Raw genomic sequence first — 57671 nt, forward strand, 5'->3', positions numbered from 1 at the left:
CACCCGGCTCACGGCGCTGTTCCGCGCCCCGCAGCAGGTCCCGGAGCTGCTGCTCGCCGCCTCCGACGGGCCCGCCGCCCTCGCGTCGTACCACCCGGTGGACCAGGTGCCCGACGACATCCGCGAGGCGATGGCCGAGGGCCACACCGCCGAGAACGACAACTGGGCGGTGCTGCGCGAGCATCACCCGGATGTCGAGCGGGTGCTGCTGCGGCTGCCCGAGGGCGACGGCGGCGGCGACGTCGAGGTGTTCACGGCCGGCGCCGGCCCGGCTCTGCTCATGATGCTTCCCTTCAACATCGGCGCCGGGCTGTTCGGCCCCCAGTTCGCGGCGCTCAGCGAGCGCTACCGGGTGATCGTGGTGCACCACCCGGGGGTGGGTGACACCACCGCGTGCGAGGAGCTCGGTTACGAGGGCATCGCGGACTTGTGCCTGCGGGCGCTGCGCAGGCTCGGTGTCCAGGGTCCCGTGCACGTGGCGGGCGCCTCCTTCGGCGGGATCACCGCCCAGACGTTCGCCCTGCGCCACCCGGAGTCCACCGCGTCACTGACCCTGATCGGCAGCTCGTACAAGCTCGGCAACCGGGCCGGCGAGGTCAACCGGCTCGCCCTGGTGGCCAAGGAGGACTTCGACCAGGTCCAGTCACTGAGCGGTTCGTCGCGGCTGGACCGCGAACGCGCCCACTACGAGCGGCTCCTGCTGCGCTGCGAAAGCATGGACCCGCAGACCGGCCTGCGCTACCTCGACGTGTTCGCCGCCGCGCCCGACCTGCTCGGCCGGCTCGGCGACATCGCCGTGCCCACGCTGATCGTGCAGGGCCGGCACGACACGGTCATTCCGCAGAAGACGGCGCACCTGCTGCACGGTGCCATCCCCGACGCCCGCTACCACGAGGTGCCCGACGCCGGGCACTTCCCGAGCCTGTCGAGCTCCGAGGAGTTCAACGCCGTCCTGTCCGCCTTCCTCGAGGAGCACCCCGCATGACCATCACCTCGTCGCTCGACGTCAGGCCCGAGATCCAACAGGCCGTCACGGTGCGGCCCGGCATGTGCGGTCCCGGCTCGCTGTTCGTCGGCCAGCTCGGCGACTGGACCTGGGAGACCGTCAGCGCACAGTGCGACACCGATGTGTTCGCGGCCCGTGACGCGACGGGCAACCCCACCTATCTGGCGTTCTACTACTTCCGGGTGCGCGGCGGACGGGAGCTGCACCCCGGCTCCCTCACCTTCGGCGACCGCCTCACCGTGACCTCGGGCTGCTACGACCAGGGCACCGAGTCGGTGCTCACCTTGCACCGCATCGACCGGGCGGGCAGTCAGGACGACCGACGCCCCCTGGATCTCCATGAGTTCTACGAGCGGCCGCGGGACGGCTCCCTGTATGTGGAGAACTTCAACCGCTGGGTGACCCGCTCCGCGCCGGGCAGCAACCAGGACCTGGTGAAGTCCTCGCCGCCCGGCTTCCGCAACGACCGGCTGCCGCAGCTGCCGGCCGCGTACTCGCCGCGTGCCGTGTACCGCGAGGCACGCACCGCGCACACCTTCCGCGCCCTGGACGAGCCCGGTTTCCGGCTGCTGCCCGAGACCGTCGAGGTCGAGCACCCGGTGGACATCGTCCGTGACGTCAACGGCGTCGGACTCCTCTACTTCGCCTCGTACTTCTCCATGGTCGACAAGGCCGCGCTCGCCCTGTGGCGCCGGCTCGGCCGCTCCGACCGGGCGTTCCTGCGCCGGGTCGTGGTCGACCAGCAGATGTGCTACCTCGGCAACGCCGACCTGGACTCGGTCCTGACGCTGGGCGCCCGCGTCCGGGTGAGCACCGAGACGCCCGGCGAGGAACTCGTCGACGTCGTCATCAGCGACCGCGACAGCGGCCGCGTCATCGCCGTCAGCACGCTGCACACCCAGCACTCCCAGCACTCCCAGCACTCCCAGCACGACGCTCACGACCCGAAGGGGGAAGCATGACCCAGGCACCACCGGATGTGCGGGCACACACGGCCCGGCTCGTCGTCGAGGTCGTCACCGAGATCCTGCCCGGTGTCGACCCTCGGCTCATCGGCGGCAAGCGGCACTTGAAGGACCTGGGGGCCGACTCCGTGGACCGGGTCGAGATCATCGCGGCGCTCCTCGACCGCACCCGGGTGGACGCCCCGATGTCCGACTTCAGCGACCTGCCCGACATCGACAGCCTCATCGACTTTCTGAGCGGAGCCCGGCGATGACCACGACCGGTGCCGAACAGGCCTACGGCATCGAGGCCTTGAACGTGTGGTGCGGTCTGGCCCGCCTCACCGCCGCGGACCTCTTCGCGGGCCGCGGCCTCGACCCCGAGCGCCTCGACAACCTCATGATGTCCGAGCGCTCCATCGGCCTGCCCATCGAGGACCCCGTCACCAACGCCGTCAACGCGGCCCGCCCCCTCGTCGAGGCCCTGTCGCCCGAGGAGCGCGCCCGGATCGAGCTGGTGGTGACGTCCACCGAGTCGGGGGTCGACTACAGCAAGTCCCTCACGTCGTACGTCCACAAGTACCTGGGCCTGAACCGGCACTGCCGCCTCATCGAGGTCAAGCAGGCCTGTTTCGGCGCGACCGCGGCCGTGCAGACCGCGGTCGGCTATCTGGCCTCCGGGATCTCGCCCGGGGCGAAGGCCCTGGTCATCGCCACGGATGTGGCGGTGGTGGACGAGAAGGCCGAGTACTCCGAGCCCGCGGCGGGGCACGGCGCCGCGGCCATGCTCCTGAGCGACCGGCCCCGCGTCCTCGCCATGGACCTCGGCGCGTTCGGCAACTACAGCTACGAGACCCTCGACTCGGCCCGGCCGTCGCCGCGCTTCGACATCGCCGATGTCGACCGCTCGCTGTTCGCGTATCTCGACTGCCTGAAGAACGCGTACGCGGACTACGCCACCCGCGTGACCGACGTGGACTTCACCCGCGACTTCGACCATCTCGTCATGCACACCCCGTTCGCGGGCCTGGTCAAGGCCGGGCACCGCAAGATGATGCGCGAGCAGGGCGTCACGGGGCCGCGTATCGACGAGGACTTCGCCCGCCGCGTCGCCCCGTCCCTGGTCTACCCGGGCGCGGTCGGCAACCTGTGCTCCGGGTCGGTGTACCTGGCCCTGGCCAGCCTGCTCGACTCCGGTGTGGTGACCGCGCCGAGCCGGGTGGGCCTGTTCTCGTACGGTTCCGGCTGCTCGTCGGAGTTCTTCAGCGGAATCGTCGACGAGCGGTCCGCCGCGGCCGTCGCCGAACAGGGCATCGGCAAGCGTCTCGAAGCCCGGGCCCGGATCACCTTCGACGAGTACCTGGCGGTGCTCGAGCACAATCTCGAGTGCCTGGTGCCGGTCGAGAACCGCACCGTGGACCCGGCCGCATGGGAGCCGCTGCTCGACCGGGTCGGCGACCGCCCGGAGATCCTCACCTTCACCGGCGTCAAGGACTACCACCGCCAGTACGCGTGGCGCTGACCCCGGCGGCGGCCGTATCCGGCCGCCGCCCGCGACCACCGCAGCGAAAAGGAGACGATGTGTACGGCTCTGCGACGGCCACCCGGCCCGCCGGCGAGGACGAGGCGGCGGCCGGCCTGCGCCTGTTCTGCTTCGCCCACGCGGGCGGCGGAAGTTCCTTCTTCCATCCGTGGCGGCGGGCCCTGGGGCCCGGCGTCGACGTGCGCCCCGTCGTCCTGCCCGGCCGTGAGCGCCGGGCGCGGGAGACCTCGCACACCCGGATGGGCCCCCTGGTCGACGGCCTGGTCGCCGAACTGGCCCCTCAACTCGACCTGCCGTACGTCCTGTTCGGGCACAGCCTCGGCTCGATCGTCGCCTACGAGAGTGCTCGGGCCCTGATCGAGCGGGGCTTGCGCCCGCCTCTGGCCCTGCTCGTGTCCGGGCGGCGCGGGCCCTTCGTGCCGGACCACAGGCGCCCGGTGCACACCCTGCCGGAGGACGAGTTCCTCGCCGAGGTGTCCCGGCTCGGCGGCACCCCGTCCGAGGTGCTGCGTCAGCGGGACCTGCTGCGGCACTTCCTGCCGCCGCTGCGCGCCGACCACGAGGTCAACGAGACCTACCGGCCGGTGCCGCCGCCGGGACCGGCCCTGACCTGCCCGGTGTTCGCGTTCACCGGTGACGCCGACCCTCTCGCCGACCCCCACGCGGTGGCCCGGTGGCGCGAGGTGACCAGCGGCGACTTCCGGCTGCGGGTCTTTCCCGGCGACCACTTCTACCTGAAGGGGGCGCCGGACGACCTGATGTCCGCGCTCCGGGCGGCCATGGACTCCGTGCATCAGGGCTCAAGTGTTCTTCGAAGGCGGGTTCATAACGTTGCCATGTGATTGTCACGTGGCGACCGATTGACCGGGAGGCCAGATGAACCTGCTGGATGTCACCGAACCCACCGGATTCGACGCCCGGCTTCGTGACTTCCTGCGCGACCAGTCGCCGCACACCACGACGGCGATGGTCAGACGGAACCAGAGTGCCTACAGCTGCGGCGGTCAGGACCGCAACGTGTACTTCCTGGAGAGCGGCCGGCTCAAGACGGTGATGTTCTCCCGCTCGGGCAAGGAGTGCCTCCTGCGCATCCACACGCCCGGGAGCATCTTCGGTGAGCTGTGCTCGCTCGGCGGGATCCGCGAGGAGTCGGCCATCGCGATGCGCGACAGCGTCGTCCACCGCATGTCGTACGAGCACTTCCTGTCCTCGATCACCGCGGCCGGGATCGTCGACGAGTTCATCAACCACCTCACCCGGCGCCTCGCCGAACAGCAGCAGTCCATCACGCATCTGGTGACCGTCGACAGCGAGCAGCGGCTCGGCGAGATCCTCCTCGACCTCGCCCGCAAGCTCGGACGGGGCGACGGGCGCCGGCCGCACATCGCGGAGCGGATCACCCACGAGGAGCTGGCCGGCATGGTCGGCACCACCCGCTCGCGCGTGGGGCACTTCCTCAAGGGCTTCCGTGACCGGGGTCTGGTCGAGGTCACCCGCGAGTCCCACCTGATCATCGACCAGAGCCGGCTCGCCGCCTATCTGGAAAGCCGCTGCGCCTGATCCCGCCGCAGCGCCCCGACGACCCTCACGAGGTGACACCCCCATGTGGGACCACAAGTTCGAGACTCTGCTCAGGGACCGGCTGCCCGGTCTCGACGCCGACGCCCCGCTCACGGAGGATCTGCCGCTCGCGGCCTTCGGGCTCGACTCGATGGCGACGGTCGGCCTGATCGTGGCCATCGAGGAGGGCTACGGCATGCCCCTGCCCGACGACGCCGTGGCGCCCGCCAACTTCATCACGCCCGCCACGGTCTGGGAGCTGGTCAGCTCCCTCGACGGAGCCGGCCGATGAGCGGCGCCAAGCTGCTGCACCACTGGTTCCTCGACGGTCTGGCCCGCAATCCGCGGGGTACCGCGCTGCGCATCAACCACCGCAGCTGGACCTATGCCGAGGCGGACCGCACCGCGCGCTCCTGGGCCGCGGCCCTGCACAGCGGGGGGCGCGCGCCGCGCCGGGTCGGGGTCCTCGCGGCGAAGAGCGAGGAGAGCCTGCTCGGCTTTCTGGCCGCGCTGTACGCGGGCTGCACGGCCGTCCCGCTCAACCCGGAGTACCCCGTCGGCCGCAACCGCGACATCGCCGCTGCCGCCGGGCTCGACGCGCTGATCGTCGACCCCTCGGGCGCCGCCCAGCTCGACGAGGTGGCCGCGGCCGCGCCGCCGCTGGTCACGCTGGCACCGCGGCTCGGCGAGTGGAGCGGACCGCGGCGGGGCACCCCCGTCCTGGTGCCCGACCCGGCAGGGGACCGGCCCCCCGCTCAGGGCGCCGACTCACTGGCGTACATCCTGTTCACCTCGGGCTCCACCGGCCGCCCCAAGGGCGTGCCGATCCGGCACGGCAATGTGTCCGCCTTCCTGGCCGCCTCCCTGCCGCGCTACGACTTCGGACCCGACGACGTCTTCGGGCAGGTCTACGAGCTCACCTTCGACCTGTCCATGTTCGAGGTGTGGTGCGCCTGGTCGAGCGGAGCGTGTCTGACCGTCCTCAACCGGCTTCAGGCCCTCGATCCGGGCCGCTACATCCGTGCTCACGGCATCACCGTGTGGACCTCGACGCCCAGCCTGGTCGCCGCGCTGCGCACCCGCGGCCTGCTCGGCGAAAACAGCCTGCCCTCGGTGCGCCACACCGTCTTCTGCGGCGAGCCGCTGCCCGAGGAGAGCGCCGCGTACTGGAGCGCGGCGGCACCCGGCACGTCCATCGACAACCTCTACGGTCCCACCGAGCTGACCATCGCCTGCACCGCGCATCACTGGGTCCCCTCCCCCGGTTCGGGCACCGTGCCCATCGGGGAGCCGAACACCGGACTTCGGTACGTCCTTCTCGACGACGGTCGGGTCGGCGGCGACACCGGCGAACTGTGCGTCACCGGGCCGCAGATGTTCGACGGCTATCTCGACCCCGCGAACGACACGGACCGCTTCCTGACCCACGACGGTCGGCGCTGGTACCGGACCGGGGACCGGGTGCGCCGCACGCCCGACGGCACTTTGGTGCACCTCGGCCGCGACGACGGACAGGTCAAGATCCACGGCTATCGGGTGGAGCTGTCCGAGGTGGAGGAGGCCGTGCGGGCCTGCGCGCCGGGCACCGAGGCGGTGGTCCTCGCGGTCCCCGGAGCGGCCGGACCCGTTCTTGCCGCCTTCGTCATCGGCGACGACGCGGCCGGCCGGCTGACCGGGACGGCCCAGGACCTGGCCCACCGGCTGCCTCCGTACATGCTGCCCGCCCATCTGTGGGCGCTGCCGGACCCGCCGCTGAACCCCAACGGCAAGACGGACCGCCTGCGGCTGCGGGAAGAGGCGGAACGCCGCCTGGGCGGAAACCTCGCCCCGGCGTCCTGAACTGACGGACGACGCACGGCAGTTGACGGTGGAGACAGGCCCGGGCCGGACCCGGGTCAGACCCCGTCGACTGCCGTTTCGCGTGGCCGGGACTCGCCCGCCGCCGGGGTGCGCTCTGCCCGGCCGGCCAGTTCTCCTCGTACGGAGGGGACCGCGTCCAGCACGGCCCGGGTCCACGGGTGCCGCGGGGCGGCGAACACCTCGGCGACGGGGCCCTGTTCGCGTACGGTGCCCCCGTCGAGGACGAGGACGCGGTCGGCCATCCGCGCGATCACGCCCAGGTCGTGGCTGATCAGCAGCAGCCCGAGGCTCAGGCGGGAGCGGAGCCCGTCGAGCAGGGCGAGGATCTCGGCCTGGATGCGGACGTCGAGACTCGAGGTGACCTCGTCGCACAGCAGCAGCCGCGGCTGAGCGGCGAGCGCCCGCGCGATGGCCACCCGCTGGCGCTGGCCGCCCGACAGGGTGCGCGGCAGCCGGCCGGCCCACTGCGGGTCGAGCCCCACCAGGCACAGCAGCCGCTCCGTCTCCGCGGCAGCGGCCTGTCCGCCGAGCCCACGCAGCACGCGCAGCGGCCTGGCAATGGCCGCGCCCACCGTGCGCCGCGGGTTGAGCGATCCGTTCGCGTCCTGCGCGACGAGCTGTACGAGGCGGCGCTGGTCGAGGGTGCGGCCGCGCAGCGGCCCGGGGACAGCGGAACCGGCCAGTTCGATCAGGCCGCCGTCGGGGCCGTGGTGCCCCGTGACGCAGCGCGCCAGGGTCGTCTTGCCGGTGCCGGACCCGCCGAGCAGCGCCACGCACTCGCCCGGCTCGATGTGGAAGGACACGTCCTGGGCGGTCGTCACCCGTGCTCTGCCGCGCCCGTGTCCGGCGCGCAACCCGCTGACCCGCAGCACGGGCGCGGTGGCCGCGGCGCTGCCGGGCCGGGCGGCCGGGCGGGCCGCCGCCTCGCCGATGTCCGGTACCGCGCGTACCAGTTCGCGGGTGTACGCCGCACGGGGCCGCCCGAGCACGGCGTCCACCGGGCCCTCCTCCACGACCCTGCCCGCCTTCAGCACCGCGAGCCGGTCGGTCAGGCGGGCGGCCGCGGGCAGGTCGTGCGTGATGAACAGCAGGGTGAGGTTCCGCTCGGCGGCCAGGCGGGCCACCTCGTCGAGGACCAGGCGCTGGGTGAGCACGTCGAGCCCCGTCGTCGGCTCGTCCAGGACGAGGGCGGCGGGCCCGGCCGCGAGCACCCGGCCGAGGGCGAGGCGCTGTTGCTGTCCGCCGGACAGTTCGTGCGGGAAACGGCGCAGGAAGTCCCGGCCGTCGGGCAGGCCCACGCTGCGCAGGGTGCGGGCCGCCTCCTCGGGGGTGCGGCGCACGGCGAGTTCCGAGACCAGTGCGCCGACCCGCATCGTGGGGGTCAGCGCGGCGGCCGGGTCCTGCGGCAGATACGCCACGGTGTGCCGCCGCAGCCGGCGCAGGGCGCGGCCGCGCAGGGCGAGCGGGTCCGCTCCGGCCACGCGCACCCCGCCGCCCGCGGTGCGCAGTCCGGGCCGCAGGGCGCCGAGCAGGGCGAGCGCGAGGGTGGTCTTGCCCGAGCCCGACTCGCCCACGACGCCGACGCGTTCGCCCGCGCGCACGGTCAGGGTCAGGCGGTCGAGCACGGGCCGTCCGTTCGGGTCGGCCACGGTCAGGTCGGTGACGGAGATGACCTCCGGCGCGGCGTCGGCCCGGCCCTGACCGTGCGGGCGGTCGGGGACCGGGACGGCCAGGTCGCTGTGGGCGTCGAAGACTGCGCTCACGGCACGAACCTCGCGATCGCCCGGTCCAGGGCGAGGTTGACGGAGACGGTGAGCACGGCGAGCCCCAGTGCGGGCGCCGCCACGCCCCAGGGCGCCAGCGTCACGCCCTCCATGTTCTCGCTGATCATGGCGCCCCAGTTGGGGCTGTCGGGTCCGAAGCCGAGGAAGCCGGCGGACGCGGTGAGGGTGATGGCGATGGCGAGGCGGGTGCCGGCGTCCGCGAGGACGGGCCGCACGATGTTGGGCACGATCTCCCGGGCCATCACCGCCACCGGACCGTCCCCGAGTGCGACGGCCTGGTCGACGTATCCGGCGTGCACGACCTGTGCCGTCGCGGCCCGGGCGACCCTGGAGACGAAGGGCACGCCGGTGACGGCGACCGCCGTGACGAGGGTGAGCGTGCGATAGCCCCAGCCGTGCATCAGGACCAGGAGGACCAGGACCGGCGGCAGGGCGAGCAGCAGGGTGTCGAGCCGGGAGACCACCGCGTCGACGCGGCCGCCCGCATAGCCGGCGAGTACTCCGGTCGCGGTGCCCAGGAGGGTGGTGACGGCGGTGGCGAGCAGCGGGATCAGGACCAGCGGGCGGCCTCCGGCCAGGAACCGGGACCACACGTCGCGGCCGTCGCCGTCCGAGCCGAGCAGCAGGTGGCCGGTGTCGTAGGGCGCGGCGGTGATGCGGGCCGGGTCGTGCGGGGCGAGCCAGGGTCCGATCAGGGCGAACAGGACGACGGCCGCCACGGGCAGCACCAACAGCAGCGCGGCCCGTCGGCCCGGTCGGGTTCTGGCAGGGCTGGTGTCGGGGGCCCTGGTGCCGGCCGGCGCCGCAGTCGCAGTCGCAGTCGCAGTCGGTGTCGCAGTCGGTGTCGGTGTCGGCGTCTGGGCCGTCATGTCGCCGTCCTCATGCGCGGGTCCACCGCCATGGCCAGGAGGTCGGCCAGGAGGAGGCCGCCGACGACCGCCGCGGCCATGAGGAGCCCGATGCCTTCCAGGACGGCCGCGTCGTGATGCTGCACGGCAGCGACCAGCTCTCTTGACAGACCTGGGTAGTTGAAGACCTTTTCCACCACGGCCGTGCCGCCGACGAGGGTCCCGGCGAGCCAGCCGAAGACCTGGGCGCACGGCCCGGCCGCGGTCGGCAGCAGGTGCCGCAGCACCACGCGGGCCGGGGAGAGCCCGGCGAGACGGGCCGCCTCCACGTGCGGGGCCGCCGCCGCGTCGACGACGGCCGCCCGGACCATGCGGCTGGCCCAGGAAGCGGAGAACAGCGTCAGCGCCGCCACCGGGAGCACCAGCGCCTCGGGGTGTGCGAGCAGCGGATCGCCGAACGGGACCAGGGACACGGCCGGCAACACTCCGAGCCAGGAGGAGAAGACCAGGGTCAGGATGCCCGCCGTGACGAACTGCGGCACCGAGACCAGGGTGACGGCGCCGCCGGAGAGCAGCCGGTCGAGCAGGCCGCCCGGGCGCAGCCCGGCGGCGATTCCGATGGCGAGCGCGAGGACGACCGTGAGCAGGGCGCACACACCGGCGAGGAGCAGGGTGTCGGCCAGCGGCCCCGAGATGATCTCGGCGACAGGGCGGCGGTCCACGAGGCTCTGCCCGAGGTCGCCGGAGAACGCCGCGCCGATCCAGTCGCCGTAGCGCACCAGCACGGGCCGGTCGAGGCCGAGTTCGGCGTGCATCCTGGCGACGTCCGCGGGGGTCGCGGAGCCGCCGAGCGCGGCGGCGGCCGCGTCGCCCGGCAGCACCTCGGCGGCGGCGAACAGCACGAACGAGCCGACCAGCAGGGTGGCCAGGGCGCCGCCGAGCCGGCGTACGGCCAGGGCCGCGAGCCGGACGGCGGACGTCACGCGGACCTGGCCCGGGTGAACACCGGGATGGACTGGCTCGACCACACCCCCGAGAGCCCGGGCGCCGAGGCGTCCAACTGCTCCTGGAAGCCCCACAGAAGGTCGCCGCCGGAGGAGTACAGGCCTCGCTGGACGGCGGCGAAGGCGGCTTCGCGCTTGCTGTCGTCGACCGTGGCCTGGGCGCTCGCCAGACGCTTGAAGTGCGGCTCGCCGAGCCCGGTCACGTTGAAGAACGCGCCCTTGGTGGTGGTGGCGGACAGGTGCACGGCGGCGGGCCGGTTGGCGTAGTAGAAGGTCTGGAACGGGATGCGGGCGAGACCCTTCAGGTCGGCGTAGTAGGTGTCGGCGGGCACCTTCTGCACTTCGAGGTCCACGCCGGCCTCCTTCAGCTGCTGACCGAGCAGGCGGGCCGCGGCCACGAAACCGGGCACGGTGTCCGCCGCGTGCAGCGTCAGAGAGTCGACCTTGGCACGGGCGAACAGCCGCCTGGCCTCGGCCAGGTCGCGCTTGCGATTCCCGCCCGCGTAGCCGGGCAGGCCCTTGCCGACCACGTCGTCGCCCTTGGTGCCGAGGCCGAGGAGCACCTGCCGCACGAGTGCCTCGCGGTCCGCGGCGAGGCGCACCGCGCGCCGCACATCGGGGTTGTCGAACGGGGCGAGCCGCTCGTTCATGGCGAAGGACAGCGCGTTGGAGTTGGCGGTGCCGCCCCGGCGGACCCGGATCGCGCTGCTGCCGCGCTCGGCCCTGGCACCCGTGGCGGTGATGCCGAAGGCGTAGTCGATCTGGCCGCTCTTGAGGGCGGCGAGGCGGGCGGCGGGGTCGGCGATGAGGTCGAGTTCGATCCGCCGGAAGTACGAGGTGCCGCCCCAGTACTTGTCGTTGACGGCGAGGCGGAGGTTCTTGCCGTCGTGCTCCTCGAGGCGGTACGGGCCGGAGCCGATGCCCTTGTCGAAGTCCTTGCCGCGGGTGCCTTCGGGGAACACCGGTGAGAAGACCGCAAGGACGGCCTCCCTGAAGTCGCCGCGGGGCCGCTTGAGCCCCACCTTCAGGGTGTGGGCGTCGACCGCCTTGAGCCGGTCCAGGTCCAGGTCGACGAAGTTGTTGGCGCGGGTGGACGGCGGCGTGGCGAGGGTGCGCAGCGAGTAGGCGACGTCCGCGGCCCGCACCGGTGAGCCGTCGTGGAACACCGCGTGCTTGTGCAGGCGGATGGTCCACTCACCGGCGTCCTTGTCGGGCTCCACGGACTCGGCGAGCCCCAGCTCGTAGCGGCTGCCCTTCAGGTACATCAGCTGGTCGTACAGGTGGTACAGGGCGATGTAGCTGGCACCGAACCCGGCGTGCCGCGGGTCGAGGCTGGTGGTGCCGGTGGCGTCCGACGCCCCGACCCGAAGCAGCTTGCCCGCGGAGCCGACCGACCGGGTGTCGCCGCTCTTGGAGGTGGCGCAGCCGGACAGGGCCGTGGCGCCCGCGGTGGCCGTCGCCGCGGCCGCGCCCCACTGCAGGAAGCGGCGCCGGCCGACGCCGTTGACCCGTGACATGGCAGAAAGCTCCTCAGGCTCAAAAAGGTGTGCGGGAGACGTACATGGGTTCAGGGCCTGCCGGTCAGGCCCACCAGTCGCGCGTGCCGCCCTCGTCGGCGCCGCACTGGCGCCAGATCTTGCCGTCGCGCAGGACGTAGACGCCGAAGGTGACGACCGTCTCGCCGCGGACGATCATGGTGCCGCGCATCATGACGGTGTCGTCGGTCTGGATGAACTCGTTCATGTCCACGTGCTGGAGGTCGAGCTCCCAGTACCGCTTCAGCAGCTCGCGTATCTCGTCGCGCCCGCGCACGGGGCCGGTGAACCGGATCCACTCGGCCTCGGGGTGGTACAGGTCGACGAGCCCGTCGAGGTCGCGCTCGGCCGTGCAGCGGATCATCTCGGCGAACAGCGGGTGGATGGGGATCTCGGTCTCGGTGCTCATGACGGGGCTCCTGTCGCGTCGAGCTCTGCGGATGCGGTGGGTGCGGGTGTCACGCCTGCGGCGGGCGCCGTCAGCCGGTCCCGGATGAGACGTTTGACGACCTTGCCGAGGTCGTTGCGGGGCAACTCGTCGACCACCAGGACCCTTTCGGGGATCTCGTGGGGGCCGAGGCTGTCCTTCGCGTGGGCGGCGAGGGCGGCCGCCAGCAGCTCCGGGTCATGGGTGGCGCCGGCCGCGGGCACGATCGCGGCGGCCACGCCGGCCGGCCCGGCGGCGACCACGGCCGCGTCGGCGACCGCCTCGTGCTCGAGCAGGACCGACTCGACCCGCAGGGACGACACGAGTCCGGCCGGTGTGGGCACGGCGTCGGTCTCGCGGTCGAAGAGATACAGCTCGCCCTCGTCGTCGACGTGGCCGAGGTCGCCGGTGTCGCACCATCCGCCGTCCGGGACACCGGTGGCCTCCGGGCCCGCGTCGAGGCGGTTGCGGGGAGGCGCGCCGTCGGCACGCAGCCAGATCCGGCCCACCCGCTGGGCGGGCAGCTCCACGCCGTGCTCGTCGGTGATCAGTACATGGGTGCCGGGGGCGGGCCGGCCGGCCGACATCGGACGCGCCGGGTCGAAGGTGCCTATGGTCACGGCGGGCTTGGCCTGGCTGGCCGAGTAGGCGCCGATCACGCGGGCCCGCGGCATCGCGGCCAGCAGGGCGCGGGCGAGCGGGGGATGGAGGAACGCCGAGGCGGTGGCCACGGTGGTCACGGACGTCAGGTCGTAGCGGCCGAGCGCGCCGTCGCGGGTCATCTGCACGGCGAGGTTCGGGGTCATCATGACGGTGCTCGCCGCGTGGTGCTCGATGAGCGCGCACAGCCGGTCGGCGTCTCCCGGCGGGGCGAGGACGAGCGTGGTCGGGGTGGCGTTGAGCACCATGGAGACGGTGGTGGCGCTCGCGGTGATGCCCAGGTTCACGGACGCCACCATGGGGGTGGGCTCGTCGTGCGCCATCACGGAGGGCGGTCCGCCCGCCGTCGCGAGGTTCTGGTGCGAGACGACGACGCCGCGGGCCATTCCGGTCGTGCCGGAGGAGTACACGATCTCGGCGTCGTCCGCGGGGTCGTGGGCGAGGTCCACCGGTGCCTCGCCCGGGGCGGACAGCTCGTCGAGCGTCCCGGTCCAGGCGACGGCCGGGGTCTTGGGCGGGGCGGTCCGCCCGTGGACGATGCCGGCCAGCCCGCACTGCAGGGCGCGCCGTTCGAGCTCGTCGGCCGGGAGGGCGAGCGGCAGGTGAAGGACGGTGGCGCCCGCCTTGAGCGCGCCGAGGTAGGCGACCGCGTAGTCGGCCCAGTCCATGCCGCCGAAAAAGATGCCGATACGGGTGCCCCGGCTTGTGCCGGCCGCGAGCAGCCCGCGGGCCAGTGCCTCCGAGCGCCGGTCCCACTCGCCGTACAGCAGGTCGGGACGGCCGTCGATGACGAGTGCGGTGCGGCCCGGATGGAGCGTTGCGTGGGAGCGGAGCTGGTCGGTGAGGTAGGAGAACGTCCGTTCCGTCATCGCGTGCTCAACCCACTATCTGGAACGCGACACCGTCGCGGCCGCCGAACCGCGGCGCGGTGGCGGCGAGCAAGTGGCCGAGGATGAACCGGGCGCGCTCCTGCGGCGGGTCGTCGCTCAGGGACCCGAGATAGCGGTCGTGGGCCGCGAGGGAGCGTACGGCCCGGTCGCGGGAGTCGTCGTCGACGGCCACGGCGTGCGTGGCGTGCGGGGAGCCGGCGATCGCCACCTTGCCCGCCCGCCACGGCTCGAGTCCCTCGTCGAGCAGTTCGGGGAAGATCCAGCGGTTGGCGGCGTCGGCGACGGCGTCCAGGGCGGCGAGACCCACGGCACGGTGGTCGGGGGTGTTCCACGCGCCGGACGCCCAGGTGTCGTGGTGGTTGAAGGTGACGATGAGTTCGGGGCGGTGCCGCCGGACGGCGCGCGCCAGGTCGCGGCGCAGGCCGGGCCCGTACTCGATCGTCCCGTCGGTGTAGTGGTCGAGGAAGTCGACCTCGTGCACGCCGAGTTCCGCGGCGGCCTTGCGCTGTTCGGCCTCGCGCACGGGACCGCACTGCGCCGGCGCAAGACCGGAGATGCCCGCCTCGCCCCGGGTGACGAGGAGGTACGCCACCTCGCGCCCCTGGGCGGTCCACTGGGCCACGGCGGGCCCGGCACCGAACTCGATGTCGTCGGGGTGGGCGACGATCGCGAGCACGCGGCTGAAGTCGTCGGGCAGTTCGAGGAGTGTGTCGGCCGTGTCGGCCATGAGGGGTCCTTCCCGGTGGACGAAGGAGATGAGGTCAGGCCGCGGCGTCGGCCTGCTGGGGAACCCGGATGACCAGGGCGGCGATGAGGATCGCGGCCGCGGCCAGGCCCGCGCTGCACAGGAACGCGACGGTGTAGCCGTGCGTGTCGCCGAGGCCGCCGACGGCCTGCGTGACCGTGGTCAGGACCGCGAGGCCCAGGGAACCGCCGACCAGGATCGCGGTGTTGAAGAGTCCCGACACGGCTCCGGCGTCCGCGGGATCGACGCCCGTGGTGGCCAGCGTGCCCGCCGGCATCATGGTCAGGCCGAGTCCGATCCCGGAGATGATCGTCGGGCCGAGGACGGTGCCGAGGAAGCTGCCCGACGACGCGGCGAGGCCGAGCCACCCCATGCCGAGCCCGAGACAGAGCAGGCCGGTCATCAGCATCCGGGTCAGCCCCACGCGGGCGACCGTCTTCATGCAGACCTGGGCGAACACGAGCAGGGTGGCGATCAGGGGCAGGTACGCGAGGCCGGTCTGCAGCGCGGAGAACCCGAGGATCTCCTGCAGGTACAGGGTGACGAAGAAGAAGTAACTCATCTGCGTGGCGCCGAAGATCGCCATGATGGCGAGCGCACCGCTGGTGTTGCGCAGCCGGAAGACCTGCAGCGGGACGAACGGGTGGCCCTGGCGGCGTTCGACGGCGAGGAACACGGCGAACAGCACGGCCGCGACCACCAGGAGGCCGCCGCGCAGCGGGGAGGTCCACGAGCGCTGCGTGTCGAGGAACGCGAAGACGGTCATCAGCAGCGCGGCGGTGAACGTCACCGCGCCCGCCACGTCGATCGAGGGCCGCTCATCGGCACGGCTCTCCTTGATCGTGGCGGCGGCGAGCCCCACGACGAGCGCCCCGATCGGGACGGCGACGAAGAAGCTGAACTCCCAGCCGGGGCCCGACGTGAGCAGTCCGCCGACGATCAGACCGAACAGCGCGCCGGCCGCCTGAGCGCTCCCCCACAGGGCGAACGCCCGCTGCCGCGAAGGCCCTTCCTCGAACGAGGTGATGATCAGCGAGAGGACGACGGGGGCGGTCAGCGCGCCGCCCATGCCCTGCACCGCTCGCGCGATGACCATGACCGTCGGGTCGGTGCTGAATCCGCAGACGACGGACGCCAGCGTGAACACGGTGACGCCGATGATCAGTACCCGGCGCCTGCCGAACAGGTCACCGATGCGGCCGCCGAGCGGCAGCAGTCCTCCGTACAGGAGGCCGTAGGCGTTGACGACCCAGGGCAGGCCCGACTCGGTGAAGTCGAGATCGCGCTGGATGAAGGGCAGGGCCACGTTGACGATGGTCTGGTCGACCTGGATGAGCAGCTCGGCCATCAGCAGCGTGACGAGGATCAGCCGGGCGACGAGTGCGCCCGTGGCGGGGCTTTGCCCGGCGGCCTGCCGGCCGTCGTCGGTCCTGACGGTCATGGCTCTCCTGATCTTCGTGCCACACCCGCCACGTGGGCAGGCTCGGTCGAGGCCACGTTAGGGACGGGGAGCCCGGGCCGGATGCTCAATACAGCGCATCGCCGGTGGGGGATCGAAAGAGATCGAAAGCCCTGCCGCACCGGCGCGCGGCGCCTGCGACACGGCGCGGGGGCCGGGGCGTTGGCCCCGGCCCCCGCGGTGTCCGACCCGCGGTCACCACTCGACGTGCATCACGCGCGGAGCACGAATGATCATGTCCGCCTTCCATTCGACGTCGCCGCTGAGCCGCAGGCCCGGCATGCCCTCGACGAGGGCCTTGAGCGCCTCCTGCAGTTCCACCCGGGCGAGGTGCGCGCCCAGGCAGTGATGGGCGCCGTGGCCGAAGACCATGTGCCGGTTGTCGGCACGGTCGATGACGACCTCGTCGGCGTGGTCGAAGACGAGGCCGTCGCGGTTCACCGCGCTCGTGTCCACGATGACCGGCTCGCCCTCGCGCACGAGGACACCGCCCACCGTCATGTCCTCGAGCGCGTACCTCGGAGAGATGCCGTTCGCGGCGAACGGGACGAAGCGCAGCAGCTCCTCGACGGCCGCGGGAATCGCCTCGGGGTCCGCGCACAGCCGCGTCCACAGCTCGCGGCGCTGCTGGAGCACGTGGACGAAGCTCGAGATCTCACTCGCCGTCGTCTCGAATCCGCCGATGAGGATCGAGATGCACAGGCCGATGAGCTCCGGCTCGGCGAGCCGGTCGTGGGCGTCGCGCGCCTCGATGAGGGCGCTCGTCAGGTCGTCCCGCGGCTCCGCGCGGCGCTCCTTCACCAGGTCCTCGAAGTACTTCTGCAGATCCATGAAGCTCTGCACACACTCTTCGTCGGTCAGTTCGCCCGTGGACAGCGCCGCGTCGCACCATCCCCGCAGCCGGGTCCTGTCGTCCTCCGGTACGCCGAGGAGCTCGCAGATCACGGTGACGGGGATGGCCAGCGCGTACGAGCCGACCAGCTCGGCGGGCGCGCCGCCGGCCTTCATGTCGGCGACGAGCCCGGCGGCGAGCTCGCCGATCCAGGCCCGCTTGGACTCGATGCGCCGGGGGGTGAAGGCCTTGGAGACGAGCGTGCGCAGGCGCGTGTGGTCCGGGGGGTCCATCGTCAGGATGCTCTCGGGCACGGCCCGCGGCGTCATGCGCGGCTCGTCGCGCTGGGTGGCCATGTGCCGGGAGAACCGCCGGTCGGTCAGGACGAAACGCGCGTCGTCGTACCGCGTGACGAGCCACGCGGGCTCGCCGAACGGCAGCTGCACGCGGATCGGGTCGCCGTCCTCGAAGAGCTTGGCGTACGACTGCGAGAGTTCGAGTCCCTCGCTTCCGGTGAAGGGGTACGCGACCGGTGCCGGCTTCTCGGTTTCCACTTCGGTACTCAACTTCGACTGCCTCCTCGGAAATGCCCGCCGTGACGCGGCGTCACGCTAACGGCCCGGGCCGCGGCGGCCTGCTCAATCCGGAGCATCGGGCGCAAGTACCGGGCGGGATACTCCGCACATGACTCAGATGCGGATTCAGGCCACCTTCGTCGTCGACGTCTGGGACGGCACCGACGACGATCAGGTCGACGGCGGCCCGGTCACCGGTCGCGTCGAACTGACCAAGACCTACACGGAAGGCGATGTGAAGGGCTCGGCCACCGGTCACATGGTGACCACCCAAGGTCCGGGCGGCGCGGCCTATGTGGCGCAGGAGCGGGTCACCGGAATCATGGGCGGCCGCACGGGGACGTTCGTCCTGGAGCACCGGGCGACGCAGGTCCCGGGCACCGACCCGGTGACGTGGGCGGGCATCGTGCCGGGATCCGGCACCGGCGAACTGGCCGGCGTCAGCGGCGAGGGCTCACTCGGCCACGGCACGCTCGACCTCCAGGTCGAGTTCGCCGCCGACGGGGCCGCGTAGTCCTCGGCACCAGGGGCCTGACACCCACCGAGGACCGTTCAGCCCTTCCCGGCGGCCGCCAGGATCTTCTCGGAGGTGTGGAAGAACCGCCCCGTGGCCTGGACCCCGAAGCTCTTCTCGATGGCGGGGACCGGGTTGACGGGGCGGCCGTTGACCAGCCGCCACCGCACGTAGGCCGTCGCCCCGCAGGCGCCGAGGACTTCCCAGTCGCCTTTGGCGGAGCGCAGCGGGAACTCGCCGTCCGTCAGCGGGCCCGAGCCGTAGACCATGGAGAACCGCTCGTCCGGGGCCGGCTGCCGGCCCACGAACGGGGAAGCTGCCAGCTCCGCGCGCAGTTCGTCACGCGTGCGCAGGATCGTGGGGACCTCGAACCCGAAGGTCTCGGCGAGGCCGGCCTCCACGCGCTCGACGATGCGGGCGCGATCGTTTCCCGCGCCGGTGAAGAAGGCGTTCCCGCTGGCGATATAGGTGCGCGCGCCCCTGAATCCCAGCTGGGTGAGCACCTCGCGCAGGCGGGCCATCTCGACCTTGCGCCCGGGGACGTTCACGGCCCGCAGGAAGGCGATGTACGTCGGATCGGTCTCGGTGGGCCTCATGTGCGGGCGGATTCCTTCCTCGTTGCCGGGTCGCACCCGGCCGGAGCCGGGCGCCATGCTCTCACGCGTTTCAGAAGGTCCGCTCGGCCACCGGGAAGCGGTTGTGCGCGGCGTTGCAGCGGGTCAGGTCATCGACGAATACGTCGAGGAGAGGCCGTTCGTCCGGGTGCCAGGGGAAGTGGCCGCCGGGGAGGCGGCGGACGCGGAAAGAGCGGCGGGTGTAATCGCGCCAGCCGCTCAGGTCCGCGCCCCGCACCGTGGGGTCGTCCTGCCCCGCCAGGGCCGTGACGGGGGCGTGCACCGTGTTGTCGAGTCCTTCCTCGTACGACTCCGCGAGCGCGAAGTCGGCTCGCAGCACCGGGAGTTGGAGCCTCGCCAGGCCGGCCACACCGAACGTGCCGGGATGGATACGGGGGTGGTGGCCGGCGCGGGCCAGGAACTCCTCGTCCGGCAGGTGCCCGATGGGCTCCTCGCGCGGGGGCAGGTGGGGCGCCGGGTACCCGGAGACGTACAGCCGCTCGGCGACCAGTTCGTGGTCCCACTCCAGACGGGCCGCGATCTCGTAGGCCAGTACGGCGCCGAAGCCGTGGCCGTACAGCGCGAAGGGCCGGTCGCACAGGCGGGCCACGGTGCGCGCCAGATCGTGCAGCAGCGGCTCCAGGCGGCGGCCCGGCTCCTCCCGCATCCGGCTTCCGCGCCCCGGCAGTTCGAGGGGGGTGACGGCGATGTGCGGCTGGAGACGCTCGCACCACGGCAGATAGACGTCCGCCGAGGCACCGGCGTACGGCAGGCAGAACAGGCGCACCGACGTGCCGGTCATGCGGAGGCCGCCGGGGTGGGGGTGGGGGCGATCGACGCTTCGGGCACGGTGGTTCCCCTCTCGGTCCACAAGCCCTTGCGCAGGGCTTTTCCTGCCGCCGGACCCTACGGAGGAAATGCGTCAACTCCCGTTCTCTGTAGGGGATTTGGCGGTCGGCCCCGAGCGCTTCTGGACTGCGGGTCGATCTCCGTGCCGCGGCGCCGGCCCGCGTCAGGCCGGGGCGCGCCGCCCCGAAGGGCTCCGGGTGAAGACGCCGGCGGACGCGGCGAGGGCCGCGCTGCGGGCCGCCTCGTCGGGCAGGAGCGGGTCGGGTTCGGCTCGCAGCAGGACCAGCTGGTGATAGAGCGGCGCCGTGGCGGCGACGAGCAGGGGGCGTGCGGCGGTGCCCGGCGCGGCGTCCCCGCGCGCGACGGCCCGCGCGACGGTGACCTCGCAGCGCGTGTAGCGGTCGTCCCAGAACCGGCGCAGGGCGCGGGCGGCCTGTTCGGAGCGGAAGGACGCGGCGATCAGGGCCGCGGTGACCGACGGCTGCTCGGACAGGGCCGTCTGGATGTCGTGGTTCAGCGCCGCCAGATCGCCGTACAGCGTGCCGGTGTCCGCGGGCTCCCAGTCGTCGCCCGTGCCGGCGTCCAGTACGTCGGCGAGCAGCCCGCCGACGTCGCCCCACCGCCGGTACACCGTGGTGCGGTGCACCCCCGCGCGGTCCGCGACGGCGTCCACCGTGAGCGCGTCGTAGCCGTGTTCGACCAGCTGGGCACGGACCGCGTCGAGCACCAGGGCCCGGTTCCGCGCGGTGCGGCCCCCGGGGCGCCGGAGCGGGGGCGCTGGAGCGGCAGAGTCGGTATCCGGTATTCCGGTTGCTGGGGGCGGCGGCGGCATGACAGCATCTTAATGCAACTGATGTCGGACTAGTGGAGTCGTCGATGATCTTCCGAAGTGTTCGCCCGGCCCCGCGGCCCGTGCCGGCCGCTCCGTCCCCGAATGCTTCGGAGTCCTCACATGCCTACGCAGATCACCGTCCGGTCCGTCAGCAAGTCCTTCGACGACCGGCTGGTCCTCGACGCGGTGACGTGCTCGCTCCCCGCGGGTGAGCGCGCCGGGATCATCGGGGAGAACGGCTCCGGGAAGAGCACCCTGCTGCGCCTGCTGGCCGGGCGCGAGCAGCCGGACCAGGGCAAGGTCGTCGTCCAGGCCGACGGCGGCGTCGGCTACCTCGCCCAGGACGAACAGCTCCCTGCGTCCGCCACCGTCCAGGATGTGATCGACCGGGCCCTGGGCGACCTGCGCGCCATGGAGGAGCGCATGCGTCACCTGGAGGCCTCGATGGCCGACGGCGACGAGAGCGGCATGGCCGAGTACGGGGACCTGCTGACGGTCTTCGAGCTGCGCGGCGGCTACGACGCGGACGCCCGCGTGGAGCGCGCCCTGCACGGCCTCGGCCTGGGCCTCCTCGACCGCGACCGCACCGTGGACGGCCTCTCCGGCGGCGAGCAGGTGCGCCTGCGCCTCGCGGCCGTCCTGGCCGCCGGCCCCGAGGTACTGCTCCTCGACGAGCCGACCAACCACCTCGACGAGGACGCCCTGACCTGGCTGGAGGACCACCTGCGCACCCGGCGTGGCACCACGGTGGCGGTCTCCCACGACCGGATGTTCCTCGAGCGGGTGGCGACGAGCCTGCTGGAGGTGGACCCGGACCGTCACGGCGTCGTGCGGTACGGCAACGGCTACGCCGGCTTTCTCGCCGAGAAGGCGGCGGCCCGCGAGCGCGCCGCCCAGGCACACGCGCAGTGGCAGGCCGACGTGGCCCAACTGCGCGAGGCCGCGGCGACGACCGCCCGGCGAGTGGCACCGGGGCGGGCGATGAAGGACGGCAACAAGATGGCCTACGACCGGGCGGCGGGCCGGGTGCAGCAGTCCCTGGCCAGCAGGGTGCGCCAGGCCGAGGAACGGCTGCGCCGCCTCCTCGCCGACCCGGTGCCCTCCCCTGCGGAGCCCCTGCGCTTCGCGCCCGTGCTGCGGGCGGCACGTGTGCAGGGCTCCGTTCTCGACGCGGCCGGCATCGGTGTCACCGGCCGGCTCGACCGCATGGACCTCACGGTCGCGGCGGGCGAGCGGCTGCTGATCACCGGGCCGAACGGGGCGGGCAAGACCACCTTGCTGCGCGTCCTGGCCGACGAGCTGGCGCCGGACACCGGTTCGGTCACCCGCCGGGGCCGGATCGACTATCTCCCGCAGGAGCCCGGTCCCGGCCGGCCCGGCGAGAGTCTGCTCGCCGCGTTCGCGCGGGGCCGCTCCGGGCAGGCCGCGGAGCACCGCGAACGCCTGCTGTCCCTCGGCCTGTTCGACGCCGAGCAGCTCACGGTCCCGGTGCGGGGCCTGTCCACCGGGCAGCGCCAACGTCTCGCCCTGGCGCGGCTCGTGACGCAGCCGTCGGACGTGCTGCTGCTCGACGAGCCCACCAACCATCTTTCGCCCGCACTCGTCGAGGAACTCGAAGCAGCCCTGGCCGGATACGACGGCGCTCTCGTGGTCGTCAGCCACGACCGTCTGCTCCGGCAGCGCTGGCAGGGTGCCCGGCTCACCCTGTCGACGCGTGCGCCACAGGCCGTCCGGGTCTGAGACACGGACGTTCAGGCGTCCACACGCACCAACTCGCAAGGAGTCACCCATGATCCAGTCCAGCCCCGCGATCAAGCAGGTGTCCGTCGCGGACCCTCAGTTCCGTCCGGCCCCTACGACGTCACCACCGGGCCGGACGACGCGTTGTGGGTCACCCTGATCCACAGCGGGGGCATCGCCCGCCTCACACCCGACGGCGGACTCGACCTCCATGCGCTCGACTCCCCGGTGTGCGGCCCCTCGGTCATCACGCCGGGCCCCGACGGGGCCCTGTGGTTCACCCGTGGGCAGGACCACCGCATCGGGCGGATCACGGTGTCGGGGCAGGCGACCTCCTTCGCCGCCGCGACGCCGGACAGCAGCCCCTACGGCATCGCCGCGGGCGATGACGGAGCGCTGTGGTTCACCCAGTTGTACGCGGACCGGATCGGCCGTATCACCGTGGACGGCAAGGTGACCGAGTTCCCGCTGCCCTTCAAAGGCGCGTTTCCCTCGGCCATCACAGCGGGGCCCGACCGGGCGCTGTGGTTCACGCTGAACCGGGCGGACGCCGTGGGGCGCATGGATCTCGGCGGGGAGGTCACGGTCCACCCGCTGCCCACCGAGCACGCGGCACCGGTCGGCATCACCACCGGCGTGGACGGCGCTGTGTGGTTCGTGGAGATCGGCGCCGGGCAGGTCGGACGGGTGGGCACCGACGGCGGGGTCCGGGAGTTCCCTCTCCCGGACCGCGCGTGCCGGCCGCACGCGATCACCGCCGACCCCGCCAGAGGCGTCTGCTGGTTCACCGAGTGGGCGGCCGGCCGCATCGGGTCGATCACGCCCGGCGGCCGCATCGAGGAGTACGACCTCCCGGACCGCGACGCCGAACCGCACGGCCTCACGGTGGCGCCGGACGGTGCGCTGTACGTCGCACTGGAGACGGGGCGGATACTGCGGATGGAGCTCTAGGGGATACCCCCTGGCACCGGCCTGTTCTTCCCGGAAACGCTCTTCGCCCCCGGCCGACGGCGCGGGGGCGAAGCCTTGCGTTCACAGCGTCCGGTCACCGGGGCTGTTCACCAGGACTGTTCAAGGCGTGACCTCCTCACCGCGGACCTCCTCCGGCGTGGTGTCGCGCAGTTCACCGTCGAGCAGGACCCAGCGGGTGATCCCGATCGACTCCAGGAACGGCACGTCGTGACTGGCCACGATCAGGGCTCCCTCGTAGGACGAAAGGGCCGAGGTCAGCTGGCGCACGCTCGCCATGTCCAGGTTGTTCGTCGGCTCGTCCAGCATCAGGAGCTGGGGCGCCGGCTCGGCGAGCATCAGGGCGGCGAGGGTCGCGCGGAAGCGTTCGCCGCCGGACAGGGTCGCGGCCTGCTGGTCGGCACGTGCCCCCTTGAACAGGAAGCGGGCGAGGCGGGACCGGATGCGGTTGTTGGTCGCCTGCGGTGCGAACCGCGCCACGTTCTCGGCGACGCTCAGAGCCTCGTCGAGCACGTCGAGCCGCTGGGGAAGGAAGCGCAGCGGCACGTGCGCCACGGCCTCCCCCTCGACGGGTTCGAGCTCACCGGTGATGGTGCGCAGGAGCGTCGTCTTGCCCGCCCCGTTGCGCCCCACGAGCGCGATCCGCTCGGGCCCGCGCAGCTCGAACTCGCCCTGCACGCGGGCGCCATGGGCGAGGTGCAGTTCGCGCAGGGTCAGTACGGTGCGCCCGGGTGGCACCGCGGTGTACGGCAGGTCGACATGGATCTCGTCGTCGTCGCGTACCGCGTCCACCGCCTCGTCGAGCCGGTCCTTGGCCTCGGCGAGTTTCTCCTCGTGCATGATGCGGTGCTTGCCGGCGGCGACCTGGGCCTGTCGTTTGCGCTCGCCCATGACGACCTTGGGCTCGCGTTTGGTGTCCCACATCTTCTGTCCGTAGCGCTTGCGCCGCGCCAGCTTGACCTGTGCGTCGGCCAGTTCGCGCTTCTGCTTCTTCAGGTCCGACTCGGCGACCCGCACCATGCGCTGCGCCGCCTCCTGTTCGGCGGCGAGGGCCTCCTCGTAGGCGGACAGGTTGCCTCCGTACCAGGTGACCTCACCGCCTCGCAGGTCGGCGATCTGGTCGACGCGTTCGAGGAGTTCACGGTCGTGGCTGACCAGGACCATCACGCCGGACCATGCCTCGACGGTGGCGTACAGGCGCCGCCGGGCCCGCAGGTCGAGGTTGTTGGTGGGCTCGTCCAGGAGCAGTACGTCGGGCCTGCTCAGGAGCAGGGCGGCGAGGCGCAGGAGCACCGACTCGCCGCCGGACACCTCGCCGATGGTGCGGTCCAGGCCGATGTGGCCGAGGCCGAGGCCGGACAGCATGGCGACGGCGCGTTCCTCGACGTCCCAGACGTCGCCGACGGCGGTGAAGTGTTCCTCGCTGACGTCGCCCGCTTCGATGGCGTGCAGTGCGGCGCGGGCCTCGGCGATGCCGAGGGCCACGTCGACGCGCAGGGATGTGTCGAGGGTGACGTTCTGCGGGAGATAGCCGACCTCTCCGGTCACCCGGACGGTGCCGGAGGCGGGGATCAGCTCCCCGGCGATCAGCTTCAGCAGGGTTGATTTTCCTGACCCGTTGAGGCCGATGAGCCCGGTGCGGCCGGGCCCGAAGGCGACCTGCAGGTCCTCGAAGACGGGCGTGCCGTCCGGCCAGGCGTAGGTGAGGCCGGCGCAGGTGATGGAGGTGGGGCCGGAGAAGTTCGGGTGGGTGGTCATGGGGCCTCGCGGTTGCTCGGTGCGAACGGTGGTGGGGATGCAACGCGTTCGAGACACCGTGGGCGCGGCGACGACAGCAGGAGATGCCGGATTCCGGACCGCGGCGTTATGGGCGGCGGTGCGGGGAGGGGGACGGCTCGTGACGTCGAGGTCGCACACGGGAGCGTCCGCAGTGCCGGGATGTACGGCGTGGGCTGCGTGACGCGACGGTGACTCGGGACCTCAGACGAGCAACGTCCTTCTCCTATCGACGGCAGCAGAATCGCTATACAGCGTATAGCGATGGGTGGGGGATGTCAACGACTCGCTCTCGACGATGCGCTCCATAGCTCTGCGCTCCATGCGCTCAGTAGCGATAGTGGTCCGGCTTGTACGGGCCGTCGACCTCTACCCCGATGTACGAGGCCTGCTCGGGACGCAGCGTCGTCAGCTTCACGCCGAGGGCGTCGAGGTGCAGGCGGGCGACCTTCTCGTCGAGGTGCTTGGGAAGCACGTAGACATCGGTCGGGTACTCGTCGGGCTTGGTGAACAGCTCGATCTGGGCCAGCGTCTGGTCCGCGAACGAGTTGGACATCACGAAGGACGGGTGACCCGTCGCGTTGCCCAGGTTCAGCAGACGCCCCTCGGACAGGACGATGAGGACCTTCCCATCCGGGTACGTCCAGGTGTGGACCTGCGGCTTGACCTCGTCCTTGACGATGCCCGGCGTCTGCGCCAGACCGGCCATGTCGATCTCGTTGTCGAAGTGGCCGATGTTGCCCACGATCGCCTGGTGCTTCATCTTGGCCATGTCCGAGGCCATGATGATGTCCTTGTTACCCGTCGTGGTGACGAAGATGTCGGCCTTGTCCACGACCTCGTCGAGCGTCGCCACCTGGTAACCGTCCATCGCCGCCTGCAGCGCGCAGATCGGGTCGATCTCCGTGATGATCACCCGGGCACCCTGACCGCGCAGCGACTCGGCACACCCCTTGCCCACATCGCCGTAGCCGCACACGACGGCGGTCTTGCCGCCGATCAGCACGTCCGTGGCACGGTTGATGCCGTCGATGAGGGAGTGCCGGCAGCCGTACTTGTTGTCGAACTTCGACTTCGTCACCGCGTCGTTCACATTGATCGCCGGGAACAGCAGGGCGCCGTCCCGGTGCATCTCGTAGAGACGGTGGACACCGGTCGTGGTCTCCTCCGTCACGCCGCGGATCTCCGAGGCCATGGCCGTCCAGTCGAGTCCGCTGCTGTCCAACAGGGCGCGGACCACCGCGAGTTCCTCGTTCTCGGCCTCGGGCAGGATCCCCGTCTTGCGGTACTCGACACCCTTGTGGACGAGGAGGGTGGCGTCGCCGCCGTCGTCGAGGATCATGTTCGGGCCGGTGTGGCCCGGCCACGTCAGCGCCTGCTCCGTGCACCACCAGTACTCCTCCAGGGTCTCGCCCTTCCAGGCGAAGACCGGGATACCGGCGGCGGCGATCGCGGCCGCCGCGTGGTCCTGGGTGGAGTAGATGTTGCAGGAGACCCACCGGACGTCGGCGCCGAGGGCGACGAGGGTCTCGATGAGGACGGCCGTCTGGACCGTCATGTGCAGGGACCCGGTGATCCTGGCACCCGCCAGCGGCTTGGCCGCCGCGTACTCCTCGCGGATGGACATCAGGCCGGGCATCTCGTGCTCGGCGAGGGTGATCTCCTTGCGGCCGAAGCCGGCGAGGGACAGGTCGGCGACCTTGAAGTCCGTGAAGTCAGCGGGCGGCTGCGAGGGCATGTGTGCTCCTTGAGGTACGGATGCTCTGGATGTTCTCGTGGATCTCGAGCGTCGCGGTGGACCGGTTGAGGGTGATGTAGTGCAGCCCGGGCGCTCCCTCGGCGAGCAGCCGTTCGGCCATGGAGGTGGCGTACTCCACGCCGATGCGATGTCCCTCGGCCGGGTCACCGGCGGCCGCTTCGAGGCGGTCCGCCAGTGCGGCGGGGAAGCGGGCGTCGGACAGCTCGGCGAAGCGGCGGATCTGCCGCACGTCGGTGGCCGGCATGATCTCCGGGATGATCGGGGTGTCGCAGCCGGCCGCCGTGACCCGGTCGCGCAGCCGCAGATAGTCCTCCACGTCGAAGAACATCTGGGTGACGGCGTAGTCGGCGCCGGCCCGGCACTTGGCGACGAAGTGGCTGATGTCGCTGTCCCAGTCGGGCGAGCGGGGATGCCGCTCGGGGAAGGCCGCGACGCCGACGCTGAAGCCGCCCAGGTCCCTGACGAGCCGGACCAGTTCATGGGCGTGCGTGAACCCCTGGGGGTGCGGTGTCCACGGCGCGTTGGGGTCGCCGGGCGGGTCGCCGCGCAGGACGAGCACATCACGCACGCCCGCGTCCGCGTACTGGCCGATGATGTGGCGCAGTTCGGCCACCGAGTGCCCCACGGCGGTCAGATGGGCGACCGGGCGCAGGGTGGTCTGGGCGGCGATGCGCTTGGTGACCTCGACGGTGCGGTCCCGGGAGGAGCCGCCCGCGCCGTAGGTGACGGAGACGAACGTCGGCGAGAGGGCTTCGAGGCGGCGGATCGCCTGCCACAGCATGCGGCTGCCGGCCTCGGTCCTGGGCGGGAAGAACTCGAAGGAAAAGGTCGGGGCGCCGCTCGCCAGAATGTCGCGCAGCGTGCTCAATTGCGGCCTCCGGCGTTGAAGTAGCTCGCTTCGGGGTGGTGCAGGACGATCGCGTCGGTGGACTGCTCGGGGTGCAGCTGGAACTCCTCGGAGAGCTGGACGCCGATGCGTTCCGGTGCGAGAAGCGTGGCGATCTTGGCCCGGTCGGCGAGATCGGGACAGGCCGGGTAGCCGAGCGAGTAGCGGCAGCCCTGGTACTCGGTTCGGAACATGCCGTCGAGCAGGTCCGGGTCACCGCCGCCGATACCCAGCTCGGAGCGGACGCGCGCGTGCCAGTACTCGGCGAGCGCCTCGGCCAACTGGACGGACAGGCCGTGCAGTTCGAGGTAGTCGCGGTACGCGTTCGCCTCGAAGAGCTTGGCGGTCTCCTCACCGATCCGGGAACCGACCGTGACCACCTGAAGACCCACCACATCGGTCTCGCCCGACTCCTCCGGGCGGAAGAAGTCCGCGAGACACAGGCGGCGGCCGCGGCCCTGGCGGGGGAAGGAGAACCGGGACAGCTCCGAGCCCGCCTCGTCGAGGAGGATGAGGTCCTCGCCCTTGGACACGCACGGGAAGTAGCCGTGGACCACGGCCGCTTCCAGCAGGTTGTCCGTCTGCAGCCGGTCGAGCCAGCCGCGCAGGCGCGGGCGGCCCTCGGTCTCCACCAGCTCCTCGTACGTGGGCCCGTCCCCGGTGCGCGCCTGCTTGAGCCCCCACTGCCCCTTGAACAGCGCGCCCTCGTCCAGCCAGGACGCGTACTCCTTGAGCTGGATGCCCTTGATGACGCGGGTACCCCAGAAGGGCGGCTCGGGGACCGGATTGTCGACGGCCGTGTCGGAACGCGCCGGCCCCTCTTCCGGCCGCTCCTCGATCTGCACGCCGCCCGCCTTCACCCGGCGCTGCTTCAGCTCGGGAAGCGTGGCGCCCGGCACACCCCGCTTGACGGCGATGAGAGCGTCCATCAGGCGCAGCCCCTCGAACGCGTCACGCGCGTAACGGACTTCACCCTCGTAGATCTCATGGAGGTCCTGCTCCACATAAGCGCGGGTCAGCGCCGCACCACCGAGGATCACCGGGAAGTCGGCTGCCAGCTTGCGCTGGTTGAGCTCCTCCAGGTTCTCCTTCATGATCACCGTCGACTTGACCAGCAGCCCGGACATACCGATGACGTCGGCCCTGTGCTCCTCGGCGGCCTCCAGGATCGCGGAGACGGGCTGCTTGATGCCCAGATTCACCACGTTGTAGCCGTTGTTCGACAAAATGATGTCGACCAGGTTCTTGCCGATGTCATGAACGTCACCACGCACCGTGGCCAGGACGATGGTGCCCTTGCCCTCCGCGTCGGACTTCTCCATGTGCGGCTCCAGACAAGCCACCGCGTTCTTCATCACCTCGGCGGACTGCAGCACGAACGGCAACTGCATCTGACCCGACCCGAACAGCTCACCGACGACCTTCATACCGTCCAGGAGCGTCTCATTGACGATGTCCAGCGCCGGACGGGACCGCAGCGCCTCGTCGAGATCGGCCTCCAGACCGTTCTTCTCACCGTCGATGATGCGCCGCTTGAGCCGCTCGTCCAGCGGCAGCGCGGCCAGCTCCTCGGCCTTGCCCGCCTTGAGAGACTTCGCGGTGGCACCCTCGAACAGCGCCATCAGCTTCTGCAGCGGGTCATAACCCTCCGCGCGACGGTCATGGATCAGATCAAGGGCGGTGGTGACCTGCTCGTCGTCGAACCTGGCGATCGGCAGGATCTTCGACGCGTGCACGATCGCCGAGTCCAGACCCGCCTTCACACACTCGTCCAGGAACACCGAGTTCAGGAGAATGCGGGCGGCCGGATTGAGACCGAAGGAGATGTTCGACAGACCCAGCGTCGTCTGCACCTCCGGGTGACGCTTCTTCAGCTCCCGGATCGCCTCGATGGTCGCGATGCCGTCCTTGCGCGACTCCTCCTGACCCGTACAGATCGTGAAAGTCAGGCAGTCGATGAGGATGTCCGACTCCCGGATACCCCAATTGCCGGTCAGATCACCGATCAGACGCTCGGCAATGGCGACCTTGTGCTCGACCGTGCGGGCCTGGCCCTCCTCGTCGATCGTCAGCGCGATCAGCGCCGCGCCGTGCTCCCGCGCGAGCCGGGTCACCTTCGCGAAACGGGACTCGGGACCGTCACCGTCCTCGTAGTTCACCGAGTTGATGACCGCACGACCACCGAGCTTCTCCAGGCCCGCCCGCAGGACCTCGACCTCGGTCGAGTCCAGGACGATCGGCAGCGTGGACGCCGTCGCGAAGCGACCCGCCAGCTCCTCCATGTCCGCCACGCCGTCACGGCCCACATAGTCCACGCAGAGGTCGAGCATGTGCGCGCCCTCGCGGATCTGATCCCGGGCCATCTCCACACAGTCGTCCCAGCGGCCCTCCAGCATCGCCTCACGGAACTTCTTCGAACCGTTCGCGTTCGTCCGCTCCCCGATCGCCATGTACGAGATGTCCTGACGGAACGGAACCGACTGGTACAGCGAGGCAGCGCCCGGCTCGGGACGCGGCTCACGCACGGCGGGCGACAGGCCACGGACGCGCTCGACGACCTGGCGCAGGTGCTCCGGGGTGGTACCGCAGCAGCCGCCCACCAGGGACAGGCCGTAGCTGTGGACGAAGTTCTCCTGCGCGTCCGCCAGTTCGGGCGCGGTCAGCGGGAAGTAGGCGCCGTCCTTGGTCAGCACCGGCAGTCCCGCGTTCGGCATGCACATCAGCGGCGTCGTCGAGTGCTGCGCGAGATGGCGCAGGTGCTCGCTCATCTCGGCCGGGCCGGTCGAGCAGTTGAGGCCGATCAGGTCGATGCCCAGTGGCTCCAGGGCCGTCAGGGCCGCCCCGATCTCCGAGCCGAGCAGCATCGTGCCGGTCGTCTCGAAGGCCAGGGAGCAGATCAGCGGCAGTGTGACGCCCAGTGCCTCCATGGCCCGGCGGGCGCCGAGCAGACCGGCCTTGGTCTGCAGCAGATCCTGTGTCGTCTCGACGATCAGTGCGTCGGCCCCGCCCGCGATCAGGCCCTCGGCGTTCTGCTGGAAGCCGTCGCGCAGGACGTCGTACGTGATGTGCCCGAGCGTGGGCAGCTTGGTGCCGGGGCCCATCGAGCCGAGCACCCAGCGCTGCTGTCCGGTGCTCGTGGTGAACTCGTCGGCGACCTCGCGGGCGATGCGCGCGCCGGCCTCGGAGAGCTCGACGATGCGGTCGGCGATCTCGTACTCGCCGAGGGCCGAGGAATTCGCGCCGAACGTGTTCGTCTCGACGCAGTCCACGCCCACCGAGAAGTACGCCTCGTGGACGGAGCGCACGATGTCGGGGCGGGTGACGTTCAGGACCTCGTTGCAGCCTTCGAGATCCTGGAAATCCTCCAGGGTGGGGTCCTGCTCCTGCAGCATGGTGCCCATCGCGCCGTCGGCCACGACCACACGGGTGGCCAGGGCTTCGCGGAGGCCGGCCACGCGGGCGCGGCCGGACAGGGGTGGTGTGCCGGTCATGCCGTGCCCCCGAGGCAGCCCGCGAGCGGCTGTGCCGCTTCGGTTCCGTACGCCCGCGCCACCGTGTCGAACAGAGCGGCCCTGTCCACGCGGTAGGTCTGCGAGCCGACCGTGGCCAGCGCCCGCGCGGCCAGGGCGCAGCCGAGCCGGGCCGCCGTCACCAGGGGCAGGTCCCGGGCCACGGCGCCGAGGAAGCCGGCCCGGAAGGCGTCACCCACGCCCGTCGGGTCGGCCACCGGCACCCCGGCGACGGCGGGCACGGTCAGCGGGGGCCGTCCCCCGCTCTCGACGAGGGCGCCGCGGTCGCCGAGCGTGGTGATCCAGGTGCCCACCCGGGACAGGACCTCCTCGCGCGACCACCCCGTGCGCTCGAGGAGCAGCGCGGCCTCGTACTCGTTGGTGAAGAGCCAACGGGCGCCGGACACCAGCTCCCTGACCTGCGGGCCGTCCAGACGGGCGAGCTGCTGGGACGGGTCGGCCGCGAAGGCGACCCCGAGTTCGCGGCACTGCCGGGTGTGGCGCAGCATCGCCTCCGGGTCGTTGGGGGCGACCACGACCAGGTCGAGTCCGGCGACCGGTACGGGCAGCCGGGTGAGGTCGATCTCGCGGGCCTCCGCCATCGCGCCGGTGTAGAAGGACGCGATCTGGTTGGAGTCGCGGTCCGTGGTGCACATGAAGCGGGCGGTCTGCCGCTCGTCGGACACCTGGACTCCGCCGGTGTCGACGCCGTTCTCCTTGAGCCACACCTCGTACTCGGCGAAGTCGGCGCCGACGGCACCGACCAGCAGGGGTTCGAGGCCGAGGCCGCCGAGGCCGAAGGCGATGTTGGCGGCGACCCCGCCGCGCCGTACGTCGAGGCTGTCGACGAGGAACGACAGTGAGACATGGTCCAGTTGATCAGGGATCAGCTGGTCCGCGAACCGGCCGGGGAAGACGGTCAGATGGTCGGTGGCGATCGAGCCTGTCACCGCTGTACGCACGTTGGCACTCCCGTCGGGGCGACGTGACCGGTCAGATACCGGCCGCGGCCCTGAGTTGGGGGGCGCGGTCGGTCCGCTCCCAGGTGAAGTCGGACAGTTCGCGGCCGAAGTGGCCGTACGCGGCGGTCTGCGCGTAGATCGGGCGGAGCAGGTCGAGGTCGCGGACGATCGCGGCGGGGCGCAGGTCGAAGACCTCCCTGACGGCCTGCTCGATGCGCGTCTGGGCCACCCTGCCGGTGCCGAAGGTCTCGATGAACAGGCCGACCGGCTCGGCCTTGCCGATCGCGTACGCGACCTGGACCTCGCACCGGTCGGCGAGTCCGGCCGCGACGACGTTCTTGGCGACCCAGCGCATCGCGTACGCGGCGGAGCGGTCGACCTTGGACGGGTCCTTGCCGGAGAAGGCGCCGCCGCCGTGGCGGGCCATGCCGCCGTACGTGTCGATGATGATCTTGCGGCCGGTCAGGCCGGCGTCGCCCATCGGGCCGCCGATCTCGAAGCGGCCGGTCGGGTTGACCAGCAGACGGTACTCGTCCGTCTCCAGCTTGATCCCGTCCTCGGCGAGCCGGGCGAGCACGTGCTCGACCACGTGCTCCTTGATGTCGGGGGTGAGCAGGGTGTCGAGGTCTATGTCGGGCGCGTGCTGCGAGGAGACGACGACGGTGTCGAGGCGCACCGGCCGGCTGCCCCGGTACTCGATGGTGACCTGGGTCTTGCCGTCGGGGCGCAGGTACGGGAGCGTGCCGTTCTTGCGGACCTCGGTGAGGCGGCGCGACAGGCGGTGGGCCAGTTCGATGGGCAGCGGCATCAGCGTCGGCGTCTCGTTGGTCGCGTAGCCGAACATCAGCCCCTGGTCGCCCGCACCCTGCCGGTCGAGCTCGTCGCCGTCGGCGGCGGCGCCCTCGACGCGGGCCTCGTAGGCGACGTCGACGCCCTGTGCGATGTCCGGCGACTGGGCGCCGATCGACACGGAGACGCCACAGGACCCGCCGTCGAATCCCTTGGCCGAGGAGTCGTACCCGATGCCCAGGATGGTGTCGCGCACCAGCTGGGCGATCGGCGCGTACGCCTTGGTGGTGACCTCGCCCGCGATGTGCACCTGGCCGGTCGTGATCAGGGTCTCGACGGCGACGCGTGAGGCCGGGTCCTCGCGCAGCAGGGCGTCCAGAATCGTGTCGCTGATCTGGTCGGCGATCTTGTCGGGGTGGCCCTCGGTGACGGACTCCGAGGTGAACAGATAGGAGGACATGTTTCTCCAAAGAGTCTGGGGAGGACGGTGCGTCAGACCGTGCCGGTGGCGTACCGGCTCGCGGGACGGCTCAGTCCGAGCCGGGCCCGCAGGGTGGTGGCCGCCGGCTGCGGAGCGCCGACGCGGCGCAGCGCGGGGGCGGTCGTGGTGAGGAACGGGTCGTGCGCGCCGCTCAGCGCGACGGTGAGGCCGTCGGCGCCCGAGGCGGCCAGCAGGCCCTCGGCGTCGGCGTGGTCGAGCAAGGGGACGAGGACCTTGGCCCCCGGCGCCGACGACCGTACGGCGGGAACGTCCGCGGGGTCGTCGAGCAGGACGAGATCGGCGTCCGCGGCCAGCGCGGGGCCCCGCACGGCGACGACGGGGTGTCCCTGGGGCGGGCGGGCGACGTTGAGCGGACCGGCCACGTCGAAGTGGCGTCCGCGGTGGTCGAGTCGGTGGATCGTGTCGAGGCGCCAGTACTGGCCGTCGGCGCGGTCGTGGACGTACGCGTCGTCGTCGAAGCTGTCCCACAGCCCACGGGCGACCTCGATCAGTTCGGCCGTACGGCCCTCGGCATCGGCGGCGCCCGCCAGCCAGCCGGTGCGGCCCCGGCCCAGGTGGTCGAGCGAGGCGACGATCCGGGCCACGTGGTAGGGCGCCTGGTCGGCGGGGAGCGGGGAGACGATCAGGCCGATGCGGTCGGTGCGCGCGGCGAGGGCCGCGGCGAGCGTGGTCGCCTCGAACGGGGCCTGGCGGCCGGGCGCCCCGGCCGCGTCGTCGAGGATCAGCGCGTCGAGACCGGCCGCCTCCGCGGCGCGTGCCACGGCGGTGAGCCCGTCGAGTGTCGGTGCGTCCGTGCCGTGCGTGGCGATCCGGCCGGCCAGAAGGGGGGTGGTCATGCGGTGGCTCCTGCCGTGGTGCGGTCGGCCGGGCGCCCCGGCGCGGGGGCGTCGAGGCCGAGGTTCTCGCGCAGCGTGCCGCCCTCGTACGAGGTGCGGTACAGGCCGCGGCGCTGGAGCTCGGGGATCACGTGGTCGACGAAGTCGTCGGCGGAGCCCGGCAGATACGGGAAGTCGATGTTGAAGCCGTCGGCGCCGCGCCCGGTGAACCAGCTCTCCATGTGGTCGGCGAGCTGCTCGGGCGTGCCGACGACGATGTCGCCCATCAGCCGCAGGGCGAGCTGCCGGATGGACAGGTTCTCGCTGCGGGCGAGCCCCACCAGGCGCTCGGTCGTCGACTGGGACTGGTTGGTGTACGGGATGTCGGGCACGGGGCCGTCGATCGGGTACGCGCTCAGGTCGACGTCGCCGAGGAAGTCCTGCAGCGTGCGCAGCGCGACGTGGTCGTGGGTGAGGTCCTGGAGCTCCTGCAGGCGCGCCTGCGCCTCGGCCTCGGTGGCGGCGACGATCGGTGCGAGGGTCGGCCACACGAGGACCTTCTCCGGGTCGCGCCCCTGGGCGGCCACACGCTTCTTGAGGTCGGTGTAGAAGCTCTGGGCGTCGGGGAGCGTGTTGTGCCTGGTGAAGATCACCTCGGCGTGGCGGGCGGCGAACTCCCGCCCCACGGGCGACGATCCGGCCTGGATGATGACGGGGCGGCCCTGCGGCGGGCGGGCGATGTCGAAGGGGCCTTCGACGGTGAAGTGCTCCCCGTGGTGGCCGATGGGGCGCTCGCCGCTGTCCCAGAGCTGCTTGACGACGTCGATGAACTCCTCGGCGCGCCGGTAGCGCAGGCCGTGTTCCAGGTGCTCGGGGAAGCCGAAGTTCGCGGACTCCCAGGGGGCGGCGGAGGTGACGACGTTCCAGCCGGCGCGGCCGCCGCTGAGGTGGTCGAGGGAGGCGAACCGGCGGGCGATGTGGGCCGGTTCGTTGTAGGTCGTCGTCGCGGTGGCGCACAGTCCGATGTGCTCGGTGGCGGCGGCGTACGCGGCGAGCAGCGTCAGCGGCTCGAAGTGCTCGGTGCGCGAGGTGCGGCACAGCGAGTCGAGGCGGGTGCCCCACACGGCGACGATGTCGGCGATGAACACCGCGTCGAACAGGCCGCGTTCCAGGGTCCGGGCGTTCTTCTTGTGGAACTCGAAGTCGAGCTGGGCGTCCGCCTGGGTCGACGGATGGCGCCAGGCGGCGACGTGACCGCCGGGGCCGTCGATGATGCCGGCGAGGGTGATGCGCCGACGGGGTGTGGTCATGGTTCGGTTCTCTCCCTAGGTTCGGTGCGCTCGGCGTCAGTGCCTGACGGCGGACGCCAGGATCCGGGCGAGGGCGCGGACGTTGTCGCCGGTCAGCATCGTCACGTGGTTGCCCGGGACGACCCGGATGGCCAGGTCCTCGACGTGGTCCTCCCAGCCGAGGCCGGCCCGCGCGTGGAAGCGGTCGCTCTCGTCGTAGTCGGTGCCCTTGCCGAAGCCGGTGTCCCCGGCGCGCAGCACGGCGACGGGGCCGGCGTACGGGCCCGGCCGGTAGCGCTGGACTGCCGCGACGCTGTCGCGCATCAGCGCGACCGGGTCGCCGCCGCCGTCGCCGCGCATCCACTCGGCGATCTGGGCGAGTTCGGTCAGATAGGAGGCGGAGCCGTCGGGTTCGGCGGTCCGCGCGTCCTGTTCGCCGTCCGGGTCCGTGGGCCGTGCGCCGGGGCCTTCCGCGTCCGGGGCCGGGGCGCGGCCCTCGGCGACGGCGCGCAGCTGGTTGGCGAAGGAGCCGTCGGCGTCGGCGTCGGTGAGTTCGCCGTCGGGTGCGCCGGCGTCGACCATCACCACCAGCGGCGGGTGGCCGCCCTCGTCGGTGATCCGCCGGGCGATCTCGTAGGCGATGACACCGCCGCCGGAGAAGCCGCCCAGAACGATCCGCTCGCCCGAGTCCAGGGCGGGGCGCAGCGCTTCGAGATAGAGCTCGGCGAGCTGCTCGGCCGACAGATGCTCCGGCTCGGGGTCGTCCACGCGCGGGTCACGGATGCCGACCAGCGCCTCGGGGCCCTCGTAGCAGTGGGCGAGCTGCGCGTAGCAGGCGACCTGGCCGCCGGGCGGGTGGACGAGGTGGACGGTTCCCGCGCCGGGCCGCTCGGCGGGGCGCAGGGGTACGAGGACATCGGCGGGACCGGAGCCGGTGGTGTCCTGGGGCTCCCGGGTGAGCAGATGGGCGAGCTCACCGGCCCTGGGGTGGGCGAGGAGTTCGTCCAGGCGCAGGGTGCGTCCGGAGCGCAGGTTGAGCTCCCGCAGCAGCCGCATCGCCAGGAGCGAGTGACCGCCCGCCTGGAAGAAGTGCACGCCGGGGTCGGCGACGGGGGTGCCGAAGACGGCCTGCCATGCCTCCTTCACCACCTGGGTCTGCGGTCCCTCGGGCCAGGTCACCGCCGCGCCGGCGGCGTCGGCCACGGGCTCGGCGCGGTCCGCCATCCTCGGCAGGTCCGCCGGGGACAGCCCGGCGAGGAGGTCGGCCACGGTCGTCGACTCGTCGGCCGTGTCGGGCAGTTCACGCAGCAGCCGGGCGCACTGGCCGACGAGCAGGGCGGCGTCGGCGTCGGTGATCCGGCCGCGGTCGTGCACGGCGGTGAGGACCAGGCTGCCGTCCACGTCGCGGAAGGCGAGGAGGGTGACCGGGAAAGCGGTCTGGGAACCGGCGGCCTCCGGGAGTTCCACGCGGATACCGTGCGCGGCGAGCGTGGACTCCAGGTCCTCGGAGGAGCGCGGGTAGTTCTCGAAGACGATCAGGCTCTCGACGAGTTTCTCGTCCGCCCTGCGCCCGCTCCACTCGTGGATCTGTCCGGTCGACACCCACTCGTACGCGGCCATGTCGAGCGCCTGGTCGCGCAGTTCGGTCAGCAGTTGGGGCACGGTGTGCGCCGGGTCGACCTGGATGGTCATGGGCAGCGAGTTCATCAGCAGTCCCGGGAGCCGCTCGACGGAGTCGAGGGCGATGCCGCGGCCCGAGACGGTGACGCCGAAACCGACCGGGGACGGCCCGTGGCCGCCGCCCGCCCGGTACAGCAGCAGCGCCCAGACGGCCTGCAGCGCGCTGGACTCGGTCGCGGCGCGGGCGGCCGCCCAGGAACGCAGCCGGTCGGCCTCCGGGCGGCTGAGCCGGACCTCCGCGCGGCTCCAGCCGCTCTGGCCGGTCGCGGGGCCGGGGAGCGCGGGCCGCACGAGCGGAGCGGCGGCCGGCACCGCCGCCGACCAGAACTCCCGTGCCGGAGCGGTGTCCTGTTCGGCGAGCCAGCGCGCGTAGTCGCGGATGTCGGGGCGCCGCTCGCTGCCCGGCAGGGTGCCGTCGGCGAAGTAGGCCCGGTAGAACTCCTGGAGCAGGACGGACACGCTCCAGCCGTCCAGCAGTACGTGATGGAACGTGATCAGCACGCGGGTCGACGGGGTCCCGGCGCCGTCCGGGTCGGTGCCGTCCGGGTCGGTGCCGTCCGGGTCGTCGACGAGTGTGGCCCGCAGGAGCCCCGGGACGCGCAGGTCGAAGCCGCGCACGCGGTCCTGCTCCATCAGCTCGTCCCAGTCGACGCTGCCGGCCGGGTGCCGGACGACGTCGGGGGTGACCCGGTCGTGCAGGACCAGGCACGGCGCGTCGTCCCAGTCGAACGCGGCCCGCAGCACGGTCTCGCGGTCGAAGACGGACTGCCAGGCGGCAGTGAACCGTTCGGTGTCCAGGGGGCCGTACCAGCGCCAGAACAGCTGCTCCACATACCGGCCGCTGCCGGAGTGGGCGAGCGCGTCGAGGAGCAGGCCGTGCTGCTGCGGAGTGACGGGCACCGTCTCCGGCTCGTCCACGGCGGACGGGCCGGCGGCGCCGGAGCCGGGCAGCGCCCCGGCACGGGACGGCCCGGCCGCACCAGGGAGAGCGGCCGGGAGGCCCGGAGCGGTGATCTCGCCCGCGGACACGGCGTCCGGGTCGGCTCCCGCGAGGGTGGCCAGGACCCAGCGCATCTGGTCCACGAGCGCCGTGACGCCCGCCTCGTCGACACCGTCGGCGGGGCTGGGCACCCAGGTGAGCCCCATGCGCAGCCGGCCGCCGTGGACGATGCCGTACACCTCGATGCCGTACACCCGCTCGCAGCGCGCGGAGTGCTCGCGCGGGATGGGGCGGCCGGACATGGTGAAGCCGCCGTCCGCGCTCAACTGGTCGGCCTGGCCGTAGTAGTTGAAGCAGACGAGGGCGGGCGGCAGATGACGCAGCAGGGTGCGCAGCGCGGGGTCGGAGGAGAACTCGCGGCAGGCGCCGAAGCCGACGCCGCCGTCCGGCACGCCGGTCAGGCCGTCGGCGACCTGGGCGAGCCAGCGCTCCGGGTCCGTGGCGCGCTCGGCGGCGAGGACGACCGGGTGGATGGAGGTGAACCAGCCGACCGTGCGGAACAGGTCGTCGCGGCCGTGCCGGCCATGGGTCTCGACGTCGAAGGTCACCTCACGGGTACCCCGCCACCGGGCGAGGGCCTGGGCGAAGGCGCCGGTCATCACCTGGTGGACCTGCAGGCCGAGTCGGCGGGGCAGCGGTCCGATGAGGCGGGCGGTGGCCTCGGGGTCGAGGGAGAACTCTATGCGGCGGATGTCCCGCTCGTCGGGCGCCGGGGTGGTGAGCAGCAGGCTCTGGGCCTCGCCGCGGGCGGCGGCCAGGGTGCGCCAGTAGTCGGCCTCGCCGGGGCGTGCGGCGACAGCGGGGAGGGAGGCGACCCACTCCTCGTAGCGGCACGCCTCGTCGGGCAGGGCGGGCAGTGTGCCGTCGGACAGGGAAGCCAGTGCGTGCTCGAGGTCCTCCAGGAGGATGCGCCAGGAGACGCCGTCGACGACCAGGTGGTGGATGGCGACGAGCAGCAGGCCGTTGTCCTCGGGCCGACGCCGGTCGTGGGCGAGCAGAGCGCGGACGTGGACGCCCTTGAGCGGGTCGAGGCTGCGCTCGGTCTCTTCGAGGGCCGCGTCGAGTTCGCCGTCGTCGGTGACGTCGCGCTCGCGCAGGACGTCACGTGGGTCGTAGGCGGAGAACGGCGCGGCCCCGCTCATGTGGCCCTCGGAGAAGTCGCCGTGCGCGTCTGCCGTGAAGCGGGCGCTGAGCGCGGGGTGTGCCGCGACGACGGCCTGGAGCGCGAGGCGCAGCACGGTGGGGTCGACGGGGCGGTTGAGTTCCAGGAGCACCGACTGGTTCCACTGGTGCAGGTCCGTCCTGATGTGCCGGAAGAACCAGGACTGCACCGGTGCGAGCGGGGAGACACTGCTGCCGCGGGTGCGGTCCGGGGCGGCCGGTACGTCTGCGGTCGCCCCTGCGGTGGCGGCTTCGCCGGTGGGCTGCGGCGCGGCGGCGGCGCCGGCGTCCAGGTGTGCGGCGAGATCGGCCAGCACGGGATGGCGGTAGATCTCGCGCATGGCGAGGGTGAAGCCCTCGCGGCGCAGCCGGGAGACCATCTGCATGGCGAGGATCGAGTCGCCTCCGGCTTCGAAGAACTGCGCGTCGTCGCGCACGTCCCCGAGGAGCTCTCCCCAGACGCCGCGGACGGCCGGCAGCGAGCTCCTGACGTCCACGCGCGGCGCGGGAGCGGCCTGCGCGGGAACAGCCGGCACGGGAACAGCCTCGGGCGATGCGGCGGGCTCGGCCCCGACGGCCGGCTCGCCCCGCGTCGCCAGCCGGTCGAGGGCCCGGCGGTCGGTCTTGCCGTTCGGCAGGACGGGGATGCGGGGCACCCGGTGGAAGTGGGCCGGGACCATATGGGACGGCAGCAGCGGAGCGAGAGCCGCGCGCACGTCCGTGACCTCGGCCCGCGTCACCACGTGGGCCACGATCTGGAGGCTGCCCCGGGCGTGGCGGGAGACCTGGACCGAGGCGTCCTGGACGGCGGGCAACGACATCAACGCCGCGCGGACCTCGCCCAGTTCGACCCGGTTGCCGTTGATCTTGACCTGGTCGTCGAGGCGGCCCAGGTGGGTGAGGGCGCCGCCCGGCAGGAGCCGGACCAGGTCCCCCGTGCGGTACACGGTGTCCGTGCGGCCGCCCAGTCGCAGGGCGCGGTAGCGGTCCGCGGTGCGCTCGGGGTCCCCCACGTAGCCGTCGGAGACGGTGCCGCCCCCGATCCACAGCTCGCCCGGTGCGCCCGGCGGCAGTTCGCGCTGGGACTCGTCGAGCACGTAGCAGCGGATGTTGTCGAAGGGCACTCCGATCGGCACCTCGCCGCGGCGTGTCCAGAAGGAGTCGTCCCCGCGGCCCCAGGAGAAGACCGTGGAGTACGACGTCTCGGTCGGCCCGTAGGCGTTGTGCAGCCGGGCCGGGTGCGCCGCCTCGAAGGCGACGCGGAGCTCGTTGGGCAGGGACTCTCCGGTGGAGACGACCGTGCGCAGGGTGCGGTTGGCCGTGAACGCCTCCGCCTCCAGCAGCAGGCGCAGCTGGGAGGGGACTGCGTGCAGCAGCGTGACGCCATGCCGCTCGATGGCCTCGGCCAGCAGGTCCGGGTCGCGTTCGGCGTCCGGTGGAGCCACGACCAGGCGGGCGCCCGACACGAGGGCGACGAGCATCTCGTGGGCGCTGACGTCGAAGGTGAAGGGCGCCTTGAGGAGCATCGCGTCGTCGGAGCCGATGCCGAAGTGCCGGACGGCGGCGAGGACGTCGGTGACCAGGGCGCGATGGCTGAGCTGGACGCCCTTGGGGGTGCCGGTGGAGCCGGAGGTGTAGAGGACGTGCAGCGCGTCGGCGGACGTCGGCCCCTGCACGGCCGCGACGCCGGGCCCGGCCAGGTCGGCCAGCGGCACCTGCTGCGGGCCCGCCGGGCAGGCCTCGGCGGTGTCGGGGGCGACGATCGCGAGCCGGATCCCGCTGCTGTCGACGATGTGGCGGCGCCGCGCCTCGGGGTGGGCGGCGTCCAGAGGCACGTATGCGGCACCGGTGCGCAGGATCCCGAGCATCGCGGCGACGGCCTCGTCGCTGCGGGGCAGCAGGACGCCGACCCGGTCGCCGGCGCGCACGCCGCGGGCGACGAGTCCGGCGGCGTACCCCTCGATGCGGGCGTCCAGTTCGCGGCGGGTCCAGCGGCGGTCGCCGAACTCGACGGCCACCGCGTCCGGGCGTGCCTGCGCGGCGGCGCGGATCAGTGTGTCGATGTCCGTGTCGTCGAGGGGGTGGTCGGTGGCGTTGAGGTGGTCGAGGGTGGCGCGGGCGCGCGGCCCGATCCCGTCGAGCTCGGCGACGGCACGGTCCGGCCCGCGCACCAGCTGCCGGGCAAGCTCGCAGAGGTGCTCGGTGAAGGCCTCGGCGGTCGCGGTCTCGATGCGGGCGGCGTCGTACTTGAGCCGGCCGCGCAGCGTGCCCCCGCCCTCGTACAGCTCGAGGGTGAGCAGACCGAGGCCGGGGGTGGCGACGTCCTGGCGCCAGCGGGCGCGCAGTCCGCCGCGCAGCTCGACGCCCTCGTCGGCGGCGGCGCCCGGGTCGGCCCAACTGTGCAGCACGAACGTGCAGTTGAACGGGTCGGCGGCGGCGCCGCCCGGGGCGAGCTTCGCGATGCGCGGGAACGGAAGGCGCGAGTGGTCGACGGCACGGGCCAGTTCCCGCTGCACTCCGCCGACGAACGCGGCGGCCGTCAGCTCCGGGTCCTGGGCGGGGGCGCGCACCAGGAGGGTACGGACGAAGTAGCCGACGGTGCGGTCGAAGCGCGGGTCGGTACGGGCGCCCAGCGGGACACCGACGGTGGGCGCCTGCTGGCGGCCGTACGTGCCCAGGGCCTTGAGGTAGGCGGCGAGCAGCACGGCGGCGGCGCCGGCCCGGTGCTTTCGCGAGAACGCGGTGATCTCGCCCCACAGTCCGGCGTCCAGGTCCAGCGGCACCATCGCCTCGCGGGGGGCGTCGGCTCCCGGGGTGTCCAGCGGGAAGTCGACGGTGAGGTCGGCGCCGTCGAGCCGGCCGCGCCAGTACTCCTCGGCGGCGGCGGTGTCCTGCCCGGCCTCGTGGGCGCGGGCAGTGACGTAGGCGCCGAATCCGGCGGGGGCGGGGCCGGGCACGTCGCCGTGTTCGTACGCGCCGAGCAGGTCGGCGAGGAGGAGGCCGGTGGACTCTCCGTCGACGACGAGGTGGTGCACGACGAGCAGCAGCGTGTGGTGATCGGGTGCGTGCGCGATCAGCACGGCGCGCAGCACACCGTCGCGTTCCAGGTCGAGTTCCCGGCGGGCTTCGGCGACCAGGGCCCGGGCCGGAGCGTGACCGGTGTCGGGGGCGTCGCGGCGCTCGACGCGCGGGGCGCGGGCCGGGTCGACGTCGAGGAAGGGCAGTCCGTCGCCGCTGCCGGTCTCGTCGTCGCACACGCGCGCCGAGAGCAGCGGGTGGCGGGCGACGAGAGCGGCCAGGGCGGCTTCCAGCGCGGCGTCGTCGAGCGGGCCGCGCAGGTCGATGGCGAGCGGCACGTTGTACGGCGAGTTCTGCGGGTCGGCCCGGTGCTGGAGCAGCAGCCCGAGCTGGTCCTCGGTCAGGGGTACGGTGCCCGCCTCGGCCGCCCCTGGGCCGGCGGTCGCGGCGGTCTGCGCGCCTGAGCGCTGGAGCATGGTCATCAGGTGTCTCCTGAGTCGGAATCCGAGGCTTGGGTTCGTCCGGGCACACCTCGGCCCGGTGGTCCGCACGGTCCGGGCACGAGTGTGGTGCGCGGCGCCGACACGTCGCTGACGTGCGGCTGATGCGGCGCGCGACGGCAGAGTGTCCGCCGTGCCGGACGGGCGGGGTGTCAGCTGCGGCCCGCGCGAGCCTCGACCAGGGCCGCGAGGCGGTCCAGGCCGACGTCGATGTCCCGGGCGGTCAGCACGGAGTACGACAGCCGCAGCTGGCGCAGTCCGCCGGTGCCCGCGTAGAAGTGGTACATCGGGGTCCACAGCACGCCGAAGCGCCGGGCGGACTCCTCCAGTGCCTCCTCGTCTGCGGTGAACGGCACGGTGACCACGGCGAACAGGCCGCCTGCGGGCACGTTCCAGCTCACGCCGCTGCCCCCGCCCAGCGGGAAGCGCGCGGCGAGGCCGTCGAGCAGGGTGCGCAGGTTGCGGCGGTAGACAGCGGCCTCGCGGGCGCAGGCCCGTTCCATGCTGCAGCCGTGCTCGAGGAGCAGTCCGCCGATCGCCGCCTGCGCGAGCGCCGAGGTGTTGAGCGTGAACATGCTCTTGAGCTTGGCGAGCTGATCGGCGAAGAAGCCGCCCTGGGCGACCGGCTGGTCGGCGACGACGTACCCGATGCGGGCGCCGGGGTAGGCAGTCTTGGAGTACGAGCCGATGTAGACGACCCGTCCCGCGGTGTCCAGGGACTTGAGGGTGGGCAGCCGGCCCTGGCCGTCGTGGAACATCGAGTACGGGTTGTCCTCGATCAGCAGGATGTCCTGCTCCTCGGCGACGCGCAGCAGGCGCCTGCGGTCGTCGAGGGACATCCGGGAGCCGCCGGGGTTGGCGAAGTCGGGGATGACGTAACAGGCCCGCGGGTGCAGGCCGTCGGCGCGGGCCCGGGTGATGCCGCGCGCCACGTCGTCGGGGTCGAGGCCGCCGGGGCCCTCGGGCACCAGGTGGACCGCGGTCTCGGTGAGCCGGGCGGCGCCGGTGAAGCCGACGTAGGTCGGCGCGGCGGCGAGCACGACGTCGCGTTCGTCGCGGCGCAGTGCCCGCAGCAGCAGGACCATGGCCTCCTGGCAGCCGGTGGTGACGAGCACCGCGTCCGGGTCGGCCGGGATCCCTTCGTCCACCTCCAGCTGACGGACGATCAGCTCGTTGATGATGCCTTTGGTGGGGCCGTACTGGAACAGGGTCCGGCGCACCTGTTCCTCGCCGAGTCCGCGCTCCTGCTCCAGGTACCGGGTGAACCGCCGCAGATGCCGGTGCAGCGCCTCGGTGCGGTAGTGGCCCTCATAGGGGCGGCCCGCCGCGAACGACACGGCGTCGGGGTAGTTCCCGGTGACCTCGTTGAGCAGCGTCATCGAGGTCAGCGCGGGGTCGGCGAGGCTGGTGTGCAGGTCGTCGACGGCCAACAGGGGCGCGGCCCGGGGTGCTTCGAGCAGCGCGGCCGCTTTCATGCGGCGGCCTCGTCCATGGCGTCCACGAGGCTCTTGGGCCGCATGTCGGTCCAGTTCTCGCTGATGTGGGCGAGCGCGCTCTCGCGGTCGGTGGCCGGCAGGGCGATGCTCCAGCCGGCGGGGACCTCGGCGAAGGACGGCCACAGCGAGTACTGGCCCTCGTGGTTGACCAGGACGAGATACGTGCCTTCGGCGTCCTCGAAGGGGTTGCTCATGACGGTCTCCCGGTTCCTTGTGGTAGGCGTGGTGGGACAGCGGTTGCAGTGGTCCCCATCCAGGCTGGCCGGGAAGGCCGACGCGGGGCTGACATGTCGCTGACGAGGTCGTCGACCAGCTCGAGCAGTACGGGCGCGGGCTCGTCGGCCAGGTGGAAGTGGCCGCCGGAGAAGGTCCGGTGGCGTACGGGACCGGTGGTGGCCGCGGTCCAGTCGGCGGCTTCGTCCGCGGTGAGTTCGGGGTCTGAGGTGGCCCGGTGCACGGTGAGGGGCAGGTCCGGGGCGGGCCCGGCGGGCTGTACGTAGGTCTCGGCGAGCGCGTAGTCGGCGCGCGCGGTGCGCAGCACCAGGTCGAGCAGGTCGGGGTGGGCGAGGACCTCGTCGGGAACGCCCTCGAGACGGCGCAGTTCGGCGATGAGTTCCCGGTCGCTGCCGAGGTGGACCCTGCCGGGTCTGACCCGGTGCGGCGGGGGCATACCGGAGACGATGAGCCGCAGCGGCGGGTGGCCCGCGGCCAGTAGGCGCCGGGCCGTCTCGTAGGCGGCGAGGGCGCCGAGGCTGTGCCCGTACAGGACGACGGGGCGGTCGAGCAGGGGCCGGGCCGCGTCGGCGGCGGCGTCGGCCAGCGCGTGCAGATCGGTGTACAGCGGTTCGGCGATGCGGTCGGCGTGGCCGGGGTACTGGACGGCGTGCAGCTCGACGGTCTCGGGCAGCAGGGCGGGCCAGTTCCAGTACGCGGTGGCCGAGCCGCCGCCGTGCGGGAAGCACACCAGCCGCACCCGGGCGGCCGGCCGGGGCACGGGGCAGCGGTACCAGGCGGCGGTGACACCGGTGGTGCTCATGCGGCCGCTCCTGACCGCGCGGGCCATTCGAGGCGGGCCACGGCGTCGAGAACGCGCTGGACGTCCGGCAGGTAGTGGGCTTCGAGCAGCGGGGCGGGGTAGGGCACGTCGAAGCCGGTGACGCGGCGCACCGGCGCCTCCAGGTGGTAGAAGCAGCGCTCGGTGATCCGTGCCGCGATCTCGGCGCCGGGCCCGGCGAAGCCGTGGGCCTCGTGGATGACGACGGCACGCCCGGTGCGGCGGACAGCGGCGCACACGGTCTCCTCGTCGAACGGCGACAGGGTGCGCAGGTCGACGACTTCCAGACTGATGCCCTGTTCGGCGGCGGCCTCGGCGGCCGCCATGGCCACGGGCAGCGAGGGCCCGTAGGTGACGAGGGTGGCGTCCGTGCCGGGCCTGCGGACGGCGGCCCAGCCGAGCGGCCCGGTGTCGACGGGGAGCGTGACCTCCTCCTTGTGCCAGTACAGGCGCTTGGGTTCGAGGAAGACGACCGGGTCGGGCGAGGCGATGGCGCGGCGCAGCAGCGAGTACGCGTCGGCGACGGTGGCGGGCGTGACGACGGTGAGGCCGGGGGTGGCCATGTAGTAGATCTCGGAGGAGTCGCTGTGGTGCTCGACCCCGCCGATGCCTCCCCCGTAGGGGATGCGCACGGTGATGGGCAGCGGGAGTGAGCCGCGGGTGCGGGAGCGGAACTTGGCGACGTGGCTGACGAGCTGCTCGAAGGCCGGATAGGCGAAGGCGTCGAACTGCATCTCCACGACGGGGCGGTAGCCGTACATCGCCATGCCCACGGCGGCGCCGATGATGGCGGACTCCGCGAGCGGCGTGTCGAAGCAGCGTTCGTCGCCGAACTCGCGGGCGAGGCCGTCGGTGACCCGGAAGACACCGCCGAGGGTGCCGACGTCCTCGCCGAAGACCAGGGTGCGCTCGTCCTCACGCATCGCGTGCCGCAGCGCCGAGTTGAGGGCCTTGGCCAGGGTGATCTCGGTGGCCGGGGTCATCGCCGGGCTCCTTCTGCCGCGGGACCGGGACCGGTGTCCGCGGCCCGTTCGTCCGCGAGCAGCGCCGACTGTTCGCGCAGGTGGTGCGGCGGGTGGTGGTAAACGTGCCGGAACATCTCCATCGGGTCGCGCCGCGGCGGCTCGGCGAAGTCCCGGCGCAGCGCGGCGCTCAGCTCCTCGGCCGCCCGCGCTGTTTCGGCGATCCCCGCCCGGTCGAGGACGCCGTCGTCGACGAGGGTCCGCTCCAGGCGGGCGACCGGGTCCTTGCCGGCCCAGGCGGCGACCTCGTCCGCGGAGCGGTAGCGGGTGTCGTCGTCGGCGTTGGTGTGGGCCTCCATGCGATAGGTGAGGGCCTCGACGAGGGTGGGGCCGCCGCCGGTACGGGCCCGGTGCGCGGCCTCGGCGACGACCGCGTGCACGGCGAGGGCGTCGTTGCCGTCCACGACGGCTCCGGTGGCTCCGTAGCCCTCGGCCTTGTCGGCGAGGGAGCGGGCCGCGGTCTGCTTGCTCAGCGGGACGCTGATCGCGTACTGGTTGTTCTGGATGAAGAACACGACGGGTGCCCGGCGTACGGCCGCGTAGTTGACGGCCTCGTGGAAGTCGCCCTCGCTGGTCGCTCCGTCGCCGATGTAGGCGAGGGCCACCACGTCGTCGCCGCGCATCCGGGCCGCGTCGGCGAGTCCGGCCGCGTGCAGGCACTGGGTCGCGAGCGGGGTGCACTGGGGCGCCGCCCGGTGGGCGGCCGGGTCGTAGCCGCAGTGGCGGTCGCCCCGGAACAGGGTGAGCACGTCCTCGGCGGGGATGCCCCGCGTCAGCAGCGCGACGCTCTCACGATAGGTCGGGAAGATCCAGTCGGTGGGGCGCAGGGCGAGCACCGACGCGGTCTGGCACGCCTCCTGGCCGCGCGAGGACGGATAGACCGCGAGCCTGCCCTGCCGGGTGAAGGTGGTGGCCGTCCGGTCGAAGGCACGGCCGACGACCATCGCCCGGTACAGCTGGAGCCCGGTCAGGGCCGCGGCCGTGCCGGGTGCGGCCGGCGCGGGCGCGTCGAGCACCGTCATCGCTTCTCGCCGCCGCTCGCGCCGGCGTCGGCCCCGCCCCGGTTCCGGTTGATCCAGGTGTTCTCCAGGGTGGCGATGAGGCCGGGGCTGTGCAGCTGGCGGGCCTGCTCGTACGCGTACTGGGCCAGGTAGCGGCGGAACAGTTCGAGGGGCTCCTCGACGAGGTTGAGCATGCGCCGGTTGGCTCCGACGGCCGGGTGGTCGAGGTGTCCGGCGGCCGCGCGGACGGCGCCGTCCATGGCGTCCGCGGGCACGGTCTCGTCGACGAAGAGGGACGCCTCGGGGTCGGTGGCCCGCAGTTTCCTGCCCCAGAAGATCAGGCGCCGCGACAGGCGCGAGCCCGTCAGGTGCAGCAGGCGCATGTTGGCGACGCCCGGGACCAGGCCCTCCTCCATGGCCGGCAGGCTGAACCAGGAGTCGTCGGCGGCGACGACCCGGTCCATGGTGGGCAGGATCTGCATGCCGCCGCCGATGGCGAAGGCGTCGACCGCGGCGACCCACGGCTTGTCGGCGTCCGGCCACCAGCCGTCGCCCGCCGTGTCGTCCAGGCACAGGCCGCGCACGAACTTGGCGATGTATCCGGCCTCGCGGCGCAGCAGAAACCCGAGCAGCGAGATGTCGCCGTGGTAGAGGTGCGTGAGGTTGATGCCCGCGCTGAAGACGCGCCGGCCCGCGTAGGCGGGGTGGGACTGGGGGGCGCCGCGCAGCACGCCGACGTGGCTGGCGGGGTCGAGCAGCACCAGGTCGGTGCCGGTCTCCAGGGCCTCGACTGCGGCGTCGTCCTCGGCGTTGAGGAACTCGGCGTTGCACAGCTCCAGTTGGGCGATGCCGTCCTCGCGGGTGACGGTGGCGATGCCCAGGTCGGCGTGGCCGGTGAGCTGGTAGTCGAGGAGGGCGGCACGGGCGCGCGCGGTGGGGCGGAGCATGGAGCGCAGCAGGTGGTTGCCCGCGGTGGGGGCGTTCAGGACGGCCTGGAAGAAGATGCCGACGGCGACCTCCCAGCCCTCCTTGTTGCGCTGCGTGTGCCGTGACTCCGCGGCGAGCTGGTCGCGGGTGGGCACCAGGCCCGGGAAGTGCGCGGCGGCCAGGCCGGTCAGTTCCTCCAGGCGCGGGCAGCGGGTGAGGCCGTCCGTGAGCTCGGCGTAGATCCGCTCGGCGTACGCCGCGAGGAACCGGCGGCGCAGGGTGCTCGCCTCGTCGTGGAGGGCCGCCGCGTCGCGGTGTTCGGCGGCGGTGCGCTCGGCGCGCGGCGGCATCGCCTCGACGATCCGCACGGCGGACTCGAGATGGGCGGTGACCGCGCCGCGGTCCTTGGTGAAGTCACCGCTGAGGGCCGGTGGGTGGCCGGGTGCCGTCCGCAGCAGCACGGCGGGGGCGGCGAGCGTGGGTGTGCGCACGGTGTGTCTCCGATCGTTCAGTTGCCGGCCCGCGTGGCGCCGCGGTCCGCCAGGGTGCGGGCGATCACGCCCAGGGCCTCGGGCCGGGCAAGACCGGCGTGGTCGGTGTCCAGGTGGTGCTCCTCGACCCGGCCTGTGACGTAGGGCCGCCAGCTGTCCGGGGTGAGCGCCGGGTCGGTGCGTCCGACGGTGGCCCCGAAGAAGACGAGGTCGCCGGCGAACGGCTGCGGACGGAAGTCCGTGATGAGCCGCGTGTTGTTGAGGAAGACCGTGACCATGCGGCCCACGGACGCGTCGTCGAGGTTGGCCAGTGCGCTGCCGCTCTCGCCGAGGCGCTCCAGGACGGCGGCCCGCTCCAGGGGCGCGTCGCCGAAGGTCTCGGCGCGGTCGATGCCGGCGGCGTTGAGCAGGATCGCGAGGACCTGTTCCTCGCCGACCTCGTGCTCGGTGCCGTCGTAGGCGTCGGGATAGCCGTCGAGGACGGCGAGCAGCGTCACTTCGGCGCCCTCCGCCTGGAGCCGGGTGGCGACGGCGTGGGCGACCAGGCCGCCGAAGGACCAGCCGAGGATCTCGTACGGGCCCTCGGGCACCGTCTTGCGGATCTGCTCCGCGTAGTCGCGGGCCATGGCGTCGATGTCGGCGGGCAGCGGCTCCTCGTGGCTCAGGCCGCGCGCCTGGAGCGCGTACAGGGGCTGGTCACGGTCGATGTGCCGCAGGAGCCCGGAGTAGATCCAGCCGAAGCCGCCGGCCGGGTGGACACAGAACAGCGGGGTGCCACTGCCCGTGGCGCGCAGCGGGAGCACCACGCCGAACGGGTCGTGCGGGGCCGGTGAGCCGCCGTCGATGCGGGCGGCGAGCGCGGCGACGGTGGGCGCCTCGAAGAGGGTGCGGACGCCGACCTCGGTGCCGAGCTGGGCCCTGATGCGGCCGACGAGCCGGGTGGCCAGCATGGAGTGCCCGCCGAGTTCGAAGAAGTTGTCGTCGATGCCGACCCGCTCGGCGTCGAGGACCTCCGCGAACAGGCCGCACAGCAGTTCCTCGCGCGGCCCGCGCGGCAGTCGTCCGGCGCTGCCGCCCCACTCGGGCTCCGGCAGCGCCGCTCGGTCGAGCTTGCCGTTGGGGGTCACCGGCAGGGCGGTCATCGGCACGAACGCGGCCGGGACCATGTAGTCGGGCAGCAACTGCTCCAGTTCGGCGCGCAGTTCCCCGGGGCGGACGTCCTGGCCGACGACGTAGGCGACCAGCACCTTGTCCGCGCCGCGCGGGCGGGCGACGACGACGGCACGGGTGACGCCCGGGTGGGCGGCGAGCGCGGTTTCGATCTCGCCGGGTTCGATGCGGAAGCCGCGGACCTTCACCTGCTGGTCGGCGCGCCCGAGGAACTCCAGGGCCCCGTCGGCATTGCGCCGGGCGATGTCGCCGGTGCGGTACATCCGGCCGCCCGCGTCGTCGAAGAGCTCCGCGTAGGGGTCGGCCGTGAAGCGCTCGGCGGTACGGGCCGTCTGGGCCAGGTAGCCGCGGGCGAGGCCGGCGCCCGCGATGTAGAGCTCGCCGGGGACGCCGGGCGGTACCGGCCGCAGCTTCTCGTCGAGGACGTAGGCGCGGGTCTCGTCCAGGGGGCGGCCGATCGGCACGGCGGCGGGCACCTGCCCGGCCTCGGTGAACCGGTGCCAGGTGCAGCCGAGGGTGATCTCGGTAGGCCCGTACAGGGCCTTGACCGTGGTGCCGGGGCAGGCCTGGAGGACCCGGCGGACGGCGGTGGGAGGGACCACGTCGCCGCCGGTCCACACGTCCTTGACGCCCGCGAAGACCTCGGGGGCCTCGTCGGCGACGGCGCCGAGCAGGCCTGCGGTCAGCAGCAGCGAGGTGACGCCCTGTCCGGGCAGGACGCGGCGCAGCATGGTGGCGTCGACGTCCCCGCGGGGGGCGACGACGATGCGGCCGCCCGCGATCAGCGGACTCCACAGCTCGTAGGTGGAGATGTCGAAGGCGTACGGGGAGTGCATGAGGACCCGCGACGCGGCGGTGGTCTCCCAGCAGCGGTCCACGGCGAGCGCGAGGGCGTCGCGGTGGGTGATGCCGATGCCCTTGGGCAGGCCGGTGGAGCCGGAGGTGTACATGATGTACGCCAACTGGTCCGGCAGCACGGTGACTTCGGGGACCGTGGTCGGCTCCCCCGTGAGCGGCCCGTCGTCCACGGCGAGGGTCCGGGTGCCCAGGCGGGCGGCGGTCTCCTCGTGGAAGGCGTCGGTGAGCAGCAGCGCCGCGCCGGTGTCCGTGAGGACGTGACGCATCCGGTCCTCGGGATAGCCGGTGTGCAGCGGCACGTACACGCCGCCCGCCTTGAGGACGGCGAGCGTGCTGACGACGAGGTGCGCGGAGCGTTCCTGGAGGACGGCGACCGGTGTCTCGGCCCTGACGCCCTCGGCGATGAGGCGGTGCGCCAACTGGTTGGACTGTGCGTCGAGTTGGGCGTAGGTGAGCGGGGTGGCGCCGGGTCCGGTGACGGCGATCGCGTGCGGGGTGCGGGCGGCGCGTTCGGCGACGCGCTGCGGGAGCGAGGCGTCGGCGGCCGCCCGGCCGGGGCGGTGCGCCGTGTCGTTCCAGCCGGTCAGCACCAGGTTCCGCTCGCCGGCGCCCAGGATCGGCACGTCGGTGACGGTGGCGTCGGGGTCGGCGGCGACGTACCGCAGGAAGGCCACGAGGCGGTCCGTGAGGGCCTGCGCGGTGGCCGCGTCGAACAGGTCGGTGCTGTATTCGAGGACGGCGTCGATCCCGAGGGGTTCACCGCTCGCGCCGTGCCGTTCTGCCAGGTTGAACGTCAGGTCGAACTTGGCGGCGCCGAGAGCGACGACCTCGGGCCGTGCGGTGAGCCCGGGCAGTTCGAGAACGGCCTCGGGAGTGTTCTGGAGGGCGAGCAGCACCTGGAAGAGCGGGTGGCGTGCCAGGGAGCGCCCGGGACTCAGCTCCTCGACGAGTTTGTCGAACGGCACGTCCTGGTTGGCGTAGGCGGCCAGGTCGGACTCCCGTACCCGGTCCAGGAGCTGACGGAAGGTGGGGTCGCCGGAGGTGTCGGTGCGCAGGACGAGCGTGTTGACGAAGAAGCCGACGAGATCGTCGAGCGCGTCGTCGGTACGGCCCGCGACGGGGCTGCCGAGCGGGATGTCGGTGCCCGCGCCGTGCCGGGTCAGGACCGCGGACAGCGCGGCCTGCAGCACCATGAACAGGCTGCCGCCGCTGGAGCGGGCGAGCGCGAGGAGCTGCCGGTGCAGACCGGCGTCGAGGGTACGGAAGACCGCCTCGCCGCGGTGCGCGGGAACGGCCGGGCGGGGCCGCGCGGCGGGAAGTTGCAGTTCGTCGGGCAGCCCGGCCAGGGCCTCCTTCCAGTACGCGCTCTGCCGGGCGATCGTGCTCGCCGGGTCGGACGCGTCGCCGAGCACCTCGCGCTGCCACAGCGTGTAGTCGGCGTACTGGACCGGCAGCGGCGCGAACTCGGGGGCGCGGCCCTTTGTGCGGGCCTCGTAGGCGGTGACCAGGTCGCGGGTGAGCGGGGCGAGGGACCAGCCGTCACCCGCGATGTGGTGCAGCAGGAGCAGCAGGACGTGCTCCTGCTCGTCGAGGCGGAACAGGACCGCCTTGAGCGGGAGGTCGGACGTGAGGTCGAAGGAGTGCCGTGCCGCCGCGGCCAGGTCGGCGGCCAGGTCGTCCTCGGTGGTGTCGCGCCGGTGCAGGGCGGGGCGTGCGTCGGCCGGGGCGAGGATGTGCTGGCGGGGGCTGCCGTCCCGGCCCTCGGGGAAGACGGTGCGCAGCGTCTCGTGCCGGGCGCTCACGTCGGCGAGGGCCGCGGTGAGCGCCTCGGCGTCGAGGGTTCCGGTCAGGCGCAGGCCCACGGGCATGTTGTAGCCGGGGTCGTCGCCGGTGAGGCGGCCGAGGAACCACAGGCGGCGCTGGGCGGGCGAGAGCGGCAGCTCGGCCGGCCGTTGCCTGGGGCGCAGTGCGGGGCGGCTGCCGCGCCCGGCGGCGTCGACGGCCTCACCGAGCAGGGCCACGGTGGGGCCCTCGAACAGGTCGCGCAGCGAGACCTCGGCGCCCAGGACCGTCCGGATGCGGCTGAGCAGCCGGGTCGCGAGGAGCGAGTGCCCCCCGAGGTCGAAGAAGTTGTCGTCGACGGAGATCCGCCCGGTGCCGAGGACTTCGGCGAACAGGCCGCAAAGGATCTCCTCGCGCGGGCTGCGCGGGGCGCGGCCCGCCGCGTCGGGGGCGTCCGGCGCCGGCAGCGCGGCCCGGTCGAGCTTGCCGTTCGGGGTGAGCGGCAGCGCGTCGAGGACGGTGTACGCGGAGGGGACCATGAAGTCCGGGAGCCGTGCGGCCAGGTGGGCCCGTACGCCGCCGACATCGGCGCCCTCGCGGGTGACGACGTAGGCCACGAGCCGGTCGCCGTGCGGCAGGGCCGCTGCCTGGACGATGTGCGGGTGCGCGGTGAGCGCCGCCTCGACCTCACCGGGCTCGACGCGGAAGCCGCGGATCTTGACCTGGTGGTCGATACGCCCCGCGAACTCCAGCTGTCCGTCCGCGTTCCAGCGGCCGAGGTCACCGGTGCGGTACATACGGGTGCCTTCGGCGCCGTACGGGTCGGCGACGAAGCGGGCGGCGGTCAGGGCGGGCTGTCCCAGATAGCCACGGGCGACGCCCGCGCCGGCGAGGTACAGCTCGCCGGTGACGCCCGGCGGCACGGGGCGCAGCGCGCTGTCGAGGACGTACACCCGGTCGTGGTCGACGGGGCGTCCGATCGGTACGGACTGCGGCCAGTGGGCGGGGTCGGCGGGCAGGGTGTGGGTGGTGACGGCGTGGGTCTCGGCGGGGCCGTACACGTTGTGCAGGCGCCGCCGCGGAACCGCGTACGCGAAGTCACGCATCCGCTCGCTCGGGGTGAGCGCCTCGCCGCCCTGGAGGATGTCCGTGAGGTGGGGCAGGGTGCGGCCCGCTTCGGCAGCGGCCTCGGCGACCGCCTCGACGACCAGGTTCGGCGCGAACAGCTCGGACACGTGGTGCTCGTCGAGCCAGCCGGCGAGCAGCTCGGCGCTGTGGCGGACCTCGTCGGACGGCACGAGGAGCGTCTTGCCCATGACGAGCGGGGAGAGGATCTCCTGGACGGAGAAGTCGAAGCCGATCGCGGTGAACTGGGCGGTGCGCACGCCCTGCCCGCCGGGGAAGCGGCGGGCGTGCCAGGTCAGCAGGTTGACCAGGGCGCTGCCCGGCATGACGACGGCCTTGGGGGTGCCGGTGGAGCCGGAGGTGTAGATGACGTACGCCGGGTGCTGGGGCAGCAGCGGGGTGGTCCGTTCGGCGTCGGTGAGGTCCGTGTCCGGGTAGGCGGACAGGTCCTGCGGCACCGAGTCGAGCACGATCGCGGGACGGGCGTCGTCGATCATGAAGGCGATGCGTTCGGCGGGGTAGGACACGTCGACGGGCAGGTACGCCGCGCCGGTCTTGAGGACGGCGGCCATCGCCACGTACAGGTCCGGGCAGCGCGGCATCCGCAGCGCGACGATCCGCTCGGGCCCGGCGCCCAGCTCCACGAGGCGGCGTGCCAGCCGGTTGGCCCGGGCGTTGAACTGGGCGTACGTCAGCGACTCAGTGCCGTGCACCAGTGCCAGAGCATCCGGCGTACGCGCCACTTGGCGTTCGAGAAGGTGGGGTACGCGCGCATCGGTGTCGCTCTCCGTTCCATCGGTGTTGTTCCACTCGTCCAGGACCCGGCGGCGTTCGGCGGGGTGCAGCAGTTCGACGCTGCCGATGGTGGTGTCGGGGTCGTCGGCGACGGCGTCGAGGAGGCGTTCGAGCCGGGTGACGAGCGCCTCGGCGGTGGCCCGCTCGAACAGGTCCGTGCTGTATTCCAGGGCGGCCTGGATGCCGCCGGGACCGCCGTCCCCCGCGCGCAGTTCGACCATGCTCAGGTGCAGGTCGAACTTGGCGACGCCGACGCCGACCGGCAGTGCCTCGGCCTCGAGGCCGGGCAGCGCGAGGCGGGCCTCGCCGCTGTTCTGGAAGGCCAGCATGACCTGGAACAGGGGGTGGCGGGCGAGGGAGCGCTGCGGGCGCAGCCGCTCCACGAGCTTCTCGAACGGCACGTCCTGGTTGGCGTACGCGGCGAGGTCGGACTCCCGTACGCGGTCCAGGAGCTGGCGGAAGGTGGGGTCGCCGGAGGTGTCGGTGCGCAGGACGAGCGTGTTGACGAAGAAGCCGACGAGATCGTCGAGCGCGTCGTCGGTGCGGCCCGCGATGGGGCTGCCTACGGGGATGTCGGTGCCCGCGCCGTGCCGGGTGAGCAGCGCCGCGAACGCGGCCTGCAGCACCATGAACAGGCTCGCGCGGCTGGTGCCGGCGAGCGCGGCCAGGCGCTGGTGCAGTTCGGGTGTGATCCGGAACGGCACGGTGTCACCGCGGTGGGTGGCGACGGCGGGCCGGGGCCGGTCGGTGGGCAGCTCCAGTTCCTCGGCGATGCCCTCGAGCCGGTCGGTCCAGTAGGCGAGCTGGTGTGCGTAGCGGCTGTCGGGGTCGTGCTCGTCACCGAGCAGTTCGCGCTGCCACAGCGTGTAGTCGGCGTACTGGACCGGCAGCGGCGCGAACTCGGGGGCGCGGCCGGCGCGGCGCGCGGCGTAGGCCTCGGTCAGGTCGCGGGCGAGCGGCGGCCAGGACCAGCCGTCTCCCGCGATGTGGTGCATGAGCAGCAGCAGGACGTGCTCCTGCTCGCCGAGCCGGAACAGGGTGGCGCGCAGCGGGAGTTCACCGGCGAGGTCGAAGCCGCGGCGGGCTGCCGCCGTGAGCTCCGCGCCGAGGCGCTCGGCGGTGGTGGACACGGTCTCGAAGGAGGGCCGCTCGGCGTCCAGGACCTGCTGGCGGGGGACGCCGCCGCGCTCCGGATAGACGGTGCGCAGCGTCTCGTGACGCCGCATCAGGTCGGTGAGGGCGGCGCGCAGGGCGCCCTGGTCGAGGTCGCCGGTGAGCCGCAGGCTCATCGGGATGTTGTAGGTGGCGCTCGGGCCTTCCATGCGGTGCAGGAACCAGAGCCGGTACTGCGCGAAGGACAGCGGCATCTCGTCGGGACGGGTGCGTACGGTCAGGGCCGGGCGCGCGGCGTGCGCGCCGTCGACGCGTTCGGCGAGCGCGGCGACGGTCGGCGCCTGGAACAGGTCGCGGACGGCGAGTTCGGCGCCGAGGACGGTGCGGATGCGGCTGAGCAGCCGCGTCGCGAGGAGCGAGTGGCCGCCCAGGTCGAAGAAGCTGCGGTCGATGCCCACCTTGGGCAGCGCGAGCACCTCGGCGAACAGGGTGGACAGGATCTCCTCGCGGCGGGTGCGCGGGGCCTGCCCGGTGGCTTCGGTGCCCCAGTCCGGGGCGGGCAGCGCGTCCCGGTCGAGCTTGCCGTTGGCCGTCAGCGGCAGCGCGTCGAGCAGCACGTAGGCGGCGGGGGCCATGTGGGCGGGCAGCCGCTCGGCGACGAGGTCGCGCAGTTCGCCGGTGAGGCGGGAGTCCTCGTGGCCGCGGGCGGGATCGTTGGCGAGCGGGCGGTCGCCGCCGCGCGGGGTGTAGGCGGGGCCGTCGCCCGCGTACACGTCGAAGGTGTCGTCCTGCGCGCCCCAGGTGCACACGGCGCCGAGGCCGCGCACCGCGTCGGGGTCGAGGGCCCCGTCGGGCACCGGTCCGTCGAGGAGGCCGGCGGCCTCGGCGGCCCCGCCGCCGGTGAGCGCGGCGAGCGCCGCGCCTTCGCGCACGAGCCGGGCGTTGGGGATGCCGGTGACGCGCACGGGGCGCTCGCGCAGTGCCTCGGCGAGGCCCTCGAGGGTGCTCACGTCGGCGTTCCAGCGCAGGGTCCGCTCCGGCGCCGTGGCTGCCGTGGGCCCGGCGGGGCGGCACAGGGTGACGTCGTAGCGGTGGCGGCTCATCTCGTTGTGGTGGGCGGCGTCGCGCAGGGTGACGTCCGCCGAGGCGAGCAGCGGCTCCCGCGCGGCGAGGTCCGTGAAGAAGTCCGGGTCGAGGAGGAGTTCCTTCTCGGTGACCAGGGACTGCTCGACGGCGCGGCGCACCGCCGACGGGTCGGCGAAGGCGCCCGCGCGGCGCAGTTCGACGGCCGTGCGGAAGGTGCGCAGGGTCCGCAGATTACGGATGTCGCCGAGGAAGACGGTGCCGCCCGGGGCGAGCAGTCGCGCGGCCGCGCCAAGGACGTCGGCGAGGTAGCCGGCGTTCGGGAAGTACTGGACCACCGAGTTGACGACGACGGTGTCGAACCGGCCCTCGGGCAGCCCCTCCGTCTCGTGCGCGGCCCGGGCGCGGACGGTGACCTTCGCGGACAGTTCGGGCCGGGCGTCCAGGTGGGTCCGCAGCTGGGCGACGACGCTCGTCGACAGGTCCGTGCCCCAGTACTCCTCCACGTGCGGGGCCACCTGCGAGAGGATCAGGCCGGTGCCGCAGCCGATCTCCAGGACGCGGCGCGGGCGCAGCGCGAGGACCCGGTCGACGGTCGCGGCACGCCACTCCCGCATCTCGTCCAGGGGGATCTCCTCGCCGGTGTAGCTGCTGTTCCAGCCGGAGAAGTCCTCGCCGAACGCGCGGCCGGGCTCGGCCTCGTAGAGCTGCTCGTACGTCTCCTGCCACATGCCGACCTGCTCGGTGCCGCGCGCCTCGTCCTCGGTGCCGCCCTGGGTGTCGCGCACCAGGTAGGCGACGAGCCGCTTGTCGCCGCTTTCGGCGGGGCCGTCCTCGCGGGCGACGACGGCGGCCGTGGCGACGGACGGGTGCGCGGTGAGCGCCGCCTCGACCTCGCCGGGCTCGATGCGGAAGCCG

The 57671-nt window shown here is 72.7% G+C and carries 39 protein-coding genes (2 of these 39 cut by a window edge); 11 read left to right on the plus strand and 28 right to left on the minus strand.

All coding sequences use genetic code 11. The annotated features are described in order from the left end of the window. The 8 genes in view from ACWIGU_RS28205 to ACWIGU_RS28240 are tightly spaced (at most 59 nt apart) and all read left to right on the plus strand, a layout consistent with a single transcriptional unit that may run on beyond the window. Window positions 1-985, plus strand: partial view of an SDR family NAD(P)-dependent oxidoreductase gene (locus ACWIGU_RS28205; protein ID WP_454404494.1) — the 3' end only. 21125 nt of this gene lie to the left of the window's left edge; only the last 985 of its 22110 coding nucleotides appear in the window; its start codon lies off the left edge, out of view; it ends in the stop codon at window positions 983-985. Beyond that, window positions 982-1968: an LnmK family bifunctional acyltransferase/decarboxylase gene (locus ACWIGU_RS28210; protein ID WP_454404495.1), complete on the plus strand. Its 987-nt coding sequence runs from the start codon at window positions 982-984 to the stop codon at window positions 1966-1968. The genes ACWIGU_RS28205 and ACWIGU_RS28210 overlap by 4 nt, the downstream gene beginning before the upstream one ends. Then, window positions 1965-2225 carry an acyl carrier protein gene (locus ACWIGU_RS28215; protein WP_454404496.1) on the plus strand — a complete coding sequence of 87 codons (261 nt, stop codon included), beginning with the start codon at window positions 1965-1967 and terminating at the stop codon, window positions 2223-2225. Before ACWIGU_RS28210 ends, ACWIGU_RS28215 begins: the two co-directional genes overlap by 4 nt. Beyond that, the gene (locus ACWIGU_RS28220) at window positions 2222-3472 is read left to right on the plus strand and encodes a hydroxymethylglutaryl-CoA synthase family protein (RefSeq protein WP_454404497.1); all 1251 of its coding nucleotides are present in this window, start codon (window positions 2222-2224) and stop codon (window positions 3470-3472) included. The genes ACWIGU_RS28215 and ACWIGU_RS28220 overlap by 4 nt, the downstream gene beginning before the upstream one ends. A 59-nt stretch (window positions 3473-3531) precedes the next feature. Further along, window positions 3532-4335, plus strand: a complete 804-nt coding sequence (locus ACWIGU_RS28225) for a thioesterase II family protein (protein WP_454404498.1) — start codon at window positions 3532-3534, stop codon at window positions 4333-4335. A 34-nt stretch (window positions 4336-4369) separates the two neighbouring features. Next, entirely contained in the window at window positions 4370-5053 is a 684-nt protein-coding gene (locus tag ACWIGU_RS28230) for a Crp/Fnr family transcriptional regulator (protein ID WP_454404499.1), read from the plus strand. A gap of 43 nt (window positions 5054-5096) precedes the next feature. Further along, window positions 5097-5345 carry an acyl carrier protein gene (locus ACWIGU_RS28235; RefSeq protein ID WP_454404500.1) on the plus strand — a complete coding sequence of 83 codons (249 nt, stop codon included), beginning with the start codon at window positions 5097-5099 and terminating at the stop codon, window positions 5343-5345. Next, window positions 5342-6892 carry a D-alanine--poly(phosphoribitol) ligase gene (locus ACWIGU_RS28240; RefSeq protein WP_454404501.1) on the plus strand — a complete coding sequence of 517 codons (1551 nt, stop codon included), beginning with the start codon at window positions 5342-5344 and terminating at the stop codon, window positions 6890-6892. The genes ACWIGU_RS28235 and ACWIGU_RS28240 overlap by 4 nt, the downstream gene beginning before the upstream one ends. A 56-nt stretch (window positions 6893-6948) precedes the next feature. On the opposite strand, the gene ACWIGU_RS28245 is transcribed toward ACWIGU_RS28240, so the two are convergent. The 9 genes from ACWIGU_RS28245 to ACWIGU_RS28285 all read right to left on the minus strand — a co-directional run bounded on the left by ACWIGU_RS28245 (window position 6949) and on the right by ACWIGU_RS28285 (window position 17663). Beyond that, window positions 6949-8676 carry an ABC transporter ATP-binding protein gene (locus ACWIGU_RS28245; protein ID WP_454404502.1) on the minus strand — a complete coding sequence of 576 codons (1728 nt, stop codon included), beginning with the start codon at window positions 8674-8676 and terminating at the stop codon, window positions 6949-6951. After that, a complete protein-coding gene (locus ACWIGU_RS28250) occupies window positions 8673-9416 on the minus strand; it encodes an ABC transporter permease (protein ID WP_454404503.1) in 744 nt (247 codons plus the stop codon). Before ACWIGU_RS28250 ends, ACWIGU_RS28245 begins: the two co-directional genes overlap by 4 nt. 146 nt (window positions 9417-9562) lie before the next feature. After that, window positions 9563-10528 (minus strand): ABC transporter permease, encoded by a 966-nt coding sequence (locus tag ACWIGU_RS28255; protein ID WP_454404504.1) that lies wholly within the window; start codon window positions 10526-10528, stop codon window positions 9563-9565. Further along, window positions 10525-12066, minus strand: coding sequence for an ABC transporter substrate-binding protein (locus ACWIGU_RS28260; protein ID WP_454404505.1), 1542 nt, complete (start codon window positions 12064-12066; stop codon window positions 10525-10527). Before ACWIGU_RS28260 ends, ACWIGU_RS28255 begins: the two co-directional genes overlap by 4 nt. Window positions 12067-12130: 64 nt before the next feature. Next, window positions 12131-12493, minus strand: coding sequence for a nuclear transport factor 2 family protein (locus ACWIGU_RS28265; RefSeq protein WP_454404506.1), 363 nt, complete (start codon window positions 12491-12493; stop codon window positions 12131-12133). Then, a complete protein-coding gene (locus ACWIGU_RS28270; RefSeq protein WP_454404507.1) occupies window positions 12490-14040 on the minus strand; it encodes a class I adenylate-forming enzyme family protein in 1551 nt (516 codons plus the stop codon). The genes ACWIGU_RS28265 and ACWIGU_RS28270 overlap by 4 nt, the downstream gene beginning before the upstream one ends. 7 nt (window positions 14041-14047) lie before the next feature. Next, the gene (locus ACWIGU_RS28275; protein ID WP_454404508.1) at window positions 14048-14788 is read right to left on the minus strand and encodes a PIG-L deacetylase family protein; all 741 of its coding nucleotides are present in this window, start codon (window positions 14786-14788) and stop codon (window positions 14048-14050) included. A 34-nt stretch (window positions 14789-14822) separates the two neighbouring features. Beyond that, entirely contained in the window at window positions 14823-16247 is a 1425-nt protein-coding gene (locus tag ACWIGU_RS28280) for an MFS transporter (protein ID WP_454404509.1), read from the minus strand. 213 nt (window positions 16248-16460) lie between these two features. After that, entirely contained in the window at window positions 16461-17663 is a 1203-nt protein-coding gene (locus ACWIGU_RS28285) for a cytochrome P450 (protein ID WP_454404510.1), read from the minus strand. Between the two features lie 118 nt (window positions 17664-17781). Here ACWIGU_RS28285 and ACWIGU_RS28290 point away from each other — a divergent pair, with 118 nt between their 5' ends. After that, entirely contained in the window at window positions 17782-18186 is a 405-nt protein-coding gene (locus ACWIGU_RS28290; RefSeq protein WP_454404511.1) for a DUF3224 domain-containing protein, read from the plus strand. 38 nt (window positions 18187-18224) lie between these two features. On the opposite strand, the gene ACWIGU_RS28295 is transcribed toward ACWIGU_RS28290, so the two are convergent. From ACWIGU_RS28295 to ACWIGU_RS28305, 3 genes are all read right to left on the minus strand, one after another. Next, window positions 18225-18782, minus strand: a complete 558-nt coding sequence (locus ACWIGU_RS28295; RefSeq protein ID WP_454404512.1) for a DUF1697 domain-containing protein — start codon at window positions 18780-18782, stop codon at window positions 18225-18227. A 70-nt stretch (window positions 18783-18852) separates the two neighbouring features. After that, complete coding sequence (locus ACWIGU_RS28300; RefSeq protein ID WP_454404513.1) at window positions 18853-19602, minus strand: thioesterase II family protein; 750 nt, start codon at window positions 19600-19602, stop codon at window positions 18853-18855. 210 nt (window positions 19603-19812) lie between these two features. Continuing rightward, complete coding sequence (locus ACWIGU_RS28305) at window positions 19813-20481, minus strand: TetR/AcrR family transcriptional regulator (protein ID WP_454404514.1); 669 nt, start codon at window positions 20479-20481, stop codon at window positions 19813-19815. Between the two features lie 120 nt (window positions 20482-20601). Here ACWIGU_RS28305 and abc-f point away from each other — a divergent pair, with 120 nt between their 5' ends. Both abc-f and ACWIGU_RS28315 read left to right on the plus strand, forming a co-directional pair. Then, on the plus strand, window positions 20602-22221 hold the full coding sequence (gene abc-f / locus ACWIGU_RS28310) for a ribosomal protection-like ABC-F family protein (protein ID WP_454404515.1): 1620 nt from the start codon (window positions 20602-20604) through the stop codon (window positions 22219-22221). Window positions 22222-22365: 144 nt separating this feature from the next. Then, window positions 22366-23172: a virginiamycin B lyase family protein gene (locus ACWIGU_RS28315; RefSeq protein ID WP_454404516.1), complete on the plus strand. Its 807-nt coding sequence runs from the start codon at window positions 22366-22368 to the stop codon at window positions 23170-23172. 120 nt (window positions 23173-23292) lie between these two features. Here ACWIGU_RS28315 and ACWIGU_RS28320 read toward each other — a convergent pair whose 3' ends face one another. The 16 genes from ACWIGU_RS28320 to ACWIGU_RS28395 form a co-directional block, all read right to left on the minus strand. After that, the gene (locus tag ACWIGU_RS28320) at window positions 23293-24948 is read right to left on the minus strand and encodes an ABC-F family ATP-binding cassette domain-containing protein (protein ID WP_454404517.1); all 1656 of its coding nucleotides are present in this window, start codon (window positions 24946-24948) and stop codon (window positions 23293-23295) included. A 346-nt stretch (window positions 24949-25294) separates the two neighbouring features. Further along, window positions 25295-26704 carry an adenosylhomocysteinase gene (gene ahcY / locus ACWIGU_RS28325; RefSeq protein ID WP_454404518.1) on the minus strand — a complete coding sequence of 470 codons (1410 nt, stop codon included), beginning with the start codon at window positions 26702-26704 and terminating at the stop codon, window positions 25295-25297. Continuing rightward, on the minus strand, window positions 26682-27593 hold the full coding sequence (metF, locus tag ACWIGU_RS28330; protein WP_454404519.1) for a methylenetetrahydrofolate reductase [NAD(P)H]: 912 nt from the start codon (window positions 27591-27593) through the stop codon (window positions 26682-26684). The genes ahcY and metF overlap by 23 nt, the downstream gene beginning before the upstream one ends. Beyond that, window positions 27590-31102 (minus strand): methionine synthase, encoded by a 3513-nt coding sequence (metH, locus tag ACWIGU_RS28335; protein ID WP_454404520.1) that lies wholly within the window; start codon window positions 31100-31102, stop codon window positions 27590-27592. Before metH ends, metF begins: the two co-directional genes overlap by 4 nt. Continuing rightward, window positions 31099-32082 (minus strand): carbohydrate kinase family protein, encoded by a 984-nt coding sequence (locus ACWIGU_RS28340; protein ID WP_454404521.1) that lies wholly within the window; start codon window positions 32080-32082, stop codon window positions 31099-31101. The genes metH and ACWIGU_RS28340 overlap by 4 nt, the downstream gene beginning before the upstream one ends. A gap of 31 nt (window positions 32083-32113) precedes the next feature. Continuing rightward, a complete protein-coding gene (gene metK, locus ACWIGU_RS28345; protein ID WP_454404522.1) occupies window positions 32114-33331 on the minus strand; it encodes a methionine adenosyltransferase in 1218 nt (405 codons plus the stop codon). Between the two features lie 32 nt (window positions 33332-33363). Further along, window positions 33364-34209 (minus strand): LLM class flavin-dependent oxidoreductase, encoded by an 846-nt coding sequence (locus tag ACWIGU_RS28350; protein WP_454404523.1) that lies wholly within the window; start codon window positions 34207-34209, stop codon window positions 33364-33366. After that, window positions 34206-35498 carry an LLM class flavin-dependent oxidoreductase gene (locus ACWIGU_RS28355; protein ID WP_454404524.1) on the minus strand — a complete coding sequence of 431 codons (1293 nt, stop codon included), beginning with the start codon at window positions 35496-35498 and terminating at the stop codon, window positions 34206-34208. Before ACWIGU_RS28355 ends, ACWIGU_RS28350 begins: the two co-directional genes overlap by 4 nt. 36 nt (window positions 35499-35534) lie before the next feature. Further along, on the minus strand, window positions 35535-42818 hold the full coding sequence (locus ACWIGU_RS28360) for an amino acid adenylation domain-containing protein (RefSeq protein WP_454404525.1): 7284 nt from the start codon (window positions 42816-42818) through the stop codon (window positions 35535-35537). 170 nt (window positions 42819-42988) lie between these two features. Further along, a complete protein-coding gene (locus tag ACWIGU_RS28365; protein WP_454404526.1) occupies window positions 42989-44311 on the minus strand; it encodes an aminotransferase-like domain-containing protein in 1323 nt (440 codons plus the stop codon). Further along, complete coding sequence (locus ACWIGU_RS28370) at window positions 44308-44526, minus strand: MbtH family protein (RefSeq protein ID WP_100598467.1); 219 nt, start codon at window positions 44524-44526, stop codon at window positions 44308-44310. Before ACWIGU_RS28370 ends, ACWIGU_RS28365 begins: the two co-directional genes overlap by 4 nt. Continuing rightward, entirely contained in the window at window positions 44523-45368 is an 846-nt protein-coding gene (locus ACWIGU_RS28375) for a thioesterase II family protein (RefSeq protein ID WP_454404527.1), read from the minus strand. Before ACWIGU_RS28375 ends, ACWIGU_RS28370 begins: the two co-directional genes overlap by 4 nt. Further along, a complete protein-coding gene (locus tag ACWIGU_RS28380) occupies window positions 45365-46369 on the minus strand; it encodes an alpha-ketoacid dehydrogenase subunit beta (protein WP_454404528.1) in 1005 nt (334 codons plus the stop codon). The genes ACWIGU_RS28375 and ACWIGU_RS28380 overlap by 4 nt, the downstream gene beginning before the upstream one ends. Then, the gene (locus ACWIGU_RS28385) at window positions 46366-47430 is read right to left on the minus strand and encodes a thiamine pyrophosphate-dependent enzyme (protein WP_454404529.1); all 1065 of its coding nucleotides are present in this window, start codon (window positions 47428-47430) and stop codon (window positions 46366-46368) included. The genes ACWIGU_RS28380 and ACWIGU_RS28385 overlap by 4 nt, the downstream gene beginning before the upstream one ends. Next, window positions 47427-48827, minus strand: coding sequence for an enoyl-CoA hydratase/isomerase family protein (locus tag ACWIGU_RS28390; protein ID WP_454404530.1), 1401 nt, complete (start codon window positions 48825-48827; stop codon window positions 47427-47429). Before ACWIGU_RS28390 ends, ACWIGU_RS28385 begins: the two co-directional genes overlap by 4 nt. Window positions 48828-48844: 17 nt before the next feature. Further along, window positions 48845-57671, minus strand: partial view of an amino acid adenylation domain-containing protein gene (locus tag ACWIGU_RS28395; RefSeq protein WP_454404531.1) — the 3' portion only. 5723 nt of this gene lie beyond the right edge of the window; 8827 of the gene's 14550 nt are visible here — the last part of the coding sequence; its start codon lies off the right edge, out of view; its stop codon occupies window positions 48845-48847.

It is taken from the genome of Streptomyces sp. NPDC055400 (assembly GCF_053644375.1).

Bases quoted from the DNA above. Each gene is read 5' to 3' on its own strand.
- ACWIGU_RS28240 (WP_454404501.1), top strand. From the start codon at position 5,342: ATGAGCGGCGCCAAGCTGCTGCACCACTGGTTCCTCGACGGTCTGGCC.
- ACWIGU_RS28300 (WP_454404513.1), bottom strand. From the start codon at position 19,602: ATGACCGGCACGTCGGTGCGCCTGTTCTGCCTGCCGTACGCCGGTGCC.
- ACWIGU_RS28265 (WP_454404506.1), bottom strand. From the start codon at position 12,493: ATGAGCACCGAGACCGAGATCCCCATCCACCCGCTGTTCGCCGAGATG.
- ACWIGU_RS28280 (WP_454404509.1), bottom strand. From the start codon at position 16,247: ATGACCGTCAGGACCGACGACGGCCGGCAGGCCGCCGGGCAAAGCCCC.
- ACWIGU_RS28270 (WP_454404507.1), bottom strand. From the start codon at position 14,040: ATGACGGAACGGACGTTCTCCTACCTCACCGACCAGCTCCGCTCCCAC.
- ahcY (WP_454404518.1), bottom strand. From the start codon at position 26,704: ATGCCCTCGCAGCCGCCCGCTGACTTCACGGACTTCAAGGTCGCCGAC.
- ACWIGU_RS28355 (WP_454404524.1), bottom strand. From the start codon at position 35,498: ATGACCACACCCCGTCGGCGCATCACCCTCGCCGGCATCATCGACGGC.
- ACWIGU_RS28230 (WP_454404499.1), top strand. From the start codon at position 4,370: ATGAACCTGCTGGATGTCACCGAACCCACCGGATTCGACGCCCGGCTT.
- ACWIGU_RS28380 (WP_454404528.1), bottom strand. From the start codon at position 46,369: ATGACCCCGGCCACCGAGATCACCCTGGCCAAGGCCCTCAACTCGGCG.
- ACWIGU_RS28275 (WP_454404508.1), bottom strand. From the start codon at position 14,788: ATGGCCGACACGGCCGACACACTCCTCGAACTGCCCGACGACTTCAGC.
- ACWIGU_RS28290 (WP_454404511.1), top strand. From the start codon at position 17,782: ATGACTCAGATGCGGATTCAGGCCACCTTCGTCGTCGACGTCTGGGAC.
- abc-f (WP_454404515.1), top strand. From the start codon at position 20,602: ATGCCTACGCAGATCACCGTCCGGTCCGTCAGCAAGTCCTTCGACGAC.
- ACWIGU_RS28295 (WP_454404512.1), bottom strand. From the start codon at position 18,782: ATGAGGCCCACCGAGACCGATCCGACGTACATCGCCTTCCTGCGGGCC.
- metK (WP_454404522.1), bottom strand. From the start codon at position 33,331: ATGTCCTCCTATCTGTTCACCTCGGAGTCCGTCACCGAGGGCCACCCC.
- ACWIGU_RS28215 (WP_454404496.1), top strand. From the start codon at position 1,965: ATGACCCAGGCACCACCGGATGTGCGGGCACACACGGCCCGGCTCGTC.
- ACWIGU_RS28220 (WP_454404497.1), top strand. From the start codon at position 2,222: ATGACCACGACCGGTGCCGAACAGGCCTACGGCATCGAGGCCTTGAAC.
- ACWIGU_RS28385 (WP_454404529.1), bottom strand. From the start codon at position 47,430: ATGACGGTGCTCGACGCGCCCGCGCCGGCCGCACCCGGCACGGCCGCG.
- ACWIGU_RS28320 (WP_454404517.1), bottom strand. From the start codon at position 24,948: ATGACCACCCACCCGAACTTCTCCGGCCCCACCTCCATCACCTGCGCC.
- ACWIGU_RS28210 (WP_454404495.1), top strand. From the start codon at position 982: ATGACCATCACCTCGTCGCTCGACGTCAGGCCCGAGATCCAACAGGCC.
- ACWIGU_RS28235 (WP_454404500.1), top strand. From the start codon at position 5,097: ATGTGGGACCACAAGTTCGAGACTCTGCTCAGGGACCGGCTGCCCGGT.
- ACWIGU_RS28375 (WP_454404527.1), bottom strand. From the start codon at position 45,368: ATGAGCACCACCGGTGTCACCGCCGCCTGGTACCGCTGCCCCGTGCCC.
- metH (WP_454404520.1), bottom strand. From the start codon at position 31,102: ATGACCGGCACACCACCCCTGTCCGGCCGCGCCCGCGTGGCCGGCCTC.
- ACWIGU_RS28350 (WP_454404523.1), bottom strand. From the start codon at position 34,209: ATGACCACCCCCCTTCTGGCCGGCCGGATCGCCACGCACGGCACGGAC.
- ACWIGU_RS28260 (WP_454404505.1), bottom strand. From the start codon at position 12,066: ATGTCACGGGTCAACGGCGTCGGCCGGCGCCGCTTCCTGCAGTGGGGC.
- ACWIGU_RS28305 (WP_454404514.1), bottom strand. From the start codon at position 20,481: ATGCCGCCGCCGCCCCCAGCAACCGGAATACCGGATACCGACTCTGCC.
- ACWIGU_RS28370 (WP_100598467.1), bottom strand. From the start codon at position 44,526: ATGAGCAACCCCTTCGAGGACGCCGAAGGCACGTATCTCGTCCTGGTC.
- ACWIGU_RS28365 (WP_454404526.1), bottom strand. From the start codon at position 44,311: ATGAAAGCGGCCGCGCTGCTCGAAGCACCCCGGGCCGCGCCCCTGTTG.
- ACWIGU_RS28360 (WP_454404525.1), bottom strand. From the start codon at position 42,818: ATGACCATGCTCCAGCGCTCAGGCGCGCAGACCGCCGCGACCGCCGGC.